Consider the following 57,671-nt stretch of genomic DNA (forward strand, 5'->3'; position numbering starts at 1 on the left):
TATCCTAGACAGAAGATCGAACAGATTGTCTACGAGTATCAACCGTGATGAATATCGAAGGGGAGGAGCTACCGTGACCCATACCCACGGAACGCAGACTCCGGACGAGGCGCACGAGCTGCCTGCCAGGAGCACCTTCGCCGAGCGCCTGGACTTCTTGTGCACTCACGACCCGCGGGGGCCGCTCAGCAGCCCGCAGGTTGTGCAGATGCTGGAGGAGCAGGGCCTTCCCAGCTTCTCCAACACCTACATGTGGCAGCTGCGTACGGGTCGGGCCGACAACCCGACGAAGAAGCATATGGACTCGCTCGCGGACTTCTTCGGGGTGCCGCGGGACTACTGGTCCAACGCCGCCACGGCCAAGGTCGTGGACACGTTGATCGCCCAACTCAATGGGTTCAAAGCCGGCGGGGCGACCCCCGAGACCCTGCACAAGCAGCTCGCCGGATTTACCCGGCGGATGAGCGAAGGCGATGCCCCCGAGGCCCTGATGGCGCAGTTGGACGAGCTGGCCCGGCTGAATCAGCATGGGGTGAGCGCGGATATGCTCAAAAGCCTCCAGGACGCGCGCGTCACCAGCATCGCCATGCGGGCGGTCGGTCTCAGCGACGCGGGCCTATCCACCGTCAAGTCCTTCATCGAAAACTTCCGCCTAGCCGAAGGGTTGCCGGCCGAACCGCACACCCCGACCAAAGGCGATCCGGGGGCCATCTGACAATCAGCACGAGGAGCGATCCATGAGGCGCCGCTCACGCCGCACCGGCCGAGACGAGGAATCGACACTGGCGCAGCCAGTCCTCGACAAGTGCCGTAGCTTCGTCCGGTCTCTGGATCTTCCTCGCGTCGAAAGCGTTCGCGAGCTGCACGACTACGTCGAGAAGCTGATCGGCGAGCCTGTCATCATCTCGCCGACCATGCCCGCCGATGGGGGCACCCCCTGCGGCCTGGTGGTCAAGGTCGCCGGTGTGAACTACATCGGCTACGACCCGGGCACTAGCCCGTCTCACCAAGATCACATCATTGCCCATGAGTTCGGTCACCTTCTCAAGGGACATCGGGGCAATCAGGTGGCTCCGGCCTCCGCGGCCGGGATCATCCTGGGAGACCTCGACCCCGAACTGATCCAGATGGTTCTCTGCCGGGCCCGGTACGACGACGAGCAAGAGTTGGAAGCCGAGATCATCGGCACCTACTTGCAAACGTACGTCCGCCACAGGAACAGCACTCCTGCCACGCAGGGGGCGGACGCGGACCGGGTCATGCAAACCCTCATACGAAGAAAGAACAACGCACAGTGAGCGCGCTGCACCCCTACTGCCTGGCCATATCCAGCCTGGGATTCGTCCTGTTGCTCTGGGGTCTGAAAAGCAACAAGACGAAGACGAATCCGGCGCTCCTGCTGCTGGCGTTGACCTATCTGGCTTCGGCCGTCAGCTTCATCATCGAGATGCCGCCGATCTGGTCCCGCATCGACAGCACCTTCGGCGTCGCCAACATTGCCGTCCCGCTCTCTATGAGCTGGGTCGTGCTGGTGTGCACGTGCCAGACCAGCGTCATCGCCTACTGGGCCTACGCCCCCGGCCGAGCCCGCCGCGCGGCGAAGTGGTTCTTCGCAGCCGGCGCTGTCGTCATCGCCGGCCTGATGGTGACGTTCTTCCAGATCCCCATCGACGACTTCTCCACCTATCAGGTTCGTGAGTGGTCCTACGCCTCGTACCTGAGCATCTACATCACCGCCTACACCGCCGCCCAGGCGTACCTCACGATCCAGTGCTGGAAACTCGCGCGCCGCGTGGGCGTCCCCTGGGTCGCCTGGAGCCTGCGCATCATCTCCGTGGGCGCCCTCATCACCATTGGCCAGAGCATCATCCGCTCCGCGAACCTCCTCGGCATGGCCGACGTGAAGTGGCTCGATCTTGCGTGGCTGTGCGGCGACCTCGGCGCGCTCCTGACCAGCGTCGGCTATCTCCTGCCCACCCTCGTCGACCGCGCCCGTGAAACCTACACATGGGCCAACGAGCACTACACCTACCAGCGCCTCGGTCCCCTGTGGGAAGCCCTCCGCGCCGCTTCCCCGGAGATCACCGCCGTCGAAGCCCCGCCCCAGCGCAGCACCTTCCTGCGCCTGCGATCGATCAACTTCGCCCTCTACCGGCGCAGCACCGAGATCCGCGACGGCATGATCGAACTCCGGCCATACCTGGGCGCCAGCGCCCGCGGTTCCGCCGAAACCCGCCACGCGCAACTCCCCGCTGCTGAATGCGCCGCCGCGGTGACCGCCGAGCAGATCCACCATGCGCTACGCGCCCACCAGGAAGGTCACCCGGCCACGACCCCGGTCGAGTACGCCGACGCCCGGGTGCCGGCCGACACCGCTGCACAGGAGATGCGGCTCCTTCTGCGCATTGCCGCCCACTTCAAGAGCCAGGCCGCGGCTGCTGCCGCAGCACCTGGCTCTTCATTGGCGCCCGCAGCCGGCTGGCCCGCATTGGATCGCACCTGAGCACGTCAATTCAGGTCAGCTGCCCCCCGACCCGGAAACCCGCGGGTCGGGGGGCACGTGGATTTACAGGGCCTCGCCGCCGCGCACCGCCGATTCGACCAGCCGCACCGCGGCCCGAAGACCTCGCTGGGCACCCTCCGACCACGACGGCACGCACCGTTGCGCCGCCACGTCGTACTCCATACCCAAAATCCCCGCGTGATCGGTGTCCACCGGCTCCCAGTGCACCGGCCATCCCCGATCGAGAACTGCCCCCGCGAATTTCTGCGACTCCCGCCAGTCCAGAACGTCGTCCGCCGTCCCGTGCGACAACCACACAGGTACCGGCGACGCGGTTGTCCCAGCCAGTTCCTCGACCGGTGGGGTCCCTGAAGAACGCGCCACCAGGTCGTAGCGCCCGGCCAGACCGACCACCGCCAGCGGGCGCCACCCGTCCACCAGGTCCGGACGGAACGCCATCGAAACCGCCGGCCCCGCCCCCGCTGACCAGCCGACTGTCACCAGCCGCCCATCGCCCCCGTACTCGGTAGCGTGCTTCCGCACGTACTCCAGCGAACCGAGCAGGTCCCCTTGCCCGCCGTCCTTCGCGTCCGACTGCCAGTCCGCAGCGAACGCCGGGATCCCCAAGCCAGCAAGTTGCTCCGCGACAACGCCCATGACGTCCCGCTCGTTCGGCCCCAGCCCGTGCCACAGCAGAACGCCGGGCCTCGCTGCTGCACCGACGCGTACGGGCTTGTACGCATCGACCGCCTTGCCCCGGCTCGTCGAAACCGTCACCCGCTCCACGCCGTCCACCACGTTAATTCCCATGCTCGATGCTCATCGTTCCTTGGCTCTGCTTGTGGCCGGCGCTCAGCTCATCGTGGTCAGCATGAGCCCGAAGCACGCACCAGAGTACGAACCCGGCTGCGCCTACACCAAGATCACGAGCCATGACCTCGGTTCCACCGCGCAGACGATCGAGAGCAGCGTCTATCGCACGGCAGTCGGCGGGCCGCTACGCCCTGATGACAGGCGGCCCCCGGGCAGCGCCGCAGACCGGCGCGAAGTCCGTGCACTCGCCCTGACACGTCAGTTAGACGTCCATACCCTGCAGGCGGAACCGCGCCTTTACCGCCTCATGGCCCTTATAGGTCTTCCAGTGAGGGTGCTCCACAAGACGGACTGCTAGCTCCCGCTCGCGCGCCGCAACTGCGTCCACTGCGGCGCCCGCCTCTTGGGTCCAGCCCTCGTGCGCGGCAACCACCCGACCATTGACCAGGTAGGGCTCTGGCATCGGACTAGTGCGGTGCGGCAGCCCGGCGATCAGCGCAAGCCGTTCGGCCCGCGCCGCGATCAACTCTCGCTGCGCTTGAACCAAATCGCCGGGAAACTCGGAAGCAGGGGATGCGGCTTCAGGGGGCACGTAGTCGAGCGTACGCTCGAATCCCGCTACCCCAGTGCACCACACCGGCACACGTTCCGATCTGCGGAATGTGAAGCGGCGGCCCGCGGCCATGTCTCCTCCTCGTTCCGAGTGCTGGCGACGATTCCTGCGGCTGGTGTCATCCGGTAGGTGTGGACGGGCGGCAGACCGGTGAGGAGACCGGGCCACCAGGCGGCGAGGACGTGGGCTGAGGGTGTGAACAGCGGATCAGGCAGCCGTTCCGGATCCTGCCAGACCCATTCGGTGATCAGCTGTGGCTCGGTGACCTGCGGAATGCCGGTGTAGGCAGGGATGTGAACAGCGGCGGTGAGGCGGGGGATGCCGCGCGTGGCGTCCAGCAGCACCGCGAGGACCTGCAGGTCGCCTGGATCGGCGATCAGGGAGGTTTCCTCGGCCAGTTCGCGAACGGCGGCAGATTCGAGGGACTCCGCCCCGTCGGCCTTGCCACCGGGTAGTTCCCACCCTCGGCGCCGGCCGTGGCCAAGCAGGGCATGGGTGGCTCCTCCTCGTCGTGTTGGGACGGTCAAAACAGCGCGTGCTGCTGCGGCGCGGCATCATCGATTGCGCCGGCCGGTGCGGGGATACGGACCGTCCGGTCGTTCTGCAGGGTCCACAGCTCTTTGAACGGGCCCTCCTCGGCCACGAGCTGGGAGAAGCTGCCCTGCTGGACGATGCGTCCCTTGTCCAGGACTACGATGCGGTCGGCGATGGCGACGTTGGTCAGGCGGTGGGTGACCAGCACGACGGCACGGTCCGCGGCCAGGCGCCGCAGGCCGGTGAAGATCCGGTGCTCGGCCCTCGGGTCTAGGGCGGCGGTCGGCTCGTCCAGTACGAGCAGGCCGGCGGGGCGGTGGAAGGCGCGGGCCAGTGCGACGCGCTGCCATTGCCCGCCGGACAGTTCCTGTCCGCCCCACCATTCGCGGGCCAGCAGGGTGTCCAGGCCGTTGCGCAGTTCGGAGATGACCTCGTCGGCGCCGGAGGCGTGAGCTGCGGAGTGGACGGCGGCGTCACAGTCGGGCAGCGGCTGGCCGAGGTTGATGTTCTCCCTGGCCGACAGCGGCCAGGAGGCGTAGTCCTGGGGGACGACGGCGACGCGGGACCAGGCCGCGTGCGCGTCGAGGTCGCGGGTGTTGTGCCCGTCCCAGCTGACGGTGCCGCCGCCGTCGGGGTCGGGGAGGTAGAGGGCGGAGAGCAGTTTGCTGAGGGTGCTCTTGCCGGAGCCGTTCTCCCCGCACAGCGCCAGCACCTCGCCCTGGCGTACCTGCACGCTCACGTGCTCCAGGGCCGGGCGGTCCGCGCCGGGGTAGGTGTAGGTGAGGTGGTCGGCGCGCACCACCGTGGGGCCGGTGGGGATGGTGGTGCCGCGCTCCAGGCGGTGGCCGCCGGCTTCGTCGAGGAAGTCCGCCCAGTCGTCGAGGTACAGGCCGGTGCGGAAGAGCTGGGTGCCATAGCCGACGATGCCGTGCAGGGAACTCAGTACCGTGCGCAGGGCGAAGATCGCGGTTCCGGCGGATGCCACCGACATGTGGCCGGTCGCCATCAGGGCCACCAGGGCTGCCCACACGATCCCGGCGGCCAGGCCGCCGACCGCCGCTCCCAGCAGGGAGATCTTGCCGCTGTTCCAGGCGGCTCGGTCGGTCTCCTGGTCGATGCGCGCACCGGCGGCGCGGTACTTGGCGAGCAGGAACGGAGCCATGGTGCCGGAGCGGATCTGGTCGGCGGTCTGCTTGTCGACCAAGTACCAGCGCAGCATCCCCAGCAGCCTGCGGTCCTTGGATGTGGTCAGCGAGGCGATGTAGTTCAGGCGCGCGGCCCGTATGCTGGCCAGCCCCGGCGGCAGCGCCGCCAGCACCAGCAAAGGCAGTAAAACCGGGTTCAGCGCGGACAGCACGCCAGCGGCGGCGATCAGGGAGGCGGCTGCGGCCAGGACGCCCTGGGACTGGGTGAGCAGGTCCCGGGAGACCTCCGCGCCCCGGTCGGCGGCGTCCCATCGGTCGTTGAAGCCGGGGTTGTCGTAGGCGGCCAACTCCGCGTTGGTCGCGGCGTCCAGCAGCTTCATTTCGGCCTCGCGGGAGATCCGCGGAGACAGCCTTGCGGACAGGGCGGTGATCGCGATGCCCAGGATCGCGCGCAGTCCCATCGCCCCGGTGAGGGCCAGGATCGAGGGCAGCGCGGTGGTGAGACGGTCGGTGATGTGACCTGAGGCGATCAGGGCGGTGATGGTGCCGGTGGTGGCCAGCAGCCCAAAGGCTTCCAGCACTCCGGAGGCGACCTGGCAGATCAGCAGGGCGGTCACGGACCGGCGATCGACCTGCCAGGCTAACGCCAGGGAGCGGCGGATGAGCTGCGGCAGGCGGCGGGCCATCGCCCGCGTGGTGATGGCGCGTGCTGCGGCCATCGACTTGTCGCCTGCGAAAGCGAGGTGCAATTCCTCGTCCGGCGGGTCCTGCGACTCCGCGGATTCCTGGGTGGTCTGGTCGGTCATCGGGGGCCTGCCTTCGGCTCGGTGAGGAAGGCCAGCGCGTACTCCATGGCGTCGAGCCCGACGAGCAGTCGACTAACGGTGGCGTTCTTGTCGTTCCAGTACGCCCCCAGCCCGGCCCGGACATCCGCTGGCACGTCGAGGTCGTCGGTGACCGCGCCGAAGGTGCTGAACAGGAAATACAGCAGGGCGACGCGCGCGGTGGCGATCAGGTCGGCGGCTGGTATGCCCGGGTTCTCGTCGCGGTAGGCGCCGATCGTGACCAGGGCGGTGTCCTGCCAGGTCGCGGAGTGGGCGACGGTCAGTGGGTCGAAGGCGATCCGGCCCAGTTCCCAGGCGGCCGGCCCGGACAGGGCCTGGAAGTCGATGACGGCCGTGACCTGCTCGTGTGCGATGAGAATGTTGGGGCGGGTGAAGTCACCGTGCAGCGCCTGCTCGGCCAGATGATCGGGCAGGGCCTTTTGCAACAGGCGGCTGTGGGTGAGGAGATCCTCCCGGCGCTGGGCCAGCTGGTCGGACCGCAGGTCTCCGGTCGGGCCCGGCTGTTCCCGCAGGTGCCCTTGCAGGCGCTCGCAGGTGGCTGCTACGGGTTCCGGGCTCTGGTCACGCCAGGGTGTGAGACGGCGCCGCAGGGGGCCCGGGTATTTGGCGGCGGCGCGGTGCAGCCGTCCGAGGGTCGCGCCGATGCTCTCCGCGCGCGCCACCGTTAGGGGTGTGGTGGCGGTGTGTCCGGCCACCTCGTCTATGACGCACCACGCGTCCTCGGCGTGCCAGGTCACGGGCTCGCCGTCGCGGTCGCACCAGATCCCGGGCGTGGGCACGGCCGCTTCTTGGCAGTACGCGGCGAAGGCGAGGGCGGATCGCACGGCGGTGGTATCGGTGTCGTGGCGGTAGCGTTTGACGAAGACCCGGGCGCCGCCGGCCAAGTGCACGCGGGCGTTGCGGGTTTCGGTTCCCGTCGCCTCCCGCTCCACGCTCTCGGCCCGCACCCCGTATCGGGCGGCGAGCATCTCCACCACCTGCCGTCGGCCGTCGGCGGGGCCGGTCATCCCTGCCACCCGACCACGGACAAGGGCCGGCCAGCCCGGACCGCGGCCAGGGCCACGGCCGTGTACGCAACGAGCAGCTTCGGCAGCGTATCCAGCGGCCAGAACCGTAACTCGGCGCACTCGTGCTGCTCGGCATTGATCAACACGCCCGCGTAACGTCGCGGCTGGAAGAACAACTGCAACCGGCCCTGCCCGTCCTCGGCGTCGCAGTCGCGCAGGGCGTGGACCAGGTCGAGGTCCTCCTCAGCGATTACGATGCCGAGTTCCACTTTGGCTTCCCGGGCCAGGCCCGGCAGCACCGACTCGCCCCGCTCCAAAGGTCCCGCAGGGGCGTGCCAACTGCCGTCCTCCCAGCCGGTCGGCGTGCGACGGCCGAGCAGCACCCGGTTGCCGTGGATCAGCACCAGGTGGACGCCGATTGCGGTTCGGTGAACCATCCGTTTCCCCCTACTCCCTATGGTCGGTTGTCCATGTCGTGTGCGGGCCGTTCAGGCGGGTCGGCGTCCGAGGTGGATGACGAAGGTGTTGTCCTCGATGAAGGTGTCGGTGTCGCTGAAGCAGCCCAAGACCTGCCGCACCGCCGCCTCGAAGTGGTCGCGCCGGTCTCCGAACAGGTGCGGTGCGGCAAACGAGGTGGAGTACAGGTAGCCCAGGACGCCGTCGGCGGACCAGGCGCGGCGCACCGGCACAAAGCTCTCGGTGACGTCGCTGAACGCGGAGGCCCGCAGCGTCTGCCCGAACGGCTCCGGGGTAGCGGGGAACACGCCGCTTCCGGCGCGCCGTTGGGGTCCGAGGAAGTCCTGGACCACGCTGCGTACCGCCTGTTGCCAGGGGTTGGTGGCCGTCCACAGGCTGCGGTCGGCCAGGACCGCAACCGCCCCATCCGGCGCCACATGCTGGTTGAGGCGGGCCAGGACGGCAGGCCGGTCGAGCCAGCGGAAGACGCGGCAGATCGTCACCAGGTCCGCCCGCCAGCCCGGCGGCGGCAAGAACTCCTCGGCCGCACCGTGGCACAGCGACAGCCGGACGCCGGCGGGAAGGCGCCACCGCAGGTCCGTCTCGGCGATCGCCAGCATCTCCACGTCGGTGTCGAGGGCGATGATGTCGTCGAACCGGTCCAGCAGGGCCTTCACCGCCAGCCCCGTGCCAGTTCCCAGATCAAGCAGCCGTCGCGGCCGGGACGATGGGGAGCCCGCCCCCGCCAACAGGGCGACGGCTTCTGGTGGCAGGCCCGGCCGGTAGCGGCCGTAGTACCCGGCGCTGCCCTCGAAGACATTCACGCGCCGCTCACCTCCCCCTCGCCGCAACTGACAGTGGTGGCGTGCTCGGCGCGCAGGGCGTCGAGCATGGTCAGGGCCTGCTGGACGACTTCATCATCGTGATGATCCAGGCCCCAGCGCAGGGCGCTCACGGCGTCTAGGGCGGCGTACGCGGAGCACGACCGGCGCTCACCGTCGGTCAGTGCCCGCCCGTAGCCCTGGTAGAACGCGAAGCGCAGATCCGGCCGTCGGGCGAAGACCCGGTACTCCAGCCGCGACAGATCCCGGCGGGCGGCGCTTTCGATGCCGGTCCGCTCGAAGTCGATGATGTGCAGGCGCTCGGCATGCGGGTCCCAGAGCCAGTTGCGGGGCACGTAGTCCGCGTGCGCCACGACCTCGGGCAGCGGCGGGGGCGGCTGCTGGGTGAGGGTGCGCAGCATGGCGACATCGTGAGGGGGCAGGATCCGTGCCGCGTTGCGGAGCATCGTGGCTGCCTCCGCCTCCCACCCGGCCTCGTCGGCGCGGTCGGCTGGCGCGGGGAGAGCGATGGCGTGGAGGCTGGCGAGGAGTTCTCCGGCCTGCCGGAATGCCTCCCACTCGCTGTCCAACTCCAGCGGCAGGTCGTGGAGGCTGCGACCGGGGACGGAGGTGAGGACAATGGCCCGAGTGACGGGGTCAGCGGCCAGGAGGGTCGGGGCCCGGCCCGTGCCGAGGGCTGCCGTCCAGTACCGGTAGGCGAAGGTTTCCCGGCTGTAGCCCTGGGGGCCGGCATGGTCCTTCACGAACAGGCGGCGCCCGCTGGTGGCTTGGATTTCCCACACGGCCGGACGGCCCGGTCCTGCCCAGGAGCGCTCGGCGGTGATCGTGAACGATCCGATGACGGAGACGACAAATCGTCGCACCGGAGCTGGCATGTCGGTCACAAGGGTCCTTGGTCAATACGGAGTAGAAGGGCGGGGTGGTGGTTACCGGGGTGACCCGTTGTCCGACAAGTGGGCCGGCTCGCCGTCCTGGTCGTCGGCGGGCGGTGGAGGCTGGCCAGGGCTCTGGGCGAAGCAGCTGGCGGTGGCGAATAGCGCAATGCTGGCGAACGCGACGCTGGAGAGCACCGCGGTGACCTCAGCACTACTCACCCCCGGTCACCCCCTCCTGGCCACGTGGTGTGCGCGGATCCAGGCACGGGGATCGGCCTCCGACGCTGCCTGCGGCCACGACGGCGCGCCCGGGGTGGCACGGCGACGGGCACCTGATGGGGTGGCGAAGCGGCAGGCGGTGGCGGGGTCAGGTTCGGCCTCAGGGGCACGCCGTCTTCCGCCAGTTGGGGTCGAAAGGTTGCGGGGATTCCACGGGGTGACTCCAAATTGCTTGGGGTGATCGCGTCCCCAGCGGGTGCGGGCGGGGGGTGTGCCCGCTCAGGCGCGGGTGAACCACCGGTGCCGGTCGACGTCGGTGACGGCGAAGCGGTGCGCGGCGTCTTCGACCTGCCCGAGGCGGGCATAGTGCGCGACCACGGCAGTGCCGAACGCCCGCTGAGCGACCGGGTGCTGGTTAAAGGCGGTGAGCGCGTGATCGAGGGTGGTGGGGAGCGGCGGCGCGTCGGTGGTGTCGTAGGCGTTGCCGGTGCACGGCGGTGGGGGCTTCAGTTCGTGGTCGAGCCCGTGGGTGATGCTGGCCAGGGTGGCGGCGAGGGCGAGGTAGGGGTTGGCGTCCGCGCCTGGCAGCCGGATCTCCAGGTGCAGGCCGTCGCCGTGGCCGACGACGCGCACCGCGCAGGTGCGGTTGTCGATACCCCAGGTGAAGTGGGCCGGCGCGAAGGAATTGGGCGCGGACCGTTTGTAGGAGTTGGCGTTCGGTGCGTACAACGGCGCGAGACCGGGCAGCGCATCGAGCAGCCCCGCAATGGCCTGCTCCGCCGGCTGCGACAGGCTGCCGTCGGGGCCCGCCAGCACCGGATGACCGTCCTTCCACACGGACACGTGCAAGTGCAGGCCGCTGGCAGTGCCGGTGACCGGAGCGGCCATGAAGGTCGGTGCCATGCCGGCGCGCTGACCCATCAGCCGCACGGCATGCTTGAAAACCAGATGCCCGTCGCAAGCCGCCAGCGCGTCACCGTACGGGAAAGTCACCTCGACCTGACCTGCGGCCCCCTCGGTCTTGATCGCCTCGACCGGCAGACCCGCACCGGACAGGGCCGCCTGAAGGCGCCGGAAGAACCGATCGGTGCCCGGATCATGGTCCAGGGCGTAGTCCAGGTTCTCCGCCGTGATCGGTTGGAGACCGTGGTGGCCGGACGCGGCGGCCTGCGCGTAGGTGCCCCGGTAGAGGACGAACTCGCTCTCCAGGCCGGTCTTGACCTGCAGGCCCTGGGCGGCGATTCGTGCCAGTTGGCGCTGCAGCATCCGGCGCGGGGACACCTCGACCAGATGCGCGTCGGGGTCGACGGCGTCGGCGAGGACCAGCGCGGTACCCGGCATCCAGGGCAGGACCCGCACGGTGGACAGGTCGGGGATGACCCGCAGGTCCTGGTAGCCGGTCTGCCAGGAAGCCAGCTCGAACCCGTCGACCGGGGTCATGGCGATGTCGGTGGCCAGCACGTAGGCGCAGACCTCCGCACCGCCCTCGGCAACGCGGTCGACGAAGTGCCGCGCGTGGTATCGCTTGCCCTTCAGCCGGCCCTGCAGATCGGGCAGGGCGAGCAGCACGGTATCGATCCGGCCGGAAGCCACGTGGTCGCGCAGTTGGGCCAGGGTGAGCTGGCCGGTCGGGCGGCGCCCGCCCGCCACCTGGGGCAGAAGGTCCGGGCGGGACGCGGGGCCGCTGCGCGCGGTCGTGCCGGCCATCAGACGATCTCCGCTTCCAGCTTCGCCATCTCCCGGTCCGCAGCCACGGTAGGAACCTCGTAGCCGCGCCCGGCAATGCGCCACCAGAACGCGGCCAGCGCCAGCACGACCACCAGCGCAATGGGCGCGTAGTTGAAGGAGGCCACCGAGACCAGGCTGTGCTCGGGGCGGGTCTGCGGCAGGCAGAACAGCACCGTCACGAAGACCACCCAGACCACGGCCACCCAGCCGATCAGTACGCCCCAGCGGCCCAGGTTCCACGGGCCGGGAGTGAAGCGGCGACCAGCGCGCAGCCGCAGATAGATGGGGATGGCATAGGCGGGCGTGATCCCGATGACATTGATCGCCGTCACCGCCCCGTATGCGACCGTGCTGTACAGGGCGGGCAGGGCGAGCAGCGCGGCGACCGTCACCGACAGCAGCACCGCCCGGGTCGGCGTGCCGGTACGAGAACTCACCCGCCGCCAGTGCCGGGAGCCGGGCAGAGCGCCGTCGCGGGAGAACGCGAAGACCATCCGGGAGCAGGCGGCGACCTCGGCGTTTCCGCAGAACAGCTGGGCCACGATCACGATCAGCAGCAGGCCCTTGGCACCGGAGGTGCCCAGGGCGTCGAGGAAGATCTGCGCGGGCGGCACCCCGGTCGCCGAGCCTTGGGTGCCGGCATAGTCCTGGATGGCGAACGTCAGACCGGCCAGCAGCACGAACCCCGCCAGCCACGACCAGGCGATCGAGCGGACGATGCCACGCGGGGCGCTGGTCTGGGCATCGGTGGTCTCCTCCGACAGGTGCGCGGAGGCGTCGTAGCCACAGAACGTGTACTGCGCCAGCAGGAGCCCGATCATCACAACGTACAGGTTGGAGTGCCAGCCGGTGCCGTTGACGAACGTCGTGAACACGAAGTGCGCCGACTGATGGTGGGCGGGCACCAGCGTCAACGCGGTAACGATCACCCCGACACCGGCCAGATGCCACCACACGCTGATGGAGTTCAAGACGCTGACCAGCCGGACACCGAACAGGTTCAACGCCGCATGCACGGCCAGGATCACCAGATAGATCACCATGATCGACTGCGGGGTGGGCCCGAACCCCCACTGCAGGTTCGCGAACGCCCCCATGAACAACGCGCACCCATAATCGATACCGGCGATCGCCCCGAGCAGCCCGAGGAGATTGAGCCAGCCGGTGTACCAGCCCCAGCGGCGCCCGCCGAGCTGGTCGGCCATGTAGTACAGGGCGCCGGAGGTCGGGTACGCGGAGGTGACCTCGGCAAGCGCGGCGCCGACGAACATCACCATCGCGCCGACCACGATCCAGCCCCACAACATTACCGCCGGGCCGCCCGCGCCCATCCCGAACCCGTACAGCGTCATGCACCCGGACAGCACCGAGATGACGGAGAAGGAGATGGCGAAATTGCCGAACGCCCCCATCCTCCGGGTGAGGACCGGCTCGTAGCCAAGATCGCGCAACAGGGCATCATCATCCGACAACCGGGTAGGGCCGGATCGTGGCGTGGGGGACATGGAAGGACCTCCGGAACAAGAGTGGAGAGGAGAAAAGGGATAGAAGAGGCGCTGAGCTGGGGCGGTCGGGTTGCGGTCGTGGCGACGGCGGGCGGCGGGTCAGCGGTGCGGACCGGCGCGGGCCGCGTCTTCGGTGGCGGCCAGCGCCTGGCCGCGGGCTCGTACGAATTCCGCCTCTGCCAGATCTGGGCGGCCCGGGTCGTCGGTGACGTACGCCCACGGGAGCCGGGCGGCGTACGGTCCCAGCGCGGTGAACACCTCTGCGGCATCGGTGAACTGGTGGGCCGCCCATAGGGCATGGGCGAGGTAGTTGAGATCCAGTACCGACCGGGCCACGGGTAGCGGATGGCGGAACCAGCCGTTCAGAGCTCGCTGCACATCGAGGACGATGGGTTCTTGGCCCCATTGCCGGCGCATCAGCCGTTCCTCTGCACCACGAGCCCGCTGGCTGCGGTAGTTCTCGGCATAGGCATACAGCGGCAGCACCGACACCGCCGTCCCCGGCGGCGCCCACGAACCCACCCAGCGCGCGAAATCCAGAGCCACCGCCTGCGAGCCAACTGCCTGCGCGTGCAGGAACTGCAGCACCCGGTGATATGCCTCCCGGCTGCACGGGTCACGGGCATTGACCTGATCGAGCAGACGCCACGGCCCCAGCGGCAACATCGGCTCCGTGGGCCGCACCCGATGCTCCACCCGCCGCAGCCCCCGATCCAGCTGCGCCAACGCCAGCAGGCACACCCACGGCACCGGATCAGCCCGCGCCAGATCGGCCGCGATCAAGGACGCCTCCCGCGCCTCCCACGCCAGCGCCTCGGTGCTGCCATGCCCGGCCCGGCCCGCGTGCAAGGCCCGCTCCACCGCGACCCGGGCCCGCATCACCTGCGCGTCCTCGCTCCCCGGCTCCTCGACCAGCCACGCCTGCACCACACCCGACCTCGCCGCTGCTGCCGCCAGCACCTGGGAACGCGACGTTCGCAGGTCCCATTGGGTCCCGGTCCGCGCCAGCAGATCCCGTATCGCCATCCACCGGCCCGTCCCCACCTCCTCCAGCGCCACCCGCAGCTCGGCATCATGGCCCGCGGGGTGATAGACGGGCCGGAACTCACCCCGGCCGGATGACGCACCTCCGCCCCGCATCAGCCCACCCAGCCAGTCAGGACTCGCCGTAACGAGCGGGACGAGGAGCACGAGGTCCTGGAGGCTGTGACCCGTCCGCGAGCGCCGTCCAGGAGACAGGCCGCAGCTACGCCCGCCGCCGAGTTGCTGGTCTGGCACGCAGCCAGAAGCTGCGGAATCTGCATCATCAGTCGGTCCTCGGGTCGACGGTGAGTGGGGAGAAAGGGGGCCGTCCCCGGGGGCGAACGCTCAGCTACTGCCGTGGGGGTGCACCAGCAGCTGAGCGCCCGGCCCACCGGGGGCGGCCGGTCTAGAAGTGCAGGCCGGCGATCACGCTGGCGAGGTTCGCGACGCCCTTCGTGATCGCCGGCGCAGCCCGGGAACTAGCCAATTCGAAGCCGAGCAGCGCACACACCACCGCGGGAACCGGCTTCACGGCCTTCTGACGGATCAGCAGGACGACAACGATCAGCAGCAGAATGACCAGCGAGACGCTCAGCGCCACAAGAGCTCCTCCTTCCGGGTATGCGATCAGCGGACCCCAGGACGAAATGTTTCGGGGCTCACCGTCTGGGGGCCGGCCCTCGGCCACGGGCAAGGGCCTTGGGTGGCCGTCCCGCACTCGCGCGATCTTGGAGAGTGCGGGACGGCCGGAAGGACGCAGGCCCTACAGGGGTGGGCGTCCTGATCGATGCCCAAGACCTACGTCCCCCGCCTCGCTCGCTGGTGCGAGGAGGCGGTCGTTCCCTCACTGCGGGCCGTCGGGCGAGAGGAAATCGCCCGTGGAGCGTCCGCGGCAGGGAGGCTTTGCGCCCTGGACTACGGGCTGTGAAGTTCGAACCAGACGTACTTGCCGCCCGTTGAAGGAAACGAACATCCCCAGGCCGATGCCAGCGCGTCGATCAAGGACAGGCCACGGCCCCCATTGCTCACCGTCGAGTCCGGTCCTATCAGTGCGGGCAATGGTGTCGGGTCCGCATCGTGGACCTCAATCCGCAGGATGGGGGGCTCCCAGATGGCCACCACGCCCACGTCCATCACTCCGTCGACATGGCAGATCGCATTGGTAACGGCCTCACTCACCAGCAACTGGGCGCTATCGACGAGGTCGTCGGTATGCCACAAGTGGAGATCGTCAGCCAACTGCCGCCGTACCGAGGCCACGGATCGTGGTTCCGGCGACATCGACATCGACAGTCGCTGGGCCGACTGTCCGGTGGTGAGCATCAGACCCCCTGAGGTCGATCGCGAGCCCCAGAGGTCGTGAGGTTGTCGGCTCACGGGTTGAGGCACTAGTGACGGCCCATCAACCATGTGTGAGGATCGGGGTTTCTGCACATTCGCTGGGTGATATCGCGGGAGTGATATCCATTCGCTCAAGGCTGCACCGCTCATCCGCGTGTCCGCCGGCAGGAGGTTGGAATGGCCGCCGAGGTCGGACGCCGGTGCGTGCAGTGTGACGGTCTGCTGAGCCGGTACAACGACGCCGACCGGTGTGCGGCCTGCACACGGCTTGAGGCCGCTCTCGTGCCGGAATTGCCGCGCGTTCCGTCCAGGGTCTGGCGCGATCCGGCAGTCCAGGGTGCCCTTGCAGCCTGGGACTTCGGCCTGGCCAGTCGCCTGATTCGTCAGCGTTCATCACTCCGGCAGGAAGACCTCGCAGGACTCACGGGCCTGAGTCAGGCGTTCCTTTCTATGCTGGAATCCGGCTCGCGCCGGCTCACCAACATCGACAAGATCATTGCCTTCCTGGGTGGACTCGAGGTGCCCAGCCATCTCGTCCAGGTGCCGATCCCAGGACGTCCATCCCGCGCAGTGCCTTTGCCACCGCGACCCCAGAGCGAGGACCAGGATCCGGCGCTGCCGTGGACGGCCGGCCGTATGGTTGCCACGTTGAACGACGCGGTTGGAGGCCGGTCCGTGGAACGTCGCAGTTTCCTCGCGGTGAGCGGTATGGCGTTAACCGCCTATGTCCATCACTGGAGTACCGCCGATGCGGAGCCCCTGGAGCGCGCAGTGGATGGCAGCAGCGTTTCTGCCGCACTTGTGCTGCATCTTCAGGGCACGATTGATCATCTGCGGACGATGGACGCGAGTGCCGGCAGCGGCAGTCTCGCGCAGCTCGGCAGCGCACACCTGGCACTTCTTTCGACGACCTTGAAGCATGGAACCTACGGGGCGGCCATCGGTCGCCAACTCGCGGGTATCGCGGCCGATACTGCGGCACAGACCGGCTGGTTCTATTTCGACTCCGGGCAGCACGATCTCGCGCAGCAGTACCTCCTGGCCTCCTTGCGCGCAGCTCACGCGTCCGGTGACCCCAGGCTCGGAGCGGCGGCTCTGTCCTACCTCGCCATTCACAGCTACTCCACCGGGCACCCGCGGGACGCGGTCTCGGCCGCGCAGGCCGCACGGGAGAAGACCAAGTCGTTGGGGACCACAGCGCTCCACGCAATGCTGCTGACGCGCCAAGCCCGGGGGCACGCCAAGCTCGGTGAAGAGCAGGCAGCATGGCGGGCTCTCGAGCAGGCAGCGGAGTTGTGCGCCAAGGGCCGCTCCGAGCAAGATCCACACTGGTTGTACTGGATCAACGAAGGCGAGATCCACGGCCAGGCCGGCAGCTGCCACCTCGACCTCGACAATCCGATCAAGGCCATGGAGAGCCTCGGAGCGGCACAAGCTGCTTTGAACCCGGCCGATCGGCGTACCCGTGCTCTGTTTCTCACCCGAGCTGCCACGGCACAGGTGCGCACCGGCGATATCGAAGCGGCCTGCGCCACCGCCCACGAAGCCATCTCGCATGCCGAACACCTGCAATCCGCTCGATTGAAGGACCACCTCACCTCCTTGACCACCGAACTCAGGACCGCCGGGCCCAACGCGTACGCTCACGACGTGATCGAACGCGCTGCCACCGTCTCGCGGACGGAGACCTGACACTGTGGCCAACCCGTCGCTGATTCTGTGGGACATCGACCGAACCTTGCTCTATGTCGGAGACTTCGACCGCCAGGTCTACCGCGAGGCGTTCGCCGAGGTCGTCGGCCGCCCGGCCGAGCAGCTGCCCGCGCGGGGCACCGGCGTCACCATGCCCCTTGCCATCCGCGAGCTGCTGCTGACCAACGGCGTGCCTGCGGAATCGGTCCCCGACCTCCTCCCCGCCATGGTGGAACTTCTGCCGAAGTACCTCTCGGGCTATGCAGCCGAGATGAAGCGGACGGGCACGCTCATGCCGGGAGCGGAAGACGCTCTGCGGGCCGTCCAAACGACCCCTGGACTGATCCCCACGGTGGTCACCGGCAACCTCAAGCCGAACGCGATGATCAAGCTGCGCGCATTCGAGCTGGACGCCTACGTCGACATGGACATCGGCGGCTTCGCCTCCGATGATCATGACCGTCCCGCACTCGTCCGCATCGCCCAGAGCCGAGCCCAGACTAAGCACGGTGTGGAGTTCACCAGGGCAAACACCGTCATCATCGGTGACTCGCTCGAAGACGTACGGACTGGCTTGCTCGGCGGTGCACCCGTCATCGGCGTGGCATCCGGAAAGACGACGAGCGAGGAGCTCTTGGCGGCCGGGGCAGACATCGTTTTCTCCGATCTACGCAACCTGGACGATTTGCTGGCGGCCATCGCCGCGCTGACTGGGTGAGGCGCCCAGGGAAGGCGGCGCAGCTGCGCTAGCAGCCGCGTCCGCCGGAGATGCTGGAGTATGCAGAGGCGCTGCGTACATGGCGGTCCCGGCCAGCCTCGTATGCCATTTGCGACCCAGCCCTTCCGCCGTAAATGGAACATCACGGAGGAGTTCGGTGCATCCAGTCCAGCCTTCGGCCCGATCTGCAACTTTTCCCGCCGAGGGGCCTCCGTCACTGACGGATCCACACGCGATCGCCGAGCATGAATGGGCCGCCTTCTCCAGCTTGTCCGAAATGGGCAACCATTGGCAGCGGCCAGGTTGGGGGCCGAACACCCGGCGCTACTACTGGTTCCTCACCGTGGACCACGCACCGAAGGTCGCGGAACTGGCCCGGCGCTGTCAGGAGCCGCTGGAGGGCGCTGGCTTCGACATCGTCCCGACTGAGGGCCTGCACATCACCATCTGCCGCATCGGTGACCAGCACGACGTCACCGAGCAGACCCTGAAGAATCTCGTGTCAGCCGCCCAGTCCCGGTGTCGCTCGCTCCCTGCGTTCGATCTCCAGGCAGTCCCGGTGGCCGGCTCTCGCGGAGCCGTGCGGCTGAGCCTCGCCCCATGGGCGCCGCTGCTCGCGCTCCACCAAGCTCTGGCCACCGCCTGCGTGGACACGGGTCTCAAACAGCACCAACCAACGCACGACTTCCGCCCGCATCTAGGCGTCGCCTACTGCAATCAAGAGACAGAAGCCTCACGCGTCCGCAAGAAGATCCAAGAACTACGCAACGTAGAGCCGCAGCAGTTCACCGTCCGCGAAGTCCAGCTGGTCGAGCTACGCCGCGAGAGTCGGGTCTACCGCTGGGACGTGATGCACTCCACCCCCTTGCACTCAGCAACTGTCCCTCTCGGGACGACCTGATGTGGACGACATCGCTGGGACGGGGAGCCATCCGCTCGGTGCCATCGGGAGCGCGTTGCGGAGTTGCCGAAAAACCATACGCTGCCGTTCATGATTCGTGCTGTCGTGTTCGACGTTGGTGAATGCCTGGTTAACGAGACCCGCGAGTACGGCACGTGGGCGGACTGGTTGGAAGTTCCCCGGCATACCTTCGCCGCGATGTTCGGAGCTGTCATCGCGCAGGGTCGGGACTATCGAGAGACGTTCCAGGAGTTCCGGCCAGGCTTCGCCCTGACCGAGGAGCGAGAAAAGCGTGCTGCGGCGGGAAAGCCGGAGTGGTTCGGCGAAGACGACCTGTACGCCGACGTGCGGCCTGCGCTCACCGCGCTGCGCGAGGTCGGGCTGTGGGTCGGCATCGCAGGGAATCAGACTGTCCGCGCCGGCGGCCTTCTGCGCGGCCTGGACCTGCCTGCCGACATGATCGCCACCAGCGATGACTGGGGCGCGTCCAAGCCGGATGTGAAGTTCTTCGAGCACGTCATCGACGCGACCCCGGCCGAAGCGGGCGAGATCCTGTACGTGGGAGACCGACTCGACAACGATATTCGCCCGGCCGTCGAGGCCGGTCTCCTCACCGCTTTGATCCGGCGCGGCCCGTGGGGCACCATCCAGCAACGTGATCCCGATGCCGACCGGATCACCACGATGCGGATTGACTCGCTCGCCGAACTGCCGGAGAAGATCGCCAAATTCAACGCTGCAGCGCGCTGACCGTTGCACCCCAGCCGTCTTTGCCCGTCCGCGACCTCTCAGTTGAAGATCACTTCCTTGTCCACAGCCTGCGGACGTCGCGGGCGCAGCCCCAGGACAGGGTGACCCCAGCGCCGCCGTGACCGTAGTTGTGGATCAAGAGCGTGCCGTCTGGGAGAGGCGCGGCTTCGACGCGGACGCGATCGCGGGTAGGGCGGGCGCCGATCCGGTGTTCGAGGACGCGCGAGTTCGCGAGCCTGGGCTCTACCGCGATGCAGCGGGTCAAGATGCCCGCTGCGGCTTCGGTATCTCCATCGAGGCTCGTGTCTCCGTCGATGGCGGTACCGCCGAGAACCACGGTGTCACCGTGCGGGTAGATGCAGAGCAGGTCAGGCGAGGCTCCGGTGTCCTCGGAGAAGAACTCGGTCAGCCCTGGGTTGGTGACAACGACGTGCTGGCCGCGGATCGGCCTGACGTTGGGATCAGGAATCAGCGCCCGGGAGCCCAGGCCAGCGCAGTTGATGATCGCCGAAGCGGGGCCGGCCTCCGAGAGCGAGCGCAAGGTGCGCTGCTCGACGCCGCCCCCGGCTGCCTGCAGCCGCCGCTGGAGATAGTCCAGGTAGACCGGCATGTCGATCAACGGCACGGTAAATCGATAGCCGGAAGCGAATCCCTCGGGCAGTTCGGCGGCATCGCACGGGTGGAAGCCAGGCAGGGCAGTGGCCCAGTCGGGCGCGGCCTCGGCATGACGGGAGGCTTCGATGCCGCTGGTCATCCGGACACCGGTGGCCGGGTCCGATGCCAGTGTTTCGAATTCGGCCAAGGAGTCGCGGCTCCACTGGTCGACCTTGTCCTTGGGCTCGACCAGGTATGGCCCCCACATGGCGCCCGCTGCCAGCGAAGTTGGTCCAGGCAGCTGATCTGCGATCACCTCCACTGCCGCCCCGGCTTCGGCCAGCAGGACGGCGGTCGTCAGTCCGGAGACACCGGCCCCGACCACAACAACGCGCTCGTTTCGGGTCATGGAACCGGACTCTAGCGGGATGGCCCAGAAGCTGGCGCATTCTGGGCAAGGGCTTGTTCTAGCACGGGCAGGAAGCTGCTGACGTAGGGATTGCGCTGGCGTCGGCGTAGGTCAGCGGCCAGTTGTTGGAGCAGGGCGGTGCTACGCGGGGAGCGGACAACGTCGAGGCGGTCGGCTGCGGCTTGGCCTACCTGGCATGCAAGTTCCAGGTCACCCCGTGCGCTGTGGCCGAGCGCCAGCCAGGCTCCCTCGAATAGGCCCCGTCGCTGGCTGGGGTCACCCCGGACGACCTGGTGGGCGCCGGTTTCCAGTAGGTCGGAGCCCTGCGTGAGGACTGATTTTGCGGATGCGTTGGAGCCGTCACGCTGTTGGGTGCGTCCCATTTGGATCAGCGAGTATCCCGCCTGGCAGTCCAGGTGGTTGTCGGTGAGGAAGTACATCCAGCGCGGTTCGTCCTCGCCTCCACCACGCCGTTCGATCAGTTCACGGGCGGTGGAGCGGGTGCGTGCAAAGTCGGCTGCGCGGCCGGCAGCAGCATAGGCGTATGCGAGCCGTGACAGGACCGAGGCTCGCACTGCGAGCGGGGCCGCGTCGCTGGCCCGGCGGGCGGCTTCGCCGAGGGCGATGGCGTCGGCGGGGTGGCCTCTGCTGGCGGCCTGGAAGGCTAGGTCGGCGAGGATGTGCGCGCACAGCGGTAGGTCGTTGACTTGGTGAGCAGCGCGCAGTGCCGTGACGAAATACCGCTGAGCCAGACCGTGGTCGGCGGCGTCGAAGGCCATCCACCCCGCGAGTTGGCCGATTTCAGCCAGAGCCCGCACTAGCCGCGTCAGCACCGTCTCGGAGTGTCCTCCGTCGTGGACGAGCAGACCCACGGCCCGGAATTGGGCGCCGACGTAGGGAAGGTGCCGGGCCCCTCCGTGCTCGTCGTCCAGCATCTGCAAGAGCGGGAGGTGGTGTTCGACTTGGTCGATCAACGGGTCGGCGCCCGAGGCACTTGCCATGCGGCGCGTATAGGTGCCACGTCCGGCGGTGCCGTCCAGATATTGGGCCACTACGGCGATCAGGCCGGAGCCGGAGATCGCCAGGAAGCGGCGTCGGTCGACGAGTCCTCCGAGCACCCAGTCCTCCACGATGCTTCCCAAGCCCTGAACCGTCCAGGGCCGCGCGAGATCGGTATCGGCGGGGACGAGCATTGGAGAGTCCGCCGCACGTCCCTGCCATAGCTCGGCCACCGATATGACTCTGCCCAAGTCTTGGGATAACACGTACGCGGCCATAGCCGGCAGCGGAGAGCGCGGCAGGGCTGAGGTATCACGCCAGTGATACGGCGCGGACTCGGCCACCGTTCCCGGGCCGAATACCCGGTTGAGCTTGCGGGCCAGGATCTTCGGGCTCCAGCCCAGCTCCTCCAGACAGGCGACCAAGACCGCGTTCGGCTGTACGGACCGCGCACCCACCGCCGACCACCCCACGTCCTCCAGAGGATCCCGAATCCGGAACTTGTCCATCGTCATGCCCACCAGCCACCGCTTGCCCACCCCTTGACGGAAGTTGACCGAGTTGACCGATTGATCGGCTGACGCCAGCAGGCCCCTATCCGGTGTCCTGGAGTCCAGGGCAGAAGGGCGTCACCTTCGCCGCTGAGGGAGAGGGGACCAAGGTCTTGAAGCGCCACGCGAACATCTCCCGCAGCCGGCCGTGCAGTGCCCCCGAGCCCAAACCTGAGCAACCGCACCCTGCAGCCCGTACGTCGGGACACCTGCGGATGGACTTGCCGTTCACTCCGCTTGTGGCAAACGTTGCCCGTAGTGCTGTGACGGTCGCCCTGCTCAGCGCAGGCCCAGACAAGCCGGGGGACGACGCCCGACTGGCTGTGTCGGAGATGGCCACCAACGCGTTCATGTCCGGCAGCCCGCCGCTCGTGCTCTGCCTGGACTGGACCGCCGAGCACAGCCGCATCGTGGATTTCGAGATCACGGTCACCGACGGCGGCTGCGACAGCAGGAACGACGCACCAAGTACTGGCTGGCCAGCGGACGCGGCGGAATCCGGTCGGGGCCTGGGCATCGTCCAAGCCATGGCGACGTCTTGGTCCCTGGACATCGGGAGGCATGCGACCCGCGCTTGGTGCCAGCTCGCCATTTGTCCTGAAGACCCCCTCGGCCATCGCAGCCATTGATCACACCCGCGCCCGCCCGCACTTGCGTCCTCGAAGGAGGCGAGACACCGTGCCAGAAATCCATCTGCCCCAGACGATCGGGGCACCGCTGATCGGCCGGCCCCGCGTCGGCCCACTGGTCATACCCGGCTCCGACCGGCAGCCCCGCGTGATTGTCGCCCTGCACGAGGGCTTCTACGGAGCCAGTTCGGGGAGTGGATTCAGTAACCGCGCCTTCCTCACGGCACTCACCCGGCTGCTACCGCCTGGCCGCCTCACCGTGGTGCCCGCGCACATCCCGACCGGGCACCCGGGCCACGACCGACAGTGGGCCGCCCAAGTCCACCGGATGTTGGACGCTGCGGGCGCCGAGATCCTCCCGATCCCGAATGGGCATGCGCTGACCGATTCGGTACGCGGCAGTGAGAACCTGTGCGGACTGGTCGGGGAGGAGAGCGCCCCCATCGCCGCCCGGTCGGACCGCTGCCTCCTGATTGGCCTGGACGTACCATTCCTTGGCCTCGCCCCGTACACACCCAAGGGCGTGGATCTGCTGTTGGTTCCGCGCTCCACGGCCGCTCTGGCTCACCCCGAGGACCAGGAGCGCATCCGCTGGGAGAGGGCCGGTCTTGAATCGGCTGCCAACCGCGGTAGCCGGATCGGGGCGATCTCCCGGCACATGAACGAGCACCTGAAGTTCACCTACAAGGTCCCCGCCACAGCCATCGTGGATTTGCCGAATGGGTTGCTGCTGCAGGAGGAGCCCCATCAGATGGCGCCGATTCTGCCACTTCCCCTCCGTGCTCGGGGTGGCTTCCTGTTTGCCCTTGGGCGTCCCGTGCCGGAGAAGGGATTCCAGGACCTGCTGTATGCCCTGCAAATTCTGCGGGACCAGCACGTCCGAGTTCCCCACCTGGTGTTGGCGGCGACCACGCCGGGGCAGCGCGAAAACCGGGACCAAGCCCACTTAGCCAGCACGATAGGCGAACTCGGGCTGGACGCGACCCTGCTCACGCACTTCAGCCCCGCCATCCGTAGCTGGTTGCACAGCCCCGCGCTGCGGGCCGTGGTGGTGCCGTCCCGCAAAGAACCGTTCGGCCGGATTCCGTTGGAAGCCTTCGCGGCGCAGGCCGGGCCGGTGGTAGCGACACGTACGGGCGGCCTCCTCCAAACCGTCCTGGAGGGCCGGACCGGATTCACAGCTGCTCCGGGCGACCCAACCTCCTTGGCTGCCGCGATCCAGCGGGCCCTGACGGTCATGCCGCGTGACCGCATACGCCTGGTTCGAGCCGGGACCGCGCTGCTCACCCAGCGGCACGACTACCTGGCCACCATCGGCTCGTTGCTCGCCGAACAGGCGCCCTGGGCTCTTGTCCCGGCTCCAGCGACCATCGGCGGACCACGATGAGCCGCCCCGTGGTTCTGGCCTGTCTGGAGTCCCCGCATTTCTTCTGGCGCCTGTCCGCGATCCAGACTGACGCACTACGCGCTGCGTTTCCCGGTGTGGACTTTCGCGTCGCCACCACCGAGACCGTCCCCGACCAGTTGCCTGGCGCCCACGTGTATTTCGGCTGGCGATTTGACTCCAGTTGGTTCGCCGCCGCTCCGGACCTTAGGTGGATCGCCTCGCCCGCTGCCGGAACAGATCACCTGCCGATCGCTGAGGCAGAGGCCGCGGGGATCGCTGTCACCCGCTCCTACGGGTTCCACGGCCGCCCGATGACCGAGCACGCCATGGGCCTCATCCTCGGCTTCTCCCGTGGCCTATTCACCAGCGCCCGCCTGCAACAGACAGAGCCCTGGTGGAAGGACGACCTCGTCGACGACTTCTTCGACCTGGCGGGAGCCACCATGACCATCGTCGGTTGCGGCAGCATCGGCTCTCATCTTGCTCGCGCTGCCAGCGCCTTCGGTATGCATGTCATTGGCATCCGCCGCAATCCGCCGTCGCGCCGTGCATCTGGCATCACCTGGATGCCGCCCGATCAGATCTACCAGGCGGTCGGCGCTGCCCAGGTCGTTGTTGATCTCCTACCGGCGACCGCTGATACGGCCGGATTCTTCGACCGCGCGACATTTGCTGCCTTCCGGCCAGGCGCGCTGTTCCTCAACCTCGGCCGGGCCTCCACCGTCGACCACGCCGCGCTGCTCGACGCACTGGACAGTGGCGCCCTACGCGGTGCGGGTCTGGACGTCACCCAGCCGAGACCCCTGCCGCTGGACGACCGCCTGCGGCGACACCAACACGTCGTCCTCACGCCCAAGAGCGCCACCTTGTCGCGCACCTACATGAACGACGCTGTGGCGTTCTTCAGCGACAACCTTCAGCGCCATCTGACCAGCTCACCGCTCAACGGTCTGGCCACCACCCGGATCGCCGCACTCTGACCGAAGGAGGCTGACCGATGCTCGCCACCGGCCACCAGGACCTGATCACGGCCTTCACCGCCACCGGCCGCAACCACCCCTATCTCGCGCTCACCCTCAATTCGCTCTGCAACCTGGACTGCGTCTTCTGCAAGCCCAGCTGCATGCCCGACTACGGCCACAAGGAACGGCCCCTGACCGCCGCCAACTACGCTGCCATCGCCGCCGAGGCAGGTGCCTGGAATGTGAAGAAGGCCCACTGCTCCGGCGGCGAGCCCACCCTGCGCGCCGACATCCTCGATGTCATCACCGCCCTCGCGGACGGCCTCGGTACCGGCGCCTCGATCGGCATGACCAGCCACGGCAATCTCCGCCGCGGACTGAGCGTCGAACAATTCCACCAGGCCGGACTCACCTACCTGAACGTCAGCCTGCACAGCCTCGACCCGACCCGATCAGCGGTCATCATGGGTGGCGGCGATCCCCACAAGACCCGCGCCACGATCGACGAGGCCCTCGCCCGAGGGCTGAAAGTAAAGATCAACTGCGTCCTCCAGCGCACCTACCTGGAAGACGCCCTGGGCGTCGCAGAGCTCGCCAGGCACCTGCCCGTCGCAGTCCGCCTCATCGAGCTGCAGAACATCGGCCCGGCCCAGGCCATGTTCGACACGGAGTTCATCCCCGAGGCAGAAGTCCGTACACGGCTGGACGACTGGTTCGCTGACGCGGGAGAAGTCACCCGTGAGGAACTTGGTGTCCGCAGCCCCGGCCGCTATCTCCAGCCGACCGGCTGGGCCGGATCGATCGGGTTCATTTCCAACTCCAGCTGCGCGACCTGCTCAGACGCCAACCGCATCAAGATCACCCCTAGCGGGATCGCCCGGCCATGCATCCTCCACAACCGCGACATCCCCCTCAAGACGCACCTGGCCGACGGCACGCTCCCCGACGCCTTCGAGCACCTGTTCCGCGCCATGCTGGAGCGCAACGGCAACGAGGCATGGCAGGGCTTTCACTACGTCGACTACGACCTGCGCTGGGACCGAATGGAACGACCCGAAGGCGCCCCCGTCCTCCCCCTGCTGCCCATGGTCACCACCGGAACCGGCTCCCCGTCATGCGCCCGGCGCCCCTCGGGCGGAGAAGAGCAGTGACCCCCGCTCCGACCACGACGCTGCCGTTGTACGAGGTGCTGGGCGCACAGTACGAGCGGGCGCTCGCCCGCCACGGCATTAACGCGGCGATGCTCACACACAAGTGGCAGCGCGCTGATTTGCGCGCCCCGCACTCCGACCTGGATGTCCGCGTCCTCCTGGAGTCAGCCCCCGCGGACTGGCGGGAGTGGAACCATCACCTGGCGGCCGCCCACGCCGACGCCGTCATCCGCGAGCCCCGCAACCGGCGGCTGCTGGAGCACCCGCCTGGCTTCGCCTTCACCCTGGCCGAGGTTCATCAGCGCCGCATCTCACCACCTGAGTTGGCTACCTGGAGCCTGATCCACGGCCACGAACCCACACTCCAACGGTGGAAGTCCCACGCCCAGATGGTCCCGTGGACTCGCCAGGACGAACGCTTCTACCGGGGCATCCTCGACTCCCGCCTCAATGGCCGGTATCAATTGGCCGCCGACAGCGTCGACAACGTCAGCGAAGACCTGCCCGGATACCGCCGGCACTGCGTGGCCTGGCACTACCTCGCCCCCTGCTGGTTCGCTGCTGCATCGCTGGCGACCCGCACCCGCTGCCCGGGAAAGTCCGCCGCCCTCACCCAGTGGCACCCCGCCGGACTGGAGCGGCACGCCGAGATGTTCCTCCGCCACGCAGGCAGCGGCCTGCCGTACGAGACAGGCCGCATCCCTGCGATACGGGATCTTCTACGCGCCGCGCACATCGCTCTGGACGCAGCTATGCACCAGGTCCCCGCCCCAGCCGACGGTGCCGAATTCGAAGAGGCCGAGGGCTCACGCGCCATGGCCTGGACGATGACCGCCGGGATGCTCCGCGTCCGTGTCGCCCGCTGGTTGTACTACCTCGACCCGCCACGCGGCGCCATCACCGGATACCTCATCACCCGCGAGGCCAAGGAACTACGTGCCGCCACCGAGGTCCTGCGCTCCCTGGCCTCCGACGGGAGCACTCCCGAGCAGAGTCTCGCTGCCCGCATGGCCGACATCTTGCCCGCCGGCCCCACTACTGCCGCCGTCCTACGCGACGCCCTCACCCAGTGGGCGCGCCATCACGCGCTGGTGGAGGACTTCCTCAGCGCACACGCCGCATGACGCACCACCTCTCGTGACCCAAGGAGTACGACCATGCCCACCGGAGCCGCCCGATCCCGGATCCTGAAGACCGCCAAGATCAAGATCACGACGAAGTGCAACCGTTCCTGCGACTTCTGCATCTTCGCCGACGGCGCCCAGGGCGAGAACATGCCTCAGGAGATGTTCTCCACGGTCCTGGACCGTCTGGACACGATCCCGTTCCAGCAACTGCACATCAACGGCGGCGAACCCACCGTCCACCGCGCCTTTCCCGAACTCAGCCGCCTGGCCCGCACCCGGCTCCCCGACAAGGTCATGGTGCTGGGCACCAACGCCATCACCCTCGCCCGCAACCACCGCCTGATGGACACCACGCTGGAGTGCTACGACCAGGTCCTCATCGGCTGCGACGACGAACATGGCAACTACGAGCAGGTCCACGCCACCGTCCCAATCCTGCGGGCCGCGGGCAAAACCGTCGTGGTCAACAGCGTCCTGGAAGGGATCAGCGACCACCGGCTCTCCCAGCTCGCGGACCTCTGCGCTGCCTACGGGGCCATCCACGTCACCAACCACGTCCACCACATCGACGTCGGCCAGCCCCCGAACGACCTGGGCGGTCTATGCGCCCGCTACCTCGACCAGCACCTCATGGTCGAACTCGACGGCTCCTGCTACCGCTGCTTCAACGCGATGGCCAAGGACGACAGCGAGTTCAACATCTACGACTCCGACTTCGCAGCCAAGGTCTTCGCACCGCGCTGCGCGCACTACCGCTTCTGCGGCAAGTGCCACGAATACACCGACTCCGGCTCGCCCGTGATCCCGCTGCGTGTCCCGGAACCTGCCACCGCTGCCTGACCCACGATTCCCCGCCCGGAGGTGCTTGCTCGTGCCCGCAGTCCTCGGCCTGAACTTCCACCACGACACATCCGCCGCATTAATCGTCGACGGTCGCCTCTACGCAGCCGAAGAGGAACGATGGAGCGGCATCAAGCACCATCGGCACACCCACAAAGGGGTTCTCACCAACCCCACCCACTCCCTCGCCTGGTGCCTGGATGCCGCCGGCATCACCCCAGCCGACATCGACGCCGTCTGGACCGCATCCATGCGCCCCGCCCCGGCCGCCGGATGGTGGCTGGGCGAAGAGCGCGAAGAACTCGCCGCACTACTCCCTGCGCCGCTCGGTGACCGTCTGCGGCTGATCTCCCACCACACCGCGCACATCATGGCCGGGTACCTGCTCTCGGGGCATCACCACGCAGCCGGACTGGTCATCGACGCGGGCGGATCCTCCCTCGGCGCCGACTTCGGCCCAAGCCGGGAACGCATTACCGGCTACGACCTTCGCCCCGACCGCGTCGACCGAATCCACCAGGCCATGCCGACCGTTGCCCCGGGCCCCACCGGTCCGCGCCGCGTGCACCCCTCGCTCGGCCACTTCTACCGCAACCTCGCTATGAGAATCATCCCGCCGGGCGATGAGCCCGAAGGCAGCTTGATGGCGCTGGCCGCGTTCGGTGACCCCGGACGCCATCGCGACGACGTCCGCTCCCTCGTTCGCATGGACGCTGACGGCGAGGTCCGGATCCCGCACCCACTGGGCTCGGCGGACACCACTACCCCGCTCGTCATCGGCGACCGCGCCTGGACCGCCGACAGCGCCGCCGATGCCACACTGACCGAACGAGCTGACTTGGCCGCCGCCGTCCAAGAGGTCTTCGCAGGCGCCGTCACCCACGTCGCCCGCCATCTGCAACGGCTCACCGGCGCGAGCACCCTGGTCTTCTCCGGCGGATGCGCGTTGAACTCCCACCTGAACGGTCACCTGGCCGCCGACGCCGGATTCGAGACGCTGTTTGTCGCCCCCGCCCCACATGACGCCGGCACCGCGCTCGGAGCCGCCCTGTACGCCTGGAACTACCAGCTCGGCCAACCCCGACTGGCGGTCCCCATCGACGCCGGCTGGGGCCCGGAACCCGGGCGATTTCCTACCACCGGCCTGCCCGCCGGGTACCAGGCCATCTCACACCTGGGTGAACGCCTCGAACCAACCGTGGCTGCTCTGCTCGCTGACCGCCACATCGTCGGATGGGTCCAAGGGCCGATGGAGTTCGGACCGCGCGCCTTGGGCCATCGTTCGATCCTGGCGCACCCTGGCGACACCAGCACCCGCGAACGGCTCAACGCCCTCAAGCAGCGAGCAGCCTACCGACCCTTCGCCCCGGCCGTACTCGCCGAACACGCCGCCGACTGGTTCGACGGAGACGGCGATCCATTCATGAACCGCGTCGTCAAAGTCCGGCCCGACCGAGCCGGACAGATGAGCGCGGTAGTCCACCACGACGGGACGGCCCGCCTGCAAGTCGTCGAGGCCCACCACCAGGGCATGCGCCGCCTGCTGGAGGACTTCCACCGCCGCACCGACCTGCCTCTGCTCCTCAACACCTCGTTCAACCTCAAGGGCACCCCGATCCTGCGGACCGCTGAGCAGGCCATGCACGCGGCGGCTGATCTCCGGCTCGACGCTCTCGCTGTCGGCGACACCCTTCTCCTCGCCGACCACATCGCCAATACCCCCAATGGCCCGCTGAACAGCGCGGGTGAGAGGCCAGTCTCATGACCACGCACAGCCTCAGCACCATCGTGGACACCTTGAACGCCACCACATGGGATGAGCCGCATAGGTCCCGCGGTCGTCAAGCTTCGGCCCTCGCCCTGACTATCTACGCCGGTCACACCCGCGACCAGGGAACCCCCTACCTGGAGCATCCCCTTGCCGTCGTCACCGTCCTGCGAGACGAGCTCGCCGTCACCGATCCCGACACGCTCATCCTCGGCCTGCTACACGATGCCCTGGAAGTCTCGCCCGACTCGGGGCCGCTGTTGGCCGCACAAATGGGCGAGGCCTTCGCCGAACGGCTGCGCGCGATGACCCCTGCACACCGCCTGGAGATGCGGGTCAAACAGCCCGGGGACGAGGGAGCCTGGCGATCCAAGACCGCAGGTCTTGAGCCCGCCGGGCTGCTGGTGCGCTTCGCCGACCGCATCCACAACCTGCGTGACCTGCAGCAGTCCCCTTACCCCGGTCGTCGCCAGAAGTTCGTCTCCACCCTGGCCGACTTCTATCTCCCCCTCGCCAAGGCCGCCCGCCCCTTCAACACACATCTGGAATCGGCGTGCACCCTGCTCCACACCGAATACGAACGGCTCCAGCGCGGCGGCCAGGAGGCACGAATATGAAGCCGGTGGTGCACTCCATGGAGCCGATAGGTCGCACCGGAGGCCGGGCCTACCTGCGGATGCTTCACGAGACCACCGCCGAACAGGTCGAATGGCGAACCATCCCCGACTACAAGCGCACCTACCGCACCCGCCGCTGGCGCAAAGTACGCCACCTCGCTCGTCTCGCTCCCGGCATTCGCGCCATGGAGCACAGCGCTGGCACCTTCGTATGGGACGACCTCAGCCTGCTGCTGTTCACCCCGGCCATGCGAGCCCGCACGATCTTCGTTCTGCACCACTACGAACCGCTCCAGCACGACTCCGCTCCCATCGAAGCGATGCTCTGGCAACGGTTGTTCGCCGTCCTGCCGCAGTGCGCAGCAGTGGTGTGCGTCGCCCCGTACTGGGCCGGCTTCCTTCGCGCCCACGGCGTCCACGCCACGGAGGTCATTTACAACGCCTTCGACCTCACCGAGATCGACTGGGCCCGCACCCTCGACCGTGACGAGTGCCGGGCAGAGTTCGACCTGGCACCGGACACCATCGCCGTCTACACCGGCAAGGCTGTCCACTGGAAGGGCACCGAGGCCGTCGCCGCTGCCTTGGCCGGAGATCCAGACCTGCGGGTGATCGCCACAGGCCATAACACCGTCGGCTTCACCGGAACCCACTACGACCTGCCGCGCGAGCCCTACCTCCGACTGCTGAGAGCCTGCGACGTCGGAGTGTTCGCCCCGCAGATGCAAGAAGGCTGGAGCCGATGCGCGGCCGAGGCCCTCCTGGCCGGCCTGCCTTGCCTGATCCGCCCCATCGCTGGCCTCGGCGACCTCGCCACCCTCACCGGACAGCCCGCCCCTGATCTTGCTCGCCTTCGCGAGCAGATCTACGAGCGGGCCGCCGTACCGCGGACGGAGATGAAGGAGGCGTACGAAGCCCTCGCCAAGTTCGACCCCGGCTACTTCGCCGCCGCCTGGGGAGGCCTGCTGGCCAAGATCGCCTGAGACCGGCTGCTACTGAGCGGCCAGTCGCTCAGTAGCAGCATCCAGCCGAGCCAGCACGCGGTCACGGCCGAGCAGCTCCATGGACTCGAACAGCGGCAGGCCGATGGTGCGGCCGGTAACCGCAACCCGGATCGGAGCCTGAGCTTTGCCGAGCTTCAGCCCGTGCCTGGCGCCGACGGCCTCCAGGACAGCCTTGAGGTCGCCCGCATTCCAGGGAGCGGCGGCCAGATCGGTACGGGCGTCGCGCAATACCTCGGCGGCGTCCCCCTTCATGGCCTTGGCCCACGACGTCGCGTCGAAGACCGGCTCGTCCAGGAACAGGAAGTCCACGTTCGGCGTGATCTCGGACAGAACTGCCACCCGCGTCTGCGCCAGCGGCGCCACCGTCTCGAAGACGGCCTGGTCGAACGCCTCGGGCTTCCACGGCGCGTACGGAGCCACCAGCCACGGAGCACACGCCGCCGCGAACGCCTCCGGGTCCAGCGCCCGGATGTACTCGCCGTTGAACGCCGCCAGCTTCTTCACGTCGAAGAACGCAGAGGACCCGTTCACATCCTCAATGCGGAACAGCCGCTCCAGCTCCTCGTACGGCAGGATCTCCTGATCGCCTCCAGGGCCCCAACCGAGAAGCATCAGGTAGTTGACCATCGCCTCAGACAGGTAGCCCTCGGCGAGGTAGTCCTCCAGCGCCACCTTGTCCCGGCGCTTGGACAGCTTCTGCCGCTTCTCGTTCACGATCACCGGCAGATGCGCCCACACCGGAGGCTTCGCGCCCAGCGCCTCCCACAGCAGCTGCTGCTTTGGCGTGTTCGACAGGTGCTCCTCACCCCGGATGACCTGGGTGATTCCCTCGTCCAGGTCGTCGACGACGTTGGCGATAAGAAAGACCGGAGAGCCGTCCCCGCGGGCGATCACGAAGTCCTCGATCGCACTGTTCGGGAACGCTGGCTCCCCGCGGATCAGGTCGACGACCACGGTCTCGCCCTCGTCCGGAGTCCGGAACCGCATCGCCCGGCCCGCCTCATACGCCAGCCCCCGGTCCCGGCAGAACCCGTCGTACCCGAGTTGTTGCGAGCCCGTCCGCTCCGTGACCTGCTCACGGGTGCAGTCGCAGTAGTACGCGCGCCCGGACGTGAACAGCTGAAGACCGGCCTCGCGGTGACGGTCGGCGTTCTGAGACTGGAAGTACGGGCCCTCGAACGCGGCGTCGGAGTCATTGATGCCGATCGCGGAGAGGGCGCTGATGATGCCCTCGATCCACTCAGGCTTGTTCCGCGCCGCGTCGGTGTCCTCGATCCGCAGTACGAACGTGCCGCCGGACTGTCGCGCCACCGCCCAGTTGTAGAGAGCGGACCGCGCCCCGCCGACATGAAACATGCCAGTCGGAGACGGGGCGAAACGAACACGAACCGGGGCAGCAGACATACGGTAAGCCTACCGAATCCACAGCGCGGACTAGAGCACCGTCACGATGCGTACCGCCCTGCCCCCTCACGAAACTCCGCGGCGAACTTCCGATGCCTCTCCGCCATGACGGCCAACATCCCTTGCTATCACGGAGGGCCACCCACTACGACACGGCAAGTCATGGGTCACCGGTAGTCGCCTCCTGCTTCATTGCAAGGTGCACGAAGGCCCAGGCCCAGCGCGTGGCGCGCTCGGCCTGGGCTCAGCCAGTTGTATCGAGTCCGCTCGTCGTGGGCGAGACTCAGACAGCGGCTATTGGGCTATCCGGCAATGTGGGCGACGGCGTCGTGGCTGTGGATGCTCTCGAGGTTCCGGATGCTCACCGAATGAACCAGTCCCCGGTCACGACAGACCAGGCTGAGATCACGGGCCATGTCTTCGACGAATACGGGGTGGTCGTACGCCTGCATAGTCAGGACACGCTCGTCGGGTCGCTTAACCAAGGGCACCACGGGAGCGGAGGCGCATCGCTCCAAGAGGTGCACCGCGTCATACACCGGCAGCGGGTAAGGCGTGTCCCCGTGACCGGTTACGGCGAGGGTGACACGACTGCGCTGGTTGTGGGCGCCGTACTCAGAGATGGCCTTCGAGCACGGGCAGAGGCTTGTGACGTCGCTGGTAACCGATGTGATCACCGTTGTGGCGCCGTTGTCCCAGCGTCCTTCGACGCGAACGTCGTGCACCTGCCGCGACTCAGCGCCGCTGGCTGGTGCGACGACAGTCGTACTGACGGGCATAGCGACAGTGACCGTGAGCGCAGGGGCGTCGAGGAGGTCTGCGCCTATCTTGAGGATGTGCGGCAGATTCCGGGGGTCGAACCTCTGAAGGTGCTCGTGTGTGAGAGCGACCATGCGGCTCATGTGCGTGCCCCGGCGATCGTGCTGGAGCCGCACCGTCACCTCGACGTCCGCGATGCCCTCTTGACGGAGGTGACCGTCCTCGAAGTACACGGGGTAGCGCAGGCCACTGATACCGACTTGGTCGATCTCGATGCCGCGAGCGTCAACCTCATTCTGGATGTCGTGCATGTTCACTCGCCCCGATAGGTGCAACCGGACGTGCACGTTTCGCGGACCGTGAGAGCTGAGAGTGCCGGCAGGGTCGGCTGCAGCCGACCCCAGAGCCAGCGTGCGAGAACCTCGCTGGTGGGGTTCTCAAGGCCCTCGATCTCGTTGAGGTAATAGTGGTCGAGTTGAGCTTCGAGCGGCTGAAAGGCCCGCTTGACGTCGCCGAAGTCCATGACCCAACCGGCCTCAGGGTCTACGGGGGCCTCTACGTGGACGATGACCTTGTAGGAGTGGCCGTGCAGGCGCGCACACTTATGGCCCTCCGGAACCTTGGGCAGGCGGTGCGCGGCTTCGAACGTGAACTCACGGAAGATTTCCATTACTGAATTCCCAGATACTTGTGCGTCTGGAGAGAGAGGATCCAGCGCGGGTTCTTCATGCAGTACTCGACAGTCGCCCGGGTGTTGGCTTGTGCGTCAGGGCCGTCCATGGGCTGAAGCCGGAAAAATTGGAAGTCCAGATGCTCGAACTGGCCAGGGTCTGCGCCCAGCTGCGGGTAGACGAACTTCAGTTCGTCTCCCTTCGTAACGACCAGATCAGAACCGATCTTGGGACTGACGCAGAGCCAGTCGATGCCTGCGGGCGGCACGCGGGTGCCATTCGTCTCCACCGCGACCTCGAAGCCCCGGGCATGTAGAGCTTCGATTGCTGCCTCATCGAGCTGCAGGAGCGGCTCGCCTCCGGTGCACACCACAAAGCGGTGGTCTGTGGAGGTCGAGGGCCACGCCTGTTCGACTGCTCGGGCGAGGTCGTCGGGAGACGTGAATCGGCCGCCGCCTTCGCCGTCGGTTCCAACGAAATCGGTATCGCAGAACTGGCAGATCGCACGGTGGCGATCCTTCTCAAGGCCTGTCCATAGGTTGCACCGGGAGAAGCGGCAGAAGACAGCGGGGCGGCCCGCATGGCTCCCTTCGCCTTGCAAGGTGTAGAAGATCTCTTTGACCAGATAGGTCATTCTCAGGCGCCTTGGTACTGGACAGGGTCAGTGATGCCGGCTTCGGCGAAGCCCTTCAAACGGAGCAGGCAAGTCTCGCAATGGCCGCACGCCAGGCCCTGCTCATCCGGGTCGTAGCAACTGGAGGTCTGGGAGTAGTCCACGCCCAGGCGCAGGCCCTCGCGAACGATGTCGCCCTTGGACATCGCAATGAGGGGGGAATGGAGCTTGAGCTCCTGGGTTCCTTCGAGGCCCGCCCTGGTCGCAAGGTTCGCCATCTTGGCGTAAGCGTCCATGTACTCCGGACGGCAGTCGGGGTACCCGCTGTAGTCAACGGCGGTCACGCCGGTGAAGATGTCGCTCGCACCAACAGTCTCGGCGTAGGCCAAGGCGAACGATAGGAAGATCGTGTTGCGTGCCGGCACGTAGGTGATGGGCACGCTGCTGTCTGCGTCACTGTTGCTGGCGTCCTCGAGCGAGTCGTGCTTCGGGACGTCGATCTCAGCAGTAAGGGCGGAACCGCCGAAAACTCGCAGGTCGATGTCTGCGATGACATGACGGGCTACGCCCTGAGTCTCGGCCACACGCTTGGCGGCTTCCAGTTCCACGCTGTGCCGCTGGCCGTACCGGAAGCTCAGCGCGTACGGCGTGTAGCCCTGGTCCTTGGCGATAGCGAGCACCGTCGTCGAGTCCAGGCCACCACTCAGTAGAACGATCGCGGGACGTCCCATGCCTTGCTCCCTAGTTAGCACTGTGTGTACTGGTGCACCCTAGCGCCAAAAGTGACAGGTAGAGTAACCGCAATAAGTTCCTAGTTAAGGCTGTCGGGAGTCGAGCTGCGTGAGGCAACTATCGCTGGTGGTCACTTGCACGGACCGCAAGGCCGCGGCTCCAGAGGCCACGCTGCAAGCGCGGGCGCTACCAGCCGGGAGCGTCAAGGAACGCTCCGTAGCGTGGCGAGGGCGTGTCGAGGCAGCCCCGACCACGCACCCTCTAGCTGAGCTCTACCGAGGCGATCACTGGACACAGTCCCGTCGGCTAGCTGTAGCTGCCGCAAAGGCCGGATTCGAGGCGCAACTGTGGGTGGCGTCGGCCGGCCTCGGGCTCCAGCCAGTATCGGCGTCGGCGCCTGCCTACGCGGCGACCTTTAGTACGCGACACGCCGACTCGGTTGTCACCTCCACGGGGGACAGTGCCCAGTGGTGGGGTCACCTTCAGGAGGGAGCTGGCCGCGCGACCTTGGAGGAACTGGGGCGACGCGGTCCCGTCCTCACGGTCCTGTCCGAGGTCTACGCAAACGCGATGGAGGCTGAGCTAGGCGCCCTGGCCAGAGTCGGTGGCGAGGTACTGCTGGTTGGTGGTGTCGCCGAGATTCCTGGCATCCAACGGGTCGCTTCCAACGCGGGACTGCGCAGCTCACTGGGCGGCACTTTGACGAGCTTGAACGTACGCATGGCCGCCTCGTGGCTTGAGCACTGCGAGGACAACAGACTGACCTCGGCTGCCACCAGTGGCTCGTGGCAGCAATGGGCGTCAGGCGTGGCTGAGCCTGAGCGGTACAACCGGAAGCCGATGTCCGACGAAGATGTCATCGAATTCATCAAGCGCGAGCGCGCGTCACATTCAGGCATCTCGCGAACGCGACTCCTGCGCGCTCTACGCGATGACGGCAAAGCGTGCGAGCAGAGCAGGTTCGCCAACCTGTACATCCGAACTGTGGGGGAACGGTGACAGAGAACGTTATTAAGCGCAGAGCCCTACGTATTGAGCAAAACCCCAATATTCCTCTGTATCTCTTTGCACTCGAAGCGGGAGAAGTCGATCTCGTCGCAGATGTTGCACGGATCTCCCGTGACGAAGCTGGAAAACTCTTTGGCTACCAGCGTCCCGAAAAGAAGCAGCACGTTAAGCAAATCTTGGAATATCTTGACGGCGAGAATGTTCTGTTCCCGAATGGGCTCATCCTTGCCCTTCCCACCACGGTTCGGTTCAAAGGAAGTCGCGGACCCAATCCTAGTGATGGGCTGGCAACCATCGGCACCCTTGAGATTCCGCTACCGGAGTCGCGGGACGCGCCACGCCCAGCTTTGATTGTTGATGGCCAGCAGCGAAGCCTTGCCCTTGCACTCACTCGGCGATCCAAGCTCCCAATCGCGGTGGCAGGATTTGTTGCCGAAGATCTTGATATTCAGCGTGATCAGTTCCTGCGTGTCAACACGGTGTCGCCGCTTCCCAGCAATTTGGTATCCGAACTCCTCCCGGAAGTAAATACCCAACTGCCGACGAGGCTTTCCGCCCGAAAACTTCCTGCCATCCTGGTCAACGCGCTCAACCAGGACAGCGATTCACCTTTTAGGGGGCTCGTCAAGCAGGCGTCAACCACGCCTGACAAGAAGACCGACACCGTCGTCAAGGACAACAGCCTTATCACCGCGATCACTGAATCGTTGTCACCTTCCGGTGTCCTCTTCTCGTACAAGAACCTATCCAACGGAACCACCGACACCACAACCATCCGAAAGATCCTTGTCGTCTACTGGACTGCCGTGAAGGAAACCTTCCCCGAAGCTTGGGGACTCCCGCCGGCGAAGAGTCGCCTTATGCATGGTGTCGGAATCAGGTCGCTGGGCCGCCTCATGGACCGGGTCATGGAGCGAGTGCTGTTTGATGCCGATATCGACTCGCCGGATATCGGAGACAGGGTCATGGCGGAATTGGCGCTCATCAAGCCACACTGTCACTGGACCAAGGGGCGCTGGCCTGAACTCAACACCCCTTGGAATGAGTTGCAGAACACTCCCCGCCATATCAGTATCCTGTCAAACTTTCTGATTCGCGTTTATCGCGATTCGAGGATGGGTGCTTCGTGAAGTTCTACTTCCCCGATAGTCAAGATCAGATTTACCCCAGGTACGACTTCATCAATGATGAGTACCCGGATGAGCGAGTTCGCCAGAGGGACGACCTGTATGCCCATCAGGCAGTAAAGCCTGCGCCCTATGACGGGATACTGGTCAGTAAGGCCATCGTGGATGGGTCAGTTAAGGGAGCCGGGAAGTACAGCGCCCCTCAGAGGGATCGACTCTACCGAGACGGAGTGAAGACCTTTTTCGGGCTACCTGACGCGATGGAAAGCCTCGGTGACTGCGGAGCCTTCAACTACATCAATGAAGAGTACCCCCCGTACAGAATTGAGGACGTTCTCCACTACTACACGGAGTGCCGATTCGACTCAGGAATCAGTATCGACCATGTGATCTTCGGTTATCGGCCTGATGCCCCTGACAAGGACGTTGATCCGGCATGGGTAAAGCGTCGTGAGATTTCGCTCGACTTGGCAGAAAAGTTCATCGAGGCGACCAAGAGTCACAATCGCCTGGCCACTGGCAGGAAGCAGCAGTTGGAACCGGTTGGCGCGGCGCAGGGGTGGAGCCCGGCCAGCTATGCGGATAGTGTCGTCCAACTCCAGAAAATGGGCTACAAGCGGATCGCCTTGGGTGGCATGGTTCCGCTGAAGACGCCGGAAATCCTTGCTTGCCTCGAGGAAATCGCTGAAGTTCGCAAGAGCGGCGTTGGGTTCCATCTTCTTGGAATCACCCGTGTCGACAGCATGGAACGCTTCGTCAAGTATCACGTCACTAGCTTCGACAGCACATCAGCATTCCGGCAAGCTTTCATGGACGACCGAAACAACTACCACACCGCCGACCGCTCATACCTGGCCGTCAGAGTTCCCCAGGTCGACGGGAATCCTACCCTGAAGCGGTTGATCTTGGCGGGCATAGTGTCGCAGTCGGCAGCAATTAAGGCCGAACGTGAATGCCTTAAATTGCTGCGCCAGTATGAGGCCGACGAGAACTTTGAAGTGCAGGAGGTCATGGATGCCTTGCGCGCCTATCAATCTCTCATCGGTGACGCCAAGAAGCTGAAGAAGGTTGACGACTACAGGGACACTCTTGTCGACCGCCCTTGGAATCACTGTCGATGCGAACTCTGCAAGAAGCACAAGATCGACATGGTCATCTTCCGTGGAACAGAGCGAAATAAGCGCCGCGGATTCCATAACATGACGGTACTCGAAGCCAAGATGCGCAGGCTGCCGCTCACATAATCGTCTAGACCGCGCATAGTACTCAAAATAACTTAAACAGGAGATGATGTGGCCGACCGCTACGTACTGAAGGTTCCCGCCCTCAAGGTGCTCCAAGGTGACAAGGAGATCTACTGCTTCGCTGTCGACGGCAAGAAGTTGGAGGACTTTGCCGCCGTCTCGCGCATCCGGCGCGACAGCCAGAAGAAGCTGCAGGGGTACCAGCGGCCCGAGGTCCAAAGCCACATCCGCTCGATCCGCCGCTACCTTGAGTCCGAGGGGGCGATGCTTCCCAACGCTGTGGTTCTCGGTTTCGATGATCGCGTCACGTTCGAACCCGCGGTCCGCGGCGGCAGTGTGAGCTACTCCATCCCCGGCGAACTGATCATCCCGGTTGACGAGTCGTTGCCTGATGAAGAGAAGCCGGCCTGGCTCGTGGACGGTCAGCAGCGCAGCGCGGCCATCAGGGACGCTGACCTCGCAGAGTTCCCCGTCGCAGCTGTGGGCTTCATCGCCTCTCAGGAAGAGCAGCGGTCGCAGTTCATCTTGGTCAACTCGACCAAGCCACTGCCCAAGGGGCTCGTGTACGAACTCCTGCCGGAAACCACCGCCAAGTTGCCGCGCGCGTACGCGCGCCGTCAACTCGCCGCGAAGATCATGGTCCTTCTGAATATGGGGGACGGTCCGTTCTGCGGAAGGATCAGCAGCCCTACGTCGCCTACCGGCAACATCAAGGACAACAGCATTCTGAGAATGCTGGAGCACAGCATCTACGAGGGCTCCTTGTACCAGTACCGGAACGCTGAGGACGGTACCGGGGACGACGACGCGATGCTGGCGCACCTTCTGTCCTTCTGGACGGCAGTGGAGAACCTCTTCGAGGATGCGTGGAACAAGCCGCCCAAGGAGTCGAGGTTGACCCATGGTGTGGGCATCCAGGCCATGGGCTACGTCATGGATCGACTTACCACAGGCGTCCACTTCGACAAGGTCAACTGGGACAAGATCCGCATCACCCTGCGCCGACTCGAGAAGCACGTGGCCTGGACTTCCGGCACGTGGAAGTTCTCGGATGGCCAGGAACGCAACTGGAACGGTCTCCAGAACACGGCCAACGACGTGCGGCTGCTCAGCACCCACCTGCAGGCCCTAGTCAGCAAGTAGTCAAGTTCCGCGGTTCCATCTGGTGGTCTCCCCGAACAGATCGGGGAGACCACCAGTGCGTCAGACGCTCTCGGCGATCGTGCGCCGTAGGCCTCGCTCTGCTGCGCGCAGGAGAGACGCCGAGCCGCTGCCATTCGCGTACTCGATCGGCACGTCATTGCCAGTGTGCTGAGTAATGAAGCCGGTGGCGGCGTGCTTGGCGCAACGCGTCGCTAGAACGACCACGTCCGCCCTGCGCGCCTTCTCTCGCAACTGCGGCGTGCCAACGTGGTCATAGGCAGTCGCGACCTTCACAGCAGGAGCGATCTTCTGCAACTCCTCCCGGCACCTGGTGAGCACCGCCTCGTCCAGGGAGTACAAGAGCAGCGTCGAAGGAGGCATTGACGCCAGGGGGTCATCCTGCACGCCTTCCTCTTCGGGGACGGCCCAATCGAGACCGGCCAGGCCAAGTTCATGAGTGAGCCGCTGCGCGAAGGCCAGGTCAGCTTCCGCAAGGCGGTGCCGGTGAACGGACAACGGTGCGAGGAGATCGACACACAATCTCTCGCGGGCGTCTACGTCAGGACACGCAGCAAGAAATAGGCGGTCAACGAAGTCCAAGGCGGCCGAGGCCCGTTCGGGAGCGATCCACCGACTGCACTCCGAGCTAACGTCCTTGAGGATCTCTCCGTAGGTGTCAGCGGCGGGCGAGGCCCGAAGAGCGATGTCCATCAGAGCTTGCAGCACAGCCAGATCACCCGGGCCGTAGCGGCCGAAGGCCACGGCATTACGGATGAAGGCATGCGCGCTCTTCGGCGCCGGCTCGTCGTAGCCCACGGCATCGAGGAACGAACCGACAGCACGCCACAGTTCACCCGCAGCGCCATCGCTCAACCCGTCCAAGAACTCCGCCAGAACGTCATCGTTCTGCGCCGGGGAGGGCCACAGCGCCCACACTTCGTCTTCGACGGCCTGCTTGCCAGTCGGGCTTCCATCAGCAAGTGCAGAGAACAACTCTGGCCAAGACTCGACGGGCACGCCTGCATCAGCGTCAGGGGATACCTTCGAGGATGCTTCGTCCACCGCATCAGGAACCGGCATTGCCGCCAGACGCTCGGCCTCACTCAGAACGAGTGCCGAGATCTGGGGAGCTTGCTCCAGTTCCTCGACGGCCGCCAATGCCCGGCGAGCAACTGTCACATCATCGAGAATCACGGCCGCAAGCAAGACGACGGTCATCGCCTGAGGACCATACGACCGGGGGTCGCCGCCAAGCAGTTCAGGGACCACCCTGCCGTGGGCGATGAGGCCCTCTTTGGCCGCGTCGAGGTCTCGCGTAGCGAGAGGCTCCTCGAGGGCCACCGTGTAGACAGCGTTGAGAATGGCGGCCTTCACCGCAGCGGGTGGATCCTGGTGCACGATGTCCGGCAGGTTCGGAAATGCGAGAACCTTGTTGCTCACTCCGAGGCGATCCAGGCGCTTGAGCCTGAGGTGCGCCAGGTTCGTGGCGGTGAGTCCACCGGCCGCCGCCAACTGCTCCAGTAGATCTTGGGAAGCTGCTTCACCGCCCGCCGCGAGAGCAGCATCGAACTCCGCGATGAGCCGACCGATGGGTTTGACTGCACGCCACAGGCGAGGCGGGCGGCTTGTGTAGGTCTTCTGCATCAAGAGCAATGCGTCGGTGAGGCTCTGTCGGTAACGTGAGGGCTGCGCGGTTGTCAGCCTGAAGGTCACGCGCTCGCCGGCGAAGTTCAAGATGGCGCGTTCTACCGGGTCATCCGGGTTGAGCCGGGATGGGCGCAGCCCGCCACGCTCCATGTCGCAGTAGATATACGTCGGCCCTGCGAAGGCTTCGATCAACTCAGCTGTCTTCGTCACGTCAGCCTGGTCGCGTGCGATGGCGTACATGGCGAATTGTTGGCTGTCGGCGTCCCACCGCGGAAGGACGATAGGTGCATCGCCGCCGTTCAGCAGAACCTTGACGAAGGGCTCGGTGCGCTCCTTGTGAGCGTAGTCCGGCCCCATGTCGGGCCAGGCATCGTTGCCTGCTCCAAAGAATGCGCTGAGGAATGCCTGGATACGTTCCGACGTCCAGTGTTTGGGCTGAGTCATGCGGCATCTCCCCACCGCTCGGCCAGGTCCAGGCGTGCCTGGGCAGCGGCGTCACTACCTGCCGTGTAGGTCACTCTCTCGTCGTTCTTTGCCATGCCGCGAATGGTGAAGTTCATCGAGCCGCTGAGCATCCAGTCTTTGCCACACAGGGTTTTCTCGTGGATGTTCGGATCCTGCGCCAAATGGACACGTTCCGGCGCGGCTGCCTTGGTGAGGCGGCGCAGGAAGTCGTCGTTGTGCGCGTCAGTGCGGGTAACGACATGGATCTTTGCGCCACCGTGGGCGATGCGGGCGATGGCATCGGATAGGCGACAACTCTGAGGTGGAACATCGCCGAACAGTGCATCGTACGAACCGTGGCTGTTGTCGAGGACCTGGACATCGGTGATCCACGGTGACACTAGCCACAAGTGATCGCTAGGAGCAATAAACTCCGCGATCAGAGCCGAGGTCAGCATGGTGTCGACGCGCACAGTGGTGTGTAGCCCGGTGCGGATTGTGCGTTCCTGGGACTTCACTGCGAGGCCTCCCGCAACTCGATGCGGACCCGGAGTTCGTGGCGCTGACGGAGGATTCCGCAAACCTCTCCGTAGATGCGCAGTACGTCCCGGTCAATGTGGGTGACAGGAATCTGCTTCAAGGCTTGCGCCATTGACTCCTCCTTGCCGGCGGGACAAGTCAGGTCGACGGCGGAGGTCTCTGCGAGATGGTTGCGGTAGGACTCAATCCAGGCAGGCTGCGTCACATCGACTTCGGGCAGCCGGTCATCGTGGGCGGCCTGGACCAGGAGCCGTTCCAATATTGGGGTCTTGGCGTACGGCTGGTAGTGCTTCAAGTCCTGGGTACGAGCCTGGTGACCTCGAGGCCATAGGAGGCTGAAGACCTGGTCGGCAGTAAGCGCACGGACTCCCGACAATACGAGTTGGTTCGATCCCACGGCGTAGGCCACGACGCGTGCATCGACTTCAATCCCCAGACGCTCTTCGAGTGCAGCCCAGGCTCTTACGAGAGCGAGAGCCGCGGCGTCGATGTCGGTCCCGGAGCCCGGACGTAGCAAGCGTGTAGACAAGGCCGCAACTGCCGCATGCCGAGGCGGTCCATCCAATCTGGCCCATGCGTCGCGAAGATCAACGAGTGCGTCTTGGGCCTGCTGCGCCGGCACGTTAGCGCGAAGCGTTGCCATGGCACATGCGGCGGCACCTCCTGGTTCCTCAACTACATGCTCGAGAAGACGCGTCAAAGTGGCATCCACATGCTCGAATTCACTGGGTGCGAGACTGCTCGTCACAAGTCCCCAGAACCGTCGAGGATCCGCCGAGTAGTAGTCGATCAGCTGCTCGATCACGCCGAGGCCCCCGACGGAGGTCTCACTGAGCCAGATGGTCGTCAGCCCGTCCGGTTCGTCGGCTGGCAGTACATCGACGATGAGGTCGCCGTCCTGCGCGTTCGGGCAAGCACGCTGGGCGGCGGCCCGTATCCCGGCGGCCATGGTGTCTCGGTAGGCCCGCCGTGCCAAGTCAGCCGTGTCGGCGGACACGTCCTCGATCACAAGGAGGTTAGCTGCTCGGTTAAGAGCCGCGATGACCGTGCCGTGGGTGACCAGTGTGCTCAGTTCCGCTACAAGGCGGTCATTGTCCATGTGCTCCTCGGACAAGTCGGCATCGCGATAGAGCACCTGGAAGATTCTTGCCAGGTCCCTGCTCCAGCCACCACTCGCGAGAAGCGTGCGGATCTCTCCGTTCGTGCGTTCGGAAGCCAGACCAGCCAACGCGAAAGCCGTCAGGTAGATCTGTGCGAGTCGCTCCCGCTGGAAGAAGTTCGAGATATCGGCCAGTTCAGGATCTTCTTGGACCGCGTGTGAGAACGCAAGGGCCCGCCATTGCGGCTGGGCCAGGTACTGCTTGACCGCCGGGTCTTCGACGTTCAAGGGCCGCAACCTGAAACAGGCAGCATCGACGCCGAGGCGGAAGCCGAGGGCAGCTGGTTTACCGCGGAGTTCGTAGCGGACGGACTGGTTCTCGCTGCCCTGGCGTTCACGGCGGACCGTGCACTCGGCACCGATCGTCATACGCCGCACCTCGACGGGGTTCCCGGCTGCGTGTGTCGCGAAGCTGACGGTGTCGATCCGCCGCTGCCATGGGGACGGTTTCGGCACCATCCCTTCGTCGAACGAAACATCGTCAGGGACAACAACCTGTGTACCCCACACCGGCACGCCCTGCGACTGGTCAGTGATGTCGCCATCTGGCTCGACCAGCCCCATCCGCTTCGGCCTGACGACCTCGAATTCCTCCCCGCCGTGCTCATGGGGCCGCCAAGGGCCCTCGGGCGTCCCATCCCTCACGAACTGGGTGAGATTCAGAACGTCACTGCCTTCGGAAGGGAGAGGGAGCCACGTGCGGTGGTCATCGCTCAAATACCCGAAACGTCGGCTGACTCGGCCGGGGACAGCCTCCGTCAGGGCTCTCCCAATTGGCATCGGCTCGACGGCTCCATCTCCGTCATCAAAGGGGAGTTCCAGATCGACCTCTGGAAGATTCAAGGGTTCAAACAGAGCTCGAGTGATGTACTCGGGCAGCATGGCGCCGTTCACGGCACCAGCGTCAGTCACCAGTGGCTTCCAACCGGAGTTGAGCCGTCGTAGTGCGGTGGGCGCCACAGCTAGTAGCAGTGACCGCGGCTGTTCCCACAACACGGCCTGCGCTTCGTCGGGGGGGAGTTGCAGCGCCCTGGTGAGGTGCTTTGCGAACTGGTCCTGGACACGGCTGTCATTCAGCAACTCATCGAAAACCTGGATGAGGGCCTTGTGCTCTGCCTCAAAGCGGGGATTCACTGCACCGGCCGCCGGTGCTTTCAGGAGTTTGCGCGGGTCTGCACTCCGGACACCCTTGCTGCGCAGCCGGCGCCCAGCCCAGTCGAGAAGGGCCTGGGCGCCTTGGATCTTGAGGACATACCGGTTCCGCAGAGGCAGTTTGATCGCCGCGACCTCTGGCGCGAAGAGCGTCTCGTAGCCCTGGTAGGCGAGGCGATCACGACCGTAGTCAGAGAGGGTCACGACGGTCACTGGCCGCGTCCCCCGAGCGCGACCAGCGCGTCCGCGGCGCTGGATAAAGGAGGCGGCATTGCGAGGTGCCTTGTGCTGAAGCACGAAGCCAACTCGGGGGTCGTTGAACCCCACCTCCAGGGAGGCGGTGGCGATAGTCAGTCTGGCGTTGTGGTTAACGCCGGCGTCCTGCGAAGACGTGCGGCCAATGATCAAGTGGTGCATGCGCAGATCGGGGGCGAGTTCGTTCCCAATCTTCTCCACTAGATCCCATGACTGGCCCTCGTTGTACCGGGCCTCGGGCTCAGGCCGTGCGCGTGAGCGGAGCCCGGCAAGTACTTCACCACGTCGGCTCATGCGACCGAAGTGGTCCTGGTCGCCTTCCGCGTCGCGTAGGTACTTGTAGAAGCGGTTGGTGACGTCCAGGTCGTCGGTGAACAGGAAGCCGGTGGATCCGTACAGAAAGGTCTCGTCACTTGGGTCGAGCACTCGGCCGAAGAGCATTGCGGTCTGGATCGACGTCGACAGCAGGCTGGCCCCTGCCACCGGATCGCCGCGCAGGGCCAGCGCGTACTCGCGGCCCTCCTCCACCATGCAGTCCTCGGACGGAGCGATGGAGTCGATGTCGGCGTCGCGTAGGCCGACGAGCTGGGCGAAGAACTCTTTGGCGTCGCGAAGCGTCGCACTCAGGCCAACGAACGTGACAGGTTTGCGGGCTGCCTCACGCCACCTGCGCAGCAGGTAGGCGACTTGGGCACCATGCACGCCGGAATAGGTGTGAACCTCGTCGAGGAGCATCAGCGAAGGAACCTGCCCGCCTCTCCAGCCTAGAAGGCCTTCGAGGAAGCTGTCCGCGCTGCAGTTGTTCAGCATTTCCGTCGTCGTGAACAGCAGATCGGGTGGACTGCTCCGCAGGGACTTACGAGTGAGGGCAAGCCGTCCGTCCGGCACCTCATGCTGGCAGCGCCAGCAGACGAGACGCTCGATGTCGGCTGCGCGGTCCTGATCGGACCACACCAACTCACCGTTCTCGCATTCGTCGTTCGGGCATGGAAGGAAGGGACAGATGAATCCGTCTTGGAATCGCTTCCAACGACCTGATCCTCTGCCGGCAGCTAGCCGCCGCGGATCGTTGGAGTCGTTCGGTGTGCTTCCGTAGAGAGCGCCGATGCGAAGGTAGCGCCTCCCCTGTTGCGAAAGCACCTGTTCAACCTTGCTGGCTTCCGTGACGGCGTCCTTGAGTTGGTCACGCAACAACTCAGTACGCGGGTACAGGGCCAGAGTGTGGACGCTTCCCGGAGCGTGCGTCGCCATTGCGGCGAACGCGGGCAGGTAGAACGAGAGAGTCTTGCCGCTACCGGTGCCGGCCCCGACAATGATTCCGCTGGACTTGTCCTGGTGGGCAAGTGACTCATAGACGGCTTGTGTTGCTTCCAGCTGGAAGCCTGCCAGGCTCTTTCCACCCAGATAGGCCTTGGCCACACCGTCCTGGAGGCCTCCCCAACTAGGCGAAGTCCCCAACTGCTTGAGCGCCTCTGGGGCAGAGATGTCACGCTTGGGGTAGCGCCGATAGCGCGTGTGCAGCCGGTAGTCGGCAACAAGACGCCTTCCTTGACGCCACCATCCACTTGGTGCCTCTTCTGCCCAGTCGCCCCGAGGCCGGAAGAGCTGGCGAAGTCCGGCTGTGAGGCGGAGCGACTCGGCGAATCGCGTGCGATAGCGTGCCGGCCCGTCATTCGGCCAAGGCACCTTCCAGATCAGGGCGAGGCCGCGCATCTCCTGGAGTACGTCATGAGGTGAGACGTTCCCCGGGGCCTTCGGATGGTTGCTGAGAACAGACTCGATACATTCGACCACGTCGTCTTCAGAGAGCGAACCCTCCGTCACGCCCCACGAGAGCAGTGGCAGCTCAAGGTCTTCCAAGCGGTTGAGGAGTTCATTGGTGAAGTCCTGGTCCATGCTGCGCTGGTTCACGAGCCCTTCCTCTTCAGGCTGATGTGGGCATCCATCCCGTATTCACGGATGAGCGCGATCTCTTCGTCGGTGACGTCGCGTAGCGTGAGACCGGACTGCTCGCGCAGTCGATCCAGCAGAACGGCTAGTGCCCGCGGCGGGTCTTGAGCGTCCTGAAGTAGTTCAGCCAAGCCAGCATGCGTGACAGCGAAGTTAGTGATGGAGTCCTTGGACGCTTTGCCCTTTGCCACGCGCTCAATCTCAGCATGGCGGGCGGATGCCTGCTTCTCGGCCCCTGGATCGAGAAGCATCGAGATCCGCGCTACGGGCAGCTCCTCGAGTAGCTGCCCCGTCCACACGGACCAAGCGGCTTGATTCGCTTCCCCAAGACGATCAGCAACTACCTGTGCTTTCTTCTTCGCCGTGTTGAACACCTGATTGGAGGGGAGGCCGCTGGGCCCCAAGCTGCGCTCAAAGCCTGCTCTCCCGTCATCGACGCTGGACAGGTCGATGTCGAGGCCCGCGCCCCGGGCCTGCAGCGCTTCCGTGACGGCCAACTGAGAGCGCACTCGGCTGAGTTGGGACCGAAGCTCCATCAATCGAGTTGAAACCCGGGTGGCCTGACGCTGAGACTCCTCGCCGTCGGCGATGCGGGAGGCGTGATCTTCAAGCAGCTTTGCCTTCTCGTACACGGACATCTGGGTCACTGGCCATCCACCCCTTCGGCTACCAGAGAGCGCCATTCGGCAACGAGTTCCTGTACGCCATCGGCTGCGCTCTTGGCAGCCGAAGAACTTGCCCGCATCTCAGCACCCTTCAGGGCTTCGTCGAGCCACTCATCAGCCACATACAGCAGGTTCCGAACGACCTCGATGGAGGATCCACGGTCCTGGGCGGCTGTGTGGATGCGCGCGGTGAGAAGGGTCGCCTCTGGACGGTTGTCGTCGTGGCAACGCCCCAGTTCATCCTCCAGCGCGGAGATCGTGGACCACTCCACGGCACTTGCCTGCTCAAGGAGCAAATCAAGATCGCGTGCTCGCTGAGTAGACAGCGACAAGCTGACCTCCCTGGCCCGGTCAACGGCAGACTTGATGCTGGCGAGGGTGTTCTTCCCCGGGGTGCTGCGCGGTTGCCGCAGTCGGATGTCGCGGAGCAGATCGTTGAGCATCGTGATCTGTCCCTCGATCAGGGCGGGCCATGACGCGAACGGTTTGACTGCAGGCTTGATCCATTCCGGGACGGTGCTCACCGGTGTTTCCCATGACCAGTTGGCGGCTGCCTGCGCCAGCAGAGGGACTGCCCGGGCAGCATCGATCATACCCACGGCTCCTCGGCTGCCCTGAGAGATGCCGACCCCGGTACAGATGCGCTTAACCAGGGCGCCGCGCGCAGCGAGGTGCTGGTTGAGTGCGACGGTCCACCGCTCAGGCCTCGACATAGTGCCGGCGCCCTTCCAGCTCTCGCCGTCGTCCACTGCAGCCGCCAGCAACTCCTCGATGCTCATGCCAGGCCAGGCGCGGCCCGCAAGAACTGCTCCCAGAAGGGATGCGCGCAGGCCTACCACAAGGTCGTCGTCTGTGACCTCCAAGTTGCGCTGAACTCTGGTTGCCAACGCACGGGAGTACTCTTCGGCGACGGTAGCCAGCCTCCGGACGTCCTCCCCACGGACCTGATCCAGCCCGTACTGCGCACGGATCAGGCTTTGGAAGAACCTACTGTTCGTCGCGCTCCGCTTGAACTGGATGGGGGCGCTGTCAGCACCGCTGATGCCTGCGACCGCGGAGCCTTCGATGCTGACGACGGTGGCATTGTTCGGCCAACCCTTGTCCTTCACACTGGCTTGCGCCTGCATGAGAGGTGTATTCCACCGGTACCGCTGGGCCACCGCTGTGGCAACGACTGTGCGGATCGTCCGAGCATGATCCTGCTTGAGGTCGTCGCCGCGGGTTACCCATTCCTCGATGTTCTGAAGGCTCCGCTGCACCGACGGTGGATAGGTCTTGTCCTCCGTTTTGGCGGTGCTCGACGAGGTGCTGGATTGCCGGGAGGGCTCTGCAGCACGTCGCGGCTGCTCAGAAAGCATCGGAGACTCGGCCGCCATAGGGCTGAGGGCGAACGCCTCCAGCACCGCGGGGTCGATTTCAATGCCCCGAGCGGCTGCATCTTCCCAGAACTCAAGTACCCGCTTGCGCCGGTCGGCGGCAACAGGATCGCCGCGTTCTACGAGTTGCTGCACGGCTGTGCTGAGGGGCTGATCGATCTCAGCAGTAGGGAACCTCTCGGAGAAGGAAGAGTCCGGGAACTCTCCTCTCCGCAGCGAGCTAGCGTGCTGAATGAGGACTGGCCGCACCACGCTTCCCAAAACGGTTCGAGGAACGAACGCCCACGGCTCGTCCTTCGAAGCAGTCGAGTGGACCGCGCGGGTCAGGGCCGACCTGTTGAAGGGGTACAGTCCGTAACCGTCCGGGGATGCCCCGAACGCATCGTGGCAGCGTGCCTGTAGCGGGCACTCGTCGCATGCGTTCGTCGGCTCTGCGTCGCCTGTTTGCTCCAGTCGATCCTTGCCGATACGTGCTGCGTTAAGGTACCGGCCTACGAATGCGGCGATGGCCTCTTCGCCGGTGTCTTCCTCGCTGAACGGCACATCCAGGTCGTAGGCGTAGCCAAGGTTTGCACGTACGCGTGTGAGGGCTGTTTCCGGCAAGTCACGGAAGTAGCCGGTGGTTACCGCCATGAGGGTGCGGATGGGAGCCAGGCGGGTGGAGCCGTCGCGATGGGCCGCTTCGACGATGGCGTCGAGCAGGTCCTTCTGAACGCCCTGGATGAGGGCAAAGTCCTCGATGAGAAGAATGATCTCCTTGCCCTGCCGGTGGTACTCCTCCCGGACAAGGGTCATAGCTTCTAGCAGGCGCCCCATGCCCAGGTTGAAACTCCGGTTAATCGCAGTCTCCAAGTGCTCGTTCAGGAGGTCGATCGCGATCTCCTGAAGTTCGGCCTTGGAACTGAGGACCTGAACCCATTTCTTGGCTAGGGCTGATGCCTTGCTGACACCGGTGATGTCCAGCGGGAGATCATGAACGGTGAACTTCGGAGGGCGATCTCCTTCCCCCTTGGTGCGGTCCCGTAGGAGGTAGGTGGCCAGTTGAGGAACAAACTTCTCCGGCCTGAGCATGAATTCACTGACGTGCGGATCATCAAGGAGTGCCCCGAGCCCTTGAGGGCCGAAGAGCTGCCGCGCCGGCCCCGAGACCCCGCGCCCTGTCTCGGCTACAAGGGTCTCGTTAAGAGAATGGATGAGGCGCCGAGCGAGCACTGATGCGTCGATGTCAGCGGTGAACTTGTCGATCTCCGCCTTCAACTGCTTCAGTTCATCGCTGTCAGCCTGGGCGATCAGGCTTTGCACTACTGCCTTCAGGCTCGTCCTGTGCTTCTCAAGGTAGATGACCTCACGAGATGCAGGCTGATCGTCGACCAGATCAAGATGCTCGCGCACCCACCGGACGAGGTGCGACTTTCCAGAACCAGACTCGCCCACGATGGGCATGAGCAGCGCGCCGGTGTTGGACTCATGATTCAGGAAGTCATCAAGGACTGCCCGTTCATCGACCGGCCGCCCCTCGCGCACAAGTTGGCGGCCATCGAGTCGCGCTCGCTGGATCCGCAGAGGAGCATGCGTGGCCCGGAAGACGGCAGGAGAAGGAGAGATGGCCTCGACGCCGATGGTGTTGGCGGCAGTCGCGGGGTCCCAACAGACCTTTCCGCGAAATTCAGGCACTCGGGCCCTCCTGCATCGTGATGTCGCTTACGTAGCGCGGGCTCGAAGGCTGCTCTGGGTCGGCTACCTGCAGTACTAGAGGGGCATCGGAATCGAGCTCCAGGCGCAGCCATTTCTCGTCGCTACCACGCAGCAGTGCAAAGGAGAGGGAAGCGCCGGCCACACGATCACCTGGGTTCTCGAGCTGAAGAGCCCGCGCGTATTCGCCGCCCGGCAGCACTGGCAAGTGCTCACGGATGCTTCGGACGGCTGCTACGGCGTTGATCTGCTGGCCAGGCTCCCACAGGCTCTGGGCGACGTACCTGACAGCGGCGGTGCAGTCCGGAGTCAATGGACTACTGCCTTCCCCAGAGAGGAGGGGGCGGGCAGCGAGCCCCAACGCGGGAGCCCAGTCTCCGAACGGCCGCCAACGCTCAGCGTTGACGATGGCGGGGCCGGCCTCCGGCTTCAAGGCGTTCTGCCTGAGCTTCTGCGCTTGCTCCCAAGCCACCGGAGCCTCCATAGGATCCAGGGTGAGAAACCAGGCCAGGGCCCGAGTGAGGTCTCGGGATTCCTTCTGCTCCTCGTTGTCTCCCAAACCGCTGTTGCGTTCAGGCGCGAGCACGGCGGTGCGCAGAGCAGCGGAGAAGGCATCCCAGTCGTGGCCGTCGAGAGGTGCGGCGGGTCCGACAAGTTTCAGCTCACTGGTGGAGTCGTGAACGTGAAGCAACCCGAGTTCCCGCAGCGTCTTGATGGCCTTGCTGAACATCTCCGACGCATCGTCCTTCTCTCGGGAAGCTAGCGTGGGCGGACTCAACAGGGCGCGTGCGCTGTTGAGCGATACAGGCTTCTTCGAGTGGGCTAGTAGACGGACGACTGCCCACATGGGGTCAGGGCGCGAAGCGTCCACGTTGATCAGGGCCATCAGAACGACTCCAACGCATACCGGACGGGGAAGTTTTGAGGATGAAGAGCGGTGAAGGGCAGGGCTGGCCGCTCTGGATGCGGCATGCCCCGTGGGTGGATCAGGTACGTCACGTCTGGCGAACCAAGACGTGACCTGAGCACGCTGTCGACGGACGACGGATCATCGTCCAGAACCCACACGATGGGGCCGTCGTAAAAGCGCAGCAGGTCTGCGTCGGTGTCACGGATGATCGGGCGGGGCGCCACATCCCCTTGGAGGGTCTCGGCTAGGCGGGAGGTGATCCCTGGTCCGCCGATCACGTTCATACCGCGAAGGGCCAACATCTCCAGAAGCCGGGGCACATTAACCTGGCGCTCGGCGTCGGTCCCCCACCACAAGCTGAGGCATGAAGCGGTGCCGCGCAAGGTCCCGAGGGGGTCGCGATTGGCCCTCGGGGGGGCAGGAACTAGCGGATGAGGGTCTCCCGCCAGCCTGTAAAAGCCGTTGTCTGTAGGAAGGCCTGTCGATCTGCAGTTGGGGCAGCCTCGGCAGTTGATACCCGACAGCAGCGGGGCTGCGCCTCGTTGCACCCGGTAGTACGTGCTGAGTACCTCGCCGGTGCAGCGATCGCCGCGCAGCAAGGTCCGGAGATCAGTAAGTGCGGTCCTCTGAGCAGTGATCGAGCGCCGGCGCTCAGTTTCGAAGCGAGCCTGGAAGTGTTCCTCGTCATTGGTCTGCGTGTCTGCGATGGAGACGTCGACATGTGTGGACGCCAACTCGTAGAACTGGTTGAGGCGTTCCTGGAAGACCGCACGCGGTTCGCCTTCGTTCCGTTGGGGTGGTTCAGGGACATGGAGTTCGATGAGCCCCGCGCGCAGCATGAGGTTCAGGGTGCGAATGTTCCAGTCCCGGTTGGCCTCGGAGATGTCATGGACGTTGTCCGGGATCGAGTCGAGGTTGATGAGGTAGTGCCGCGGACGCGTATACGTCTTATCCCGGACGTCCCACATCCACCGCCATCTTGACCAGGCAGTGTCGGCCCTAATGATCGCCTGCCGGTTGATGCCCTCGGCGACGGGCAGGTCTCGGGGGGCCGATGCCAGGTAAGCCACGGACGGGCATCCGTCCCGGCCGGTCCGCCCTACCTCTTGGTAGTAGCGGTCGACGGTTTCCGGCAGGCATGCGTGCACCACGCTGCGGACGTCGGGGATGTCAACACCCAGGCCGAAGGCTGAGGTTCCTACGACGATGTCGTACTGGGTGGGGATGGGCCCCAAAGCGGAACGGCCGCCCCATCCTTCTACGGCCTGACGACGCTCGTCGGGGCTTGAATAGCCGGCGACATCAGCGACTCGCCTGTAGCCAGCGCTGCGTAGGCGATCTGCCCATGCCCGGGCGTCTTTCCGCTCTGTCACGTACAGAGCCAGTGGTTTCGGCAGACGGTCGACGGCACGAAGGACTGCCTCCGTGCGTTCCTCTTCCTCCGTGAAGTCGTCGATGTAGTAGCTAGGCTCGTGGCGCAACTGGGCGCCCCAAACGATCTCAGCGGCCTTGGACCCTGCGAAGAGTTTCTCGAGCGTGGTCACCTGCTGTTCGGTCAGTGTCGCGCTCATACAGACGGTGACGGGTTCACGCCCTGCAGGGGCGGTGCTCAACCAGGTACGACGGTGGACGGACATGGTTTGGAACTCAGGCCGGAAGCCCTCGCCCCACTGCTCGACAAGATGAGCCTCGTCGACGACGAAGTACTGCAGGTGGCCTGCCTCGGCAGCGTCTTCGAGAGCGGACTTCAGGCCGGACACGAGCGATTCAGGATTTGTAAAGACCAGCCGCTGGCTGCCAGACCGGATGTCCTCTCGCAACTGCTGCTTGAGGTTCTTGTCCAGGTTGCCGATGTAGGCGTAGCGGCCAGTAGGACTTTGCCGGCCGCGGGCGCTCAACAACTCTTGGGCGCGGCGCTCCATGTCCAGGGCGAGCACAACCGTTGGCACGACGACCAGGGTCACGCCGCTGCGCTTACTTGAGAGGAGCGCGGGAGCCTGCACGAGTGCAGTCTTTCCGTGGCCGGTCGGCAGACAGGCGATCACAGTGCTGCCCGGTTCTGCGAGTGCTACGGTACGTGCTGCTTGGCGCTGGCCGATCGACTTGTACTCGGCGTAGTCCTCGCCGAGAGCCTGGATCCAGAAGGGATCGGCTGGGCAGGGTTCCAACGCAAGATGCTGATGGAGACTCTCTCCGAGGTGAATCTGCTGGAAGTCGTACTCAGCGGCCTCGGTGGCCTTCTGGTCTGATACGTCAGGGTGCCATGGCAGGGCTGTGACCAGGGCGCGGCGACCAGACGGGAGGGCGTGGCAGTGGAGTTGTTCCCACTGCAACCGTGTGGGCAGCGGTGCGCCGAGCGGGACTTCGAGGCCAGAGTTGTTTCCGTGTGCTTGGGCTTCAAGAAGGACTTGTCGTGTCAGTGCTGCCACGTCACGCCATGAAGACCGGCGTTCCATAAGCCCTTCGAGGGTGTCCTTGAGTCGTCGCAGAGTTCCGCGGTATTCCGCGTCCTCGGACGTCGGGGGAACCAACGGCCAGGTGTCAAAGAGCTCTTGAGCCGCGGTCCAACTGTCACGCATGATGTTGGGCTCCGTTTCCCCCGCGGACAATGCACGTAGCGGACATGAGCCGTACGTTCGGCTGCGTGAGTCCGTCGATGAGCAGACTGGCGGTGTTCACGTCGGCCAGTTGGCTCTCGGTATCGCGCAAGAGTCGTCCGGCAGCCCTACGTGCCTCTGCCTGGGCCCGGGTCACGGCAAGTCGCCGGCGAGCCCGCTCCTGGGCTTCGGTGCTGAGCGCCGCCAGGTCGGTGACACGGAAGAGTTCGTTGCGTGCGACCTTCTCGGCGGTCTCAGCAGAGTGCTGGAACTCCGACCAGCCGCCGAAGATGCCGACAAGCTCACGAAACCGCTGGTTGTTGAAGTTCCGGCACTTCCGGTTGTCGTAAGGGCTGTTCAGCCACTCGAGCGCCGTGGCGAGGGTCAGCGCCTCGGTGCTCCCTGCCCGCACCCACACTCTGCGAGTGAACGGTGGAAGCAGAAGGTCAGCCTGTCGCTGCAACGCCCGGCTCACCTCTTCCGGGTTGGTCATCGTCTCTGCTGCTGACGAAATATCGGCCTCAACAAGGAAGTCGAAGCCGAAGTAGGGTTCTGGATCCCCCGTGTGGCTGGGGTCGATGCGCTGGAAGGCAGTTGCCTGGCCACGTTCGTCGATGGCGCTCAGCGAGGAGAGCATGTCGATGAAGGGGTTGCCGATACGGAACACCCGGGTGCCTGGGGAGCGCAGAGCCTTTGACCGGTTGAACGTCCCCCGCGTCACGGCCGGAGTCAGCGCGGCAGTCTGTGCCAGGTACAGTCGCGGTGGCACATGCGGCCGGGACTCTACGAGGTCGAAGACGGTTTCGCCGACGATGTGATCGGAGCGTCGAATGTTGATGCCGCCAGATCCTTCGCTCGTGTACTGGAAGGCAGCGCGTTGGATGTCCTTCCAGTTCACTTCCAGGTCTCTGATGGCCTTGGCCGTGTTGTCCCGGCCATCGGCGTCAAGGTAGATGGCCTCAAGCATGTCCATCTTCTCGATCTGTTGGCGAGCTTCGAGGAGCTGATCCTTTACGCGTTGCTGCGCAGATGCGAGCCCTGTAGGCCCGATCCGCAGTGCGTCGGTCCAGACTGCGTCGAGGCCTTCCGCGATGGCGTCCTGCAGCGTCGACGCCGACTTCGAGAAGATGTTGTAACCGTCGAGCAGCAGGTCCAGCCACGCTGTGCCAAGGGCTTCGTGCTCGGCGCTTGCGCTGAGCACGTACTGGCTGGCGGCATCGGACTGGCTGACGGATTCGGTGTTGCGATAGCGGTCTACTCGTCCGATCCGTTGCTCAAGCTGGTTTGGGTTCCACGGCAGACGTACATGGACGACGGCATCTGCGACCTGAAGGTTCAGTCCGTCCTCGGCGGTGTCGTCGACGACGAGGACCGACGTGCCCGACGCTGTGCGCCATTTTGCGACCGCGTCCTCGGAACCCGAGGCGCCGATCCGGCGGGTGTGCTCCGCAACCTGCGCGGAGCGGGACAACTCTCCTAGGCGTACCGTGAGTTGGTGCGCCAGTGCCCCCGGGCCACAGAACACAACGATGCGTCCACCGAGCTTCAGCGCCGGGATGAGAGCGCGAGCCGTCGCCCTGATCTGCTGGTTGTCCTCTGTTTCGTTGAGTTCTCTCTCAAGCTCAAGGAGTGCCTGCTCCTCTGCAGGAATGTGGGTGGGGATGGCGAGCAGGTCTTGTTCTTGAGGACTGAGACCGGCTCGTTGTGCCGCTTGAGCGTCTCCGTTTACGCGCCAGCGCAAAGTGTCGGCGAAGTCTTCGAAAGGCCCGCCTGCTCGGGAGGTGAGGACGCTGAGGATGCGTCCGTAGGTTGTGGTCTCGCCTTCTAGGCCGGCATCGAGCAAGTGATTCGATACGCCGGTACGCCACTCAACGAGGGCAATTTCGACGGGATCGAAGGCGGAAGGAAGGTGGAGAACTTCCGGCCGTTCCCGGCCGCGGACGGCGTAGGGTTCGCTCTCTTCGTCTTCGTCGTCTGGAAGCACCACTTGGTCGCGCCGGTGCCGGATCACCCTGCGGTGCAGGCGGTACGTCTCACTGATGTGTCCCCGTAGCTCCTCTACGCGCAGGGAAAGATCGTCGGCTTCCACTCCGTCACGGAGGTCATCGTCCTCGGTGAGGCACTCGGCGACCCGACCCGCAAGACTTTCGAATCCGGGGTCATGCGGGAGGAGCCGCCGGATGTCGTCGAGCGTTGACCTCAACAGGAAGGTGAAGGTGGCGTCCAGGGCATAGACGCTGTCTGCCAATTCGGCACGCAGAGCGTAGCGGTGCTCGAAGCCTTCGCGATCGTCCCAGCTGTAGAGGTTGGGGTCGAGGAGGTGGAGCAGCCCGAGGTGAGTGGTGTACCGAGAGGTCACAGGGGTCGCGGACAGCAGTAGAAGCTTCGGGGCAGCATGCGCCAAGGCGGCCAGTTCGCGGTAGGGGGTGAGGTTCTCACCGCTGTCCTGGACCAGCGCATGCGCCTCGTCCACGACGACAAGGGCGCTGTCGTGGTAGGCGGACCACTTCTCCGGCGTCTCATGCGACGTGATCACGATCCGCGCTGACGGAAAGTCGTCGATGAAGAACTTAGTGCGGAGCTCCTTGTCCCACTGACGCCGAAGCGGTTCGGGGGCGACGACGGTGACCTGCGCCCGCGGATCATCGAGAAGGGTCTGGCGGATGACGAAGCCAGCCTCGATGGTCTTCCCCAGGCCGACCTCATCAGCGATGAGGTATCGCTGTACCGGATCGGAGAGCACCGTCATTGCCGCACGGACCTGATGCGGAAAGATCTCGGCAGCCGAGGAGAGCAGCGCCGCCATGTTCGCGCAGGCAGCTCGTTGGGCTACGAGATCGCGCAGGAAGGGCAGCCGAGCATCACGAAAGTACCCGGACTCGTTGCCGCCGCTCGTGAGGACTTGACGGGGGTTGTGGACGGGGCGATCCCAACGCACCCTAAGGTCACGCTCGCTCGCCAGTTCGTTCCACTTCTCGTTGGGAACCTGGATGAAATATTCGGGGAGGCGTTCTCCCGTGACTCGGCCCGCGAGC

General features: G+C 65.6%; 49 protein-coding genes (1 of these 49 running past the window's edge). 20 read left to right on the forward strand and 29 right to left on the reverse strand.

Features of this window, described 5'->3' with window-relative positions:
• Nucleotides 1-73 precede the first annotated feature (73 nt).
• Genes O3W51_RS31565 through O3W51_RS31575 form a run of 3 tightly spaced genes read left to right on the forward strand, consistent with a single transcriptional unit; the run spans nucleotide 74 to nucleotide 2,503 of the window.
• Nucleotides 74-715 (forward strand): hypothetical protein, encoded by a 642-nt coding sequence (locus O3W51_RS31565; RefSeq protein ID WP_269287846.1) that lies wholly within the window; start codon nucleotides 74-76, stop codon nucleotides 713-715.
• Nucleotides 716-737: 22 nt separating this feature from the next.
• Complete coding sequence (locus O3W51_RS31570; RefSeq protein ID WP_269287848.1) at nucleotides 738-1,298, forward strand: hypothetical protein; 561 nt, start codon at nucleotides 738-740, stop codon at nucleotides 1,296-1,298.
• Nucleotides 1,295-2,503, forward strand: a complete 1,209-nt coding sequence (locus O3W51_RS31575; RefSeq protein ID WP_269287849.1) for an MAB_1171c family putative transporter — start codon at nucleotides 1,295-1,297, stop codon at nucleotides 2,501-2,503. The genes O3W51_RS31570 and O3W51_RS31575 overlap by 4 nt, the downstream gene beginning before the upstream one ends.
• A gap of 63 nt (nucleotides 2,504-2,566) precedes the next feature.
• Here the strand turns inward: O3W51_RS31575 and O3W51_RS31580 are convergent, their stop codons facing one another.
• The 14 genes from O3W51_RS31580 to O3W51_RS31645 all read right to left on the reverse strand — a co-directional run bounded on the left by O3W51_RS31580 (nucleotide 2,567) and on the right by O3W51_RS31645 (nucleotide 15,431).
• Nucleotides 2,567-3,301, reverse strand: coding sequence for an alpha/beta hydrolase (locus tag O3W51_RS31580; protein ID WP_269287850.1), 735 nt, complete (start codon nucleotides 3,299-3,301; stop codon nucleotides 2,567-2,569).
• 277 nt (nucleotides 3,302-3,578) lie between these two features.
• On the reverse strand, nucleotides 3,579-3,908 hold the full coding sequence (locus O3W51_RS31585; RefSeq protein ID WP_269287851.1) for a hypothetical protein: 330 nt from the start codon (nucleotides 3,906-3,908) through the stop codon (nucleotides 3,579-3,581).
• 26 nt (nucleotides 3,909-3,934) lie between these two features.
• A complete protein-coding gene (locus O3W51_RS31590) occupies nucleotides 3,935-4,456 on the reverse strand; it encodes an NUDIX domain-containing protein (protein WP_269287852.1) in 522 nt (173 codons plus the stop codon).
• Nucleotides 4,453-6,414 (reverse strand): ATP-binding cassette domain-containing protein, encoded by a 1,962-nt coding sequence (locus O3W51_RS31595; RefSeq protein ID WP_269287853.1) that lies wholly within the window; start codon nucleotides 6,412-6,414, stop codon nucleotides 4,453-4,455. The genes O3W51_RS31590 and O3W51_RS31595 overlap by 4 nt, the downstream gene beginning before the upstream one ends.
• The gene (locus O3W51_RS31600; protein ID WP_269287854.1) at nucleotides 6,411-7,460 is read right to left on the reverse strand and encodes a phosphotransferase enzyme family protein; all 1,050 of its coding nucleotides are present in this window, start codon (nucleotides 7,458-7,460) and stop codon (nucleotides 6,411-6,413) included. The genes O3W51_RS31595 and O3W51_RS31600 overlap by 4 nt, the downstream gene beginning before the upstream one ends.
• Nucleotides 7,457-7,897: an NUDIX hydrolase gene (locus O3W51_RS31605; protein WP_269287855.1), complete on the reverse strand. Its 441-nt coding sequence runs from the start codon at nucleotides 7,895-7,897 to the stop codon at nucleotides 7,457-7,459. The genes O3W51_RS31600 and O3W51_RS31605 overlap by 4 nt, the downstream gene beginning before the upstream one ends.
• 51 nt (nucleotides 7,898-7,948) lie before the next feature.
• On the reverse strand, nucleotides 7,949-8,740 hold the full coding sequence (locus tag O3W51_RS31610) for a class I SAM-dependent methyltransferase (RefSeq protein WP_269287856.1): 792 nt from the start codon (nucleotides 8,738-8,740) through the stop codon (nucleotides 7,949-7,951).
• Nucleotides 8,737-9,633 (reverse strand): aminoglycoside phosphotransferase family protein, encoded by an 897-nt coding sequence (locus tag O3W51_RS31615; protein WP_269287912.1) that lies wholly within the window; start codon nucleotides 9,631-9,633, stop codon nucleotides 8,737-8,739. The genes O3W51_RS31610 and O3W51_RS31615 overlap by 4 nt, the downstream gene beginning before the upstream one ends.
• Before the next feature lie 51 nt (nucleotides 9,634-9,684).
• Nucleotides 9,685-9,852 (reverse strand): hypothetical protein, encoded by a 168-nt coding sequence (locus O3W51_RS31620; protein WP_269287857.1) that lies wholly within the window; start codon nucleotides 9,850-9,852, stop codon nucleotides 9,685-9,687.
• 279 nt (nucleotides 9,853-10,131) lie between these two features.
• On the reverse strand, nucleotides 10,132-11,559 hold the full coding sequence (locus O3W51_RS31625) for a glutamine synthetase family protein (protein WP_269287858.1): 1,428 nt from the start codon (nucleotides 11,557-11,559) through the stop codon (nucleotides 10,132-10,134).
• On the reverse strand, nucleotides 11,559-13,085 hold the full coding sequence (locus O3W51_RS31630) for an amino acid permease (RefSeq protein ID WP_269287859.1): 1,527 nt from the start codon (nucleotides 13,083-13,085) through the stop codon (nucleotides 11,559-11,561). The genes O3W51_RS31625 and O3W51_RS31630 overlap by 1 nt, the downstream gene beginning before the upstream one ends.
• Before the next feature lie 99 nt (nucleotides 13,086-13,184).
• Nucleotides 13,185-14,144 carry a hypothetical protein gene (locus O3W51_RS31635; RefSeq protein ID WP_331284104.1) on the reverse strand — a complete coding sequence of 320 codons (960 nt, stop codon included), beginning with the start codon at nucleotides 14,142-14,144 and terminating at the stop codon, nucleotides 13,185-13,187.
• A gap of 370 nt (nucleotides 14,145-14,514) precedes the next feature.
• Nucleotides 14,515-14,709: a DUF2304 domain-containing protein gene (locus O3W51_RS31640; protein WP_269287862.1), complete on the reverse strand. Its 195-nt coding sequence runs from the start codon at nucleotides 14,707-14,709 to the stop codon at nucleotides 14,515-14,517.
• Nucleotides 14,710-15,023: 314 nt separating this feature from the next.
• Complete coding sequence (locus O3W51_RS31645) at nucleotides 15,024-15,431, reverse strand: ATP-binding protein (RefSeq protein WP_269287863.1); 408 nt, start codon at nucleotides 15,429-15,431, stop codon at nucleotides 15,024-15,026.
• A 195-nt stretch (nucleotides 15,432-15,626) separates the two neighbouring features.
• On the opposite strand from O3W51_RS31645, the gene O3W51_RS31650 reads away from it, so the two are divergent.
• From O3W51_RS31650 to O3W51_RS31665, 4 genes are all read left to right on the forward strand, one after another.
• Nucleotides 15,627-17,141, forward strand: coding sequence for a helix-turn-helix domain-containing protein (locus O3W51_RS31650; protein ID WP_269287864.1), 1,515 nt, complete (start codon nucleotides 15,627-15,629; stop codon nucleotides 17,139-17,141).
• A gap of 4 nt (nucleotides 17,142-17,145) precedes the next feature.
• Nucleotides 17,146-17,859 carry an HAD family hydrolase gene (locus tag O3W51_RS31655; protein ID WP_269287865.1) on the forward strand — a complete coding sequence of 238 codons (714 nt, stop codon included), beginning with the start codon at nucleotides 17,146-17,148 and terminating at the stop codon, nucleotides 17,857-17,859.
• Nucleotides 17,860-18,136: 277 nt separating this feature from the next.
• On the forward strand, nucleotides 18,137-18,760 hold the full coding sequence (locus tag O3W51_RS31660; RefSeq protein WP_269287866.1) for a 2'-5' RNA ligase family protein: 624 nt from the start codon (nucleotides 18,137-18,139) through the stop codon (nucleotides 18,758-18,760).
• 90 nt (nucleotides 18,761-18,850) lie between these two features.
• Nucleotides 18,851-19,510 carry an HAD family hydrolase gene (locus O3W51_RS31665; protein WP_269287867.1) on the forward strand — a complete coding sequence of 220 codons (660 nt, stop codon included), beginning with the start codon at nucleotides 18,851-18,853 and terminating at the stop codon, nucleotides 19,508-19,510.
• A gap of 49 nt (nucleotides 19,511-19,559) precedes the next feature.
• Here the strand turns inward: O3W51_RS31665 and O3W51_RS31670 are convergent, their stop codons facing one another.
• Together O3W51_RS31670 and O3W51_RS31675 are read right to left on the reverse strand one after the other, a co-directional pair.
• On the reverse strand, nucleotides 19,560-20,513 hold the full coding sequence (locus tag O3W51_RS31670) for an FAD-dependent oxidoreductase (protein ID WP_269287868.1): 954 nt from the start codon (nucleotides 20,511-20,513) through the stop codon (nucleotides 19,560-19,562).
• A gap of 11 nt (nucleotides 20,514-20,524) precedes the next feature.
• A complete protein-coding gene (locus O3W51_RS31675) occupies nucleotides 20,525-22,027 on the reverse strand; it encodes a carph-isopro domain-containing protein (protein WP_443048359.1) in 1,503 nt (500 codons plus the stop codon).
• A gap of 299 nt (nucleotides 22,028-22,326) precedes the next feature.
• Here O3W51_RS31675 and O3W51_RS31680 point away from each other — a divergent pair, with 299 nt between their 5' ends.
• From O3W51_RS31680 to O3W51_RS31720, 9 genes are read left to right on the forward strand one after another with little or no spacing between them, the layout of a single operon-like run.
• A complete protein-coding gene (locus O3W51_RS31680; protein WP_269287869.1) occupies nucleotides 22,327-22,692 on the forward strand; it encodes an ATP-binding protein in 366 nt (121 codons plus the stop codon).
• Nucleotides 22,625-24,079: a glycosyltransferase family 4 protein gene (locus tag O3W51_RS31685; protein WP_269287870.1), complete on the forward strand. Its 1,455-nt coding sequence runs from the start codon at nucleotides 22,625-22,627 to the stop codon at nucleotides 24,077-24,079. Before O3W51_RS31680 ends, O3W51_RS31685 begins: the two co-directional genes overlap by 68 nt.
• Nucleotides 24,076-25,059, forward strand: a complete 984-nt coding sequence (locus tag O3W51_RS31690; protein ID WP_269287871.1) for a D-2-hydroxyacid dehydrogenase — start codon at nucleotides 24,076-24,078, stop codon at nucleotides 25,057-25,059. The genes O3W51_RS31685 and O3W51_RS31690 overlap by 4 nt, the downstream gene beginning before the upstream one ends.
• Before the next feature lie 17 nt (nucleotides 25,060-25,076).
• Entirely contained in the window at nucleotides 25,077-26,192 is a 1,116-nt protein-coding gene (locus O3W51_RS31695) for a radical SAM protein (RefSeq protein ID WP_269287873.1), read from the forward strand.
• The gene (locus O3W51_RS31700; RefSeq protein WP_269287874.1) at nucleotides 26,189-27,316 is read left to right on the forward strand and encodes a hypothetical protein; all 1,128 of its coding nucleotides are present in this window, start codon (nucleotides 26,189-26,191) and stop codon (nucleotides 27,314-27,316) included. The genes O3W51_RS31695 and O3W51_RS31700 overlap by 4 nt, the downstream gene beginning before the upstream one ends.
• Nucleotides 27,317-27,349: 33 nt before the next feature.
• Nucleotides 27,350-28,159 (forward strand): radical SAM protein, encoded by an 810-nt coding sequence (locus tag O3W51_RS31705; RefSeq protein WP_269287876.1) that lies wholly within the window; start codon nucleotides 27,350-27,352, stop codon nucleotides 28,157-28,159.
• A 31-nt stretch (nucleotides 28,160-28,190) separates the two neighbouring features.
• The gene (locus O3W51_RS31710) at nucleotides 28,191-29,924 is read left to right on the forward strand and encodes a carbamoyltransferase C-terminal domain-containing protein (RefSeq protein WP_269287878.1); all 1,734 of its coding nucleotides are present in this window, start codon (nucleotides 28,191-28,193) and stop codon (nucleotides 29,922-29,924) included.
• Nucleotides 29,921-30,544 (forward strand): HD domain-containing protein, encoded by a 624-nt coding sequence (locus tag O3W51_RS31715; RefSeq protein ID WP_269287880.1) that lies wholly within the window; start codon nucleotides 29,921-29,923, stop codon nucleotides 30,542-30,544. The genes O3W51_RS31710 and O3W51_RS31715 overlap by 4 nt, the downstream gene beginning before the upstream one ends.
• Entirely contained in the window at nucleotides 30,541-31,527 is a 987-nt protein-coding gene (locus O3W51_RS31720) for a glycosyltransferase (RefSeq protein WP_269287881.1), read from the forward strand. The genes O3W51_RS31715 and O3W51_RS31720 overlap by 4 nt, the downstream gene beginning before the upstream one ends.
• Before the next feature lie 9 nt (nucleotides 31,528-31,536).
• On the opposite strand, the gene gltX is transcribed toward O3W51_RS31720, so the two are convergent.
• From gltX to queC, 5 genes are all read right to left on the reverse strand, one after another.
• The gene (gltX, locus tag O3W51_RS31725) at nucleotides 31,537-32,904 is read right to left on the reverse strand and encodes a glutamate--tRNA ligase (protein ID WP_269287882.1); all 1,368 of its coding nucleotides are present in this window, start codon (nucleotides 32,902-32,904) and stop codon (nucleotides 31,537-31,539) included.
• A 350-nt stretch (nucleotides 32,905-33,254) separates the two neighbouring features.
• On the reverse strand, nucleotides 33,255-34,022 hold the full coding sequence (locus O3W51_RS31730; protein ID WP_269287883.1) for a GTP cyclohydrolase I FolE2: 768 nt from the start codon (nucleotides 34,020-34,022) through the stop codon (nucleotides 33,255-33,257).
• Nucleotides 34,023-34,024: 2 nt separating this feature from the next.
• Nucleotides 34,025-34,381 (reverse strand): 6-carboxytetrahydropterin synthase QueD, encoded by a 357-nt coding sequence (queD, locus tag O3W51_RS31735; protein ID WP_269287885.1) that lies wholly within the window; start codon nucleotides 34,379-34,381, stop codon nucleotides 34,025-34,027.
• On the reverse strand, nucleotides 34,381-35,016 hold the full coding sequence (queE, locus tag O3W51_RS31740) for a 7-carboxy-7-deazaguanine synthase (protein ID WP_269287886.1): 636 nt from the start codon (nucleotides 35,014-35,016) through the stop codon (nucleotides 34,381-34,383). Before queE ends, queD begins: the two co-directional genes overlap by 1 nt.
• A gap of 2 nt (nucleotides 35,017-35,018) precedes the next feature.
• A complete protein-coding gene (gene queC / locus O3W51_RS31745; RefSeq protein WP_269287887.1) occupies nucleotides 35,019-35,726 on the reverse strand; it encodes a 7-cyano-7-deazaguanine synthase QueC in 708 nt (235 codons plus the stop codon).
• 571 nt (nucleotides 35,727-36,297) lie between these two features.
• Between queC and O3W51_RS31750 the strand changes: the two genes are divergently transcribed.
• The 4 genes from O3W51_RS31750 to dbpB (O3W51_RS31765) are packed head-to-tail and all read left to right on the forward strand — an operon-like array spanning nucleotide 36,298 to nucleotide 40,249.
• Nucleotides 36,298-36,726: a hypothetical protein gene (locus O3W51_RS31750; protein WP_269287889.1), complete on the forward strand. Its 429-nt coding sequence runs from the start codon at nucleotides 36,298-36,300 to the stop codon at nucleotides 36,724-36,726.
• On the forward strand, nucleotides 36,723-37,865 hold the full coding sequence (dbpB, locus tag O3W51_RS31755) for a DGQHR domain-containing protein DpdB (protein ID WP_269287890.1): 1,143 nt from the start codon (nucleotides 36,723-36,725) through the stop codon (nucleotides 37,863-37,865). Before O3W51_RS31750 ends, dbpB (O3W51_RS31755) begins: the two co-directional genes overlap by 4 nt.
• On the forward strand, nucleotides 37,862-39,106 hold the full coding sequence (dpdA, locus tag O3W51_RS31760; RefSeq protein ID WP_269287891.1) for a tRNA-guanine transglycosylase DpdA: 1,245 nt from the start codon (nucleotides 37,862-37,864) through the stop codon (nucleotides 39,104-39,106). Before dbpB (O3W51_RS31755) ends, dpdA begins: the two co-directional genes overlap by 4 nt.
• Before the next feature lie 48 nt (nucleotides 39,107-39,154).
• Nucleotides 39,155-40,249 (forward strand): DGQHR domain-containing protein DpdB, encoded by a 1,095-nt coding sequence (gene dbpB / locus O3W51_RS31765; protein ID WP_269287892.1) that lies wholly within the window; start codon nucleotides 39,155-39,157, stop codon nucleotides 40,247-40,249.
• Nucleotides 40,250-40,309: 60 nt separating this feature from the next.
• On the opposite strand, the gene dpdD is transcribed toward dbpB (O3W51_RS31765), so the two are convergent.
• The 8 genes in view from dpdD to dpdE are tightly spaced (each overlapping or abutting the next) and all read right to left on the reverse strand, a layout consistent with a single transcriptional unit that may run on beyond the window.
• On the reverse strand, nucleotides 40,310-42,340 hold the full coding sequence (dpdD, locus tag O3W51_RS31770; protein WP_269287893.1) for a protein DpdD: 2,031 nt from the start codon (nucleotides 42,338-42,340) through the stop codon (nucleotides 40,310-40,312).
• The gene (dpdK, locus tag O3W51_RS31775) at nucleotides 42,337-42,858 is read right to left on the reverse strand and encodes a phospholipase D-like domain-containing protein DpdK (protein WP_269287895.1); all 522 of its coding nucleotides are present in this window, start codon (nucleotides 42,856-42,858) and stop codon (nucleotides 42,337-42,339) included. The genes dpdD and dpdK overlap by 4 nt, the downstream gene beginning before the upstream one ends.
• Entirely contained in the window at nucleotides 42,855-47,357 is a 4,503-nt protein-coding gene (dpdJ, locus tag O3W51_RS31780) for a protein DpdJ (RefSeq protein WP_269287897.1), read from the reverse strand. Before dpdJ ends, dpdK begins: the two co-directional genes overlap by 4 nt.
• Complete coding sequence (locus O3W51_RS31785; protein WP_269287898.1) at nucleotides 47,354-48,043, reverse strand: hypothetical protein; 690 nt, start codon at nucleotides 48,041-48,043, stop codon at nucleotides 47,354-47,356. The genes dpdJ and O3W51_RS31785 overlap by 4 nt, the downstream gene beginning before the upstream one ends.
• A complete protein-coding gene (dpdH, locus tag O3W51_RS31790) occupies nucleotides 48,040-51,111 on the reverse strand; it encodes a protein DpdH (RefSeq protein WP_269287899.1) in 3,072 nt (1,023 codons plus the stop codon). Before dpdH ends, O3W51_RS31785 begins: the two co-directional genes overlap by 4 nt.
• Nucleotides 51,104-52,015 carry a protein DpdG gene (gene dpdG, locus O3W51_RS31795; RefSeq protein WP_269287901.1) on the reverse strand — a complete coding sequence of 304 codons (912 nt, stop codon included), beginning with the start codon at nucleotides 52,013-52,015 and terminating at the stop codon, nucleotides 51,104-51,106. The genes dpdH and dpdG overlap by 8 nt, the downstream gene beginning before the upstream one ends.
• A complete protein-coding gene (gene dpdF, locus O3W51_RS31800; RefSeq protein ID WP_269287903.1) occupies nucleotides 52,015-54,618 on the reverse strand; it encodes a protein DpdF in 2,604 nt (867 codons plus the stop codon). Before dpdF ends, dpdG begins: the two co-directional genes overlap by 1 nt.
• Nucleotides 54,611-57,671, reverse strand: the 3' portion of a protein-coding gene (gene dpdE / locus O3W51_RS31805; RefSeq protein ID WP_269287904.1) for a protein DpdE. 221 nt of this gene lie beyond the right edge of the window; 3,061 of the gene's 3,282 nt are visible here — the last part of the coding sequence; its start codon lies off the right edge, out of view; its stop codon occupies nucleotides 54,611-54,613. The genes dpdF and dpdE overlap by 8 nt, the downstream gene beginning before the upstream one ends.

Origin of the sequence: Streptomyces sp. H39-C1, assembly GCF_027158125.1 — a bacterium.
Taxonomy (GTDB): domain Bacteria; phylum Actinomycetota; class Actinomycetes; order Streptomycetales; family Streptomycetaceae; genus Actinacidiphila; species Actinacidiphila fildesensis.

Coding starts and splice junctions, on each gene's coding strand:
- O3W51_RS31660 (WP_269287866.1), top strand. CDS start 18,137: ATGGGCAACCATTGGCAGCGGCCAGGTTGGGGGCCGAACACCCGGCGC.
- O3W51_RS31630 (WP_269287859.1), bottom strand. CDS start 13,085: ATGTCCCCCACGCCACGATCCGGCCCTACCCGGTTGTCGGATGATGAT.
- O3W51_RS31670 (WP_269287868.1), bottom strand. CDS start 20,513: ATGACCCGAAACGAGCGCGTTGTTGTGGTCGGGGCCGGTGTCTCCGGA.
- gltX (WP_269287882.1), bottom strand. CDS start 32,904: ATGTTTCATGTCGGCGGGGCGCGGTCCGCTCTCTACAACTGGGCGGTG.
- O3W51_RS31685 (WP_269287870.1), top strand. CDS start 22,625: ATGCGACCCGCGCTTGGTGCCAGCTCGCCATTTGTCCTGAAGACCCCC.
- O3W51_RS31705 (WP_269287876.1), top strand. CDS start 27,350: ATGCCCACCGGAGCCGCCCGATCCCGGATCCTGAAGACCGCCAAGATC.
- dpdF (WP_269287903.1), bottom strand. CDS start 54,618: ATGCGTGACAGTTGGACCGCGGCTCAAGAGCTCTTTGACACCTGGCCG.
- O3W51_RS31665 (WP_269287867.1), top strand. CDS start 18,851: ATGATTCGTGCTGTCGTGTTCGACGTTGGTGAATGCCTGGTTAACGAG.
- O3W51_RS31605 (WP_269287855.1), bottom strand. CDS start 7,897: ATGGTTCACCGAACCGCAATCGGCGTCCACCTGGTGCTGATCCACGGC.
- O3W51_RS31720 (WP_269287881.1), top strand. CDS start 30,541: ATGAAGCCGGTGGTGCACTCCATGGAGCCGATAGGTCGCACCGGAGGC.
- O3W51_RS31750 (WP_269287889.1), top strand. CDS start 36,298: ATGGAGGCTGAGCTAGGCGCCCTGGCCAGAGTCGGTGGCGAGGTACTG.
- O3W51_RS31650 (WP_269287864.1), top strand. CDS start 15,627: ATGGCCGCCGAGGTCGGACGCCGGTGCGTGCAGTGTGACGGTCTGCTG.
- O3W51_RS31595 (WP_269287853.1), bottom strand. CDS start 6,414: ATGACCGACCAGACCACCCAGGAATCCGCGGAGTCGCAGGACCCGCCG.
- O3W51_RS31675 (WP_443048359.1), bottom strand. CDS start 22,027: ATGACGATGGACAAGTTCCGGATTCGGGATCCTCTGGAGGACGTGGGG.
- O3W51_RS31730 (WP_269287883.1), bottom strand. CDS start 34,022: ATGCACGACATCCAGAATGAGGTTGACGCTCGCGGCATCGAGATCGAC.
- O3W51_RS31715 (WP_269287880.1), top strand. CDS start 29,921: ATGACCACGCACAGCCTCAGCACCATCGTGGACACCTTGAACGCCACC.
- dpdD (WP_269287893.1), bottom strand. CDS start 42,340: ATGACTCAGCCCAAACACTGGACGTCGGAACGTATCCAGGCATTCCTC.
- O3W51_RS31615 (WP_269287912.1), bottom strand. CDS start 9,633: ATGCCAGCTCCGGTGCGACGATTTGTCGTCTCCGTCATCGGATCGTTC.
- O3W51_RS31690 (WP_269287871.1), top strand. CDS start 24,076: ATGAGCCGCCCCGTGGTTCTGGCCTGTCTGGAGTCCCCGCATTTCTTC.
- queC (WP_269287887.1), bottom strand. CDS start 35,726: ATGGGACGTCCCGCGATCGTTCTACTGAGTGGTGGCCTGGACTCGACG.
- O3W51_RS31695 (WP_269287873.1), top strand. CDS start 25,077: ATGCTCGCCACCGGCCACCAGGACCTGATCACGGCCTTCACCGCCACC.
- dpdG (WP_269287901.1), bottom strand. CDS start 52,015: ATGGCCCTGATCAACGTGGACGCTTCGCGCCCTGACCCCATGTGGGCA.
- queE (WP_269287886.1), bottom strand. CDS start 35,016: ATGACCTATCTGGTCAAAGAGATCTTCTACACCTTGCAAGGCGAAGGG.
- queD (WP_269287885.1), bottom strand. CDS start 34,381: ATGGAAATCTTCCGTGAGTTCACGTTCGAAGCCGCGCACCGCCTGCCC.
- O3W51_RS31645 (WP_269287863.1), bottom strand. CDS start 15,431: ATGCTCACCACCGGACAGTCGGCCCAGCGACTGTCGATGTCGATGTCG.
- O3W51_RS31570 (WP_269287848.1), top strand. CDS start 738: ATGAGGCGCCGCTCACGCCGCACCGGCCGAGACGAGGAATCGACACTG.
- O3W51_RS31600 (WP_269287854.1), bottom strand. CDS start 7,460: ATGACCGGCCCCGCCGACGGCCGACGGCAGGTGGTGGAGATGCTCGCC.
- O3W51_RS31625 (WP_269287858.1), bottom strand. CDS start 11,559: ATGGCCGGCACGACCGCGCGCAGCGGCCCCGCGTCCCGCCCGGACCTT.